The sequence below is a fragment of the Pseudomonas sp. genome (genome assembly GCF_030150285.1).
Taxonomy (GTDB): Bacteria; Pseudomonadota; Gammaproteobacteria; order Pseudomonadales; family Pseudomonadaceae; genus Aquipseudomonas.
In genome coordinates, this window is the sequence record NZ_JASLGE010000056.1 from 1 (window position 1) to 52678 (window position 52678).

The 52678-nt window shown below is 56.9% G+C and carries 70 protein-coding genes and 1 tRNA gene (1 of these 71 cut by a window edge); 41 read left to right on the top strand and 30 right to left on the bottom strand.

The annotated features are described in order from the left end of the window. The 4 genes from Q1W15_RS12720 to puuE all read right to left on the bottom strand — a co-directional run. On the bottom strand, positions 1-457 hold a 457-nt coding region (locus Q1W15_RS12720), incomplete at its 3' end, for an ureidoglycolate lyase (protein ID WP_300728834.1). 86 nt (positions 458-543) lie between these two features. Further along, a complete protein-coding gene (alc, locus tag Q1W15_RS12725) occupies positions 544-1539 on the bottom strand; it encodes an allantoicase (RefSeq protein WP_300728837.1) in 996 nt (331 codons plus the stop codon). Between the two features lie 61 nt (positions 1540-1600). Further along, positions 1601-2116: a 2-oxo-4-hydroxy-4-carboxy-5-ureidoimidazoline decarboxylase gene (gene uraD / locus Q1W15_RS12730; protein ID WP_300728840.1), complete on the bottom strand. Its 516-nt coding sequence runs from the start codon at positions 2114-2116 to the stop codon at positions 1601-1603. Beyond that, positions 2113-3042, bottom strand: a complete 930-nt coding sequence (gene puuE / locus Q1W15_RS12735; protein WP_300728843.1) for an allantoinase PuuE — start codon at positions 3040-3042, stop codon at positions 2113-2115. The genes uraD and puuE overlap by 4 nt, the downstream gene beginning before the upstream one ends. Before the next feature lie 371 nt (positions 3043-3413). On the opposite strand from puuE, the gene uraH reads away from it, so the two are divergent. Further along, positions 3414-3767: a hydroxyisourate hydrolase gene (gene uraH, locus Q1W15_RS12740; protein ID WP_300728846.1), complete on the top strand. Its 354-nt coding sequence runs from the start codon at positions 3414-3416 to the stop codon at positions 3765-3767. A 119-nt stretch (positions 3768-3886) separates the two neighbouring features. Here the strand turns inward: uraH and Q1W15_RS12745 are convergent, their stop codons facing one another. Both Q1W15_RS12745 and Q1W15_RS12750 read right to left on the bottom strand, forming a co-directional pair. Continuing rightward, entirely contained in the window at positions 3887-4513 is a 627-nt protein-coding gene (locus Q1W15_RS12745; RefSeq protein WP_300728849.1) for a LysE family translocator, read from the bottom strand. 98 nt (positions 4514-4611) lie between these two features. Further along, positions 4612-5052, bottom strand: coding sequence for a MarR family transcriptional regulator (locus Q1W15_RS12750; protein ID WP_300728852.1), 441 nt, complete (start codon positions 5050-5052; stop codon positions 4612-4614). 82 nt (positions 5053-5134) lie between these two features. Between Q1W15_RS12750 and Q1W15_RS12755 the strand changes: the two genes are divergently transcribed. Beyond that, positions 5135-6301, top strand: a complete 1167-nt coding sequence (locus Q1W15_RS12755) for a PLP-dependent aminotransferase family protein (protein ID WP_300728855.1) — start codon at positions 5135-5137, stop codon at positions 6299-6301. A gap of 10 nt (positions 6302-6311) precedes the next feature. Further along, positions 6312-6914: a glutathione S-transferase family protein gene (locus tag Q1W15_RS12760; RefSeq protein WP_300728858.1), complete on the top strand. Its 603-nt coding sequence runs from the start codon at positions 6312-6314 to the stop codon at positions 6912-6914. A gap of 51 nt (positions 6915-6965) precedes the next feature. Here Q1W15_RS12760 and Q1W15_RS12765 read toward each other — a convergent pair whose 3' ends face one another. Both Q1W15_RS12765 and folE read right to left on the bottom strand, forming a co-directional pair. After that, complete coding sequence (locus Q1W15_RS12765) at positions 6966-7337, bottom strand: glutathione S-transferase N-terminal domain-containing protein (protein ID WP_300728861.1); 372 nt, start codon at positions 7335-7337, stop codon at positions 6966-6968. 99 nt (positions 7338-7436) lie between these two features. Beyond that, the gene (gene folE / locus Q1W15_RS12770) at positions 7437-7982 is read right to left on the bottom strand and encodes a GTP cyclohydrolase I FolE (protein WP_019826593.1); all 546 of its coding nucleotides are present in this window, start codon (positions 7980-7982) and stop codon (positions 7437-7439) included. A gap of 649 nt (positions 7983-8631) precedes the next feature. On the opposite strand from folE, the gene Q1W15_RS12775 reads away from it, so the two are divergent. Next, positions 8632-9426: a hypothetical protein gene (locus Q1W15_RS12775; protein ID WP_300728868.1), complete on the top strand. Its 795-nt coding sequence runs from the start codon at positions 8632-8634 to the stop codon at positions 9424-9426. Between the two features lie 182 nt (positions 9427-9608). On the opposite strand, the gene Q1W15_RS12780 is transcribed toward Q1W15_RS12775, so the two are convergent. From Q1W15_RS12780 to Q1W15_RS12790, 3 genes are all read right to left on the bottom strand, one after another. Further along, positions 9609-10166, bottom strand: a complete 558-nt coding sequence (locus Q1W15_RS12780; protein WP_300728871.1) for a Smr/MutS family protein — start codon at positions 10164-10166, stop codon at positions 9609-9611. Positions 10167-10229: 63 nt separating this feature from the next. Next, positions 10230-10550 (bottom strand): hypothetical protein, encoded by a 321-nt coding sequence (locus Q1W15_RS12785; RefSeq protein WP_300728874.1) that lies wholly within the window; start codon positions 10548-10550, stop codon positions 10230-10232. Between the two features lie 149 nt (positions 10551-10699). Then, positions 10700-11290, bottom strand: a complete 591-nt coding sequence (locus tag Q1W15_RS12790; protein WP_300728877.1) for a cysteine hydrolase family protein — start codon at positions 11288-11290, stop codon at positions 10700-10702. 272 nt (positions 11291-11562) lie between these two features. Here Q1W15_RS12790 and prmB point away from each other — a divergent pair, with 272 nt between their 5' ends. After that, entirely contained in the window at positions 11563-12471 is a 909-nt protein-coding gene (gene prmB, locus Q1W15_RS12795; RefSeq protein ID WP_300728880.1) for a 50S ribosomal protein L3 N(5)-glutamine methyltransferase, read from the top strand. 30 nt (positions 12472-12501) lie between these two features. Here prmB and Q1W15_RS12800 read toward each other — a convergent pair whose 3' ends face one another. Next, a complete protein-coding gene (locus Q1W15_RS12800; RefSeq protein WP_300728883.1) occupies positions 12502-13293 on the bottom strand; it encodes a hypothetical protein in 792 nt (263 codons plus the stop codon). A 97-nt stretch (positions 13294-13390) separates the two neighbouring features. After that, positions 13391-14356, bottom strand: a complete 966-nt coding sequence (locus tag Q1W15_RS12805; RefSeq protein ID WP_300728886.1) for an alpha/beta fold hydrolase — start codon at positions 14354-14356, stop codon at positions 13391-13393. Positions 14357-14498: 142 nt separating this feature from the next. Between Q1W15_RS12805 and aroC the strand changes: the two genes are divergently transcribed. The 5 genes from aroC to mtnC all read left to right on the top strand — a co-directional run bounded on the left by aroC (position 14499) and on the right by mtnC (position 18732). Next, on the top strand, positions 14499-15590 hold the full coding sequence (aroC, locus tag Q1W15_RS12810; protein WP_300728888.1) for a chorismate synthase: 1092 nt from the start codon (positions 14499-14501) through the stop codon (positions 15588-15590). Between the two features lie 34 nt (positions 15591-15624). Continuing rightward, positions 15625-16794, top strand: a complete 1170-nt coding sequence (locus tag Q1W15_RS12815; protein WP_300728891.1) for an MFS transporter — start codon at positions 15625-15627, stop codon at positions 16792-16794. Then, positions 16770-17390: a methylthioribulose 1-phosphate dehydratase gene (locus Q1W15_RS12820; RefSeq protein WP_300728894.1), complete on the top strand. Its 621-nt coding sequence runs from the start codon at positions 16770-16772 to the stop codon at positions 17388-17390. Before Q1W15_RS12815 ends, Q1W15_RS12820 begins: the two co-directional genes overlap by 25 nt. A gap of 103 nt (positions 17391-17493) precedes the next feature. Next, positions 17494-18039 (top strand): acireductone dioxygenase, encoded by a 546-nt coding sequence (locus Q1W15_RS12825; protein ID WP_300728897.1) that lies wholly within the window; start codon positions 17494-17496, stop codon positions 18037-18039. Positions 18040-18048: 9 nt separating this feature from the next. Continuing rightward, the gene (gene mtnC, locus Q1W15_RS12830) at positions 18049-18732 is read left to right on the top strand and encodes an acireductone synthase (protein ID WP_300728899.1); all 684 of its coding nucleotides are present in this window, start codon (positions 18049-18051) and stop codon (positions 18730-18732) included. Positions 18733-18808: 76 nt separating this feature from the next. Here mtnC and Q1W15_RS12835 read toward each other — a convergent pair whose 3' ends face one another. Beyond that, positions 18809-19087: a DUF3509 domain-containing protein gene (locus tag Q1W15_RS12835; protein WP_300728902.1), complete on the bottom strand. Its 279-nt coding sequence runs from the start codon at positions 19085-19087 to the stop codon at positions 18809-18811. Positions 19088-19408: 321 nt separating this feature from the next. Between Q1W15_RS12835 and Q1W15_RS12840 the strand changes: the two genes are divergently transcribed. The 5 genes from Q1W15_RS12840 (at position 19409) to Q1W15_RS12860 (ending at position 24120) form a co-directional block, all read left to right on the top strand. Continuing rightward, on the top strand, positions 19409-19942 hold the full coding sequence (locus Q1W15_RS12840) for an ankyrin repeat domain-containing protein (RefSeq protein WP_300728905.1): 534 nt from the start codon (positions 19409-19411) through the stop codon (positions 19940-19942). A 69-nt stretch (positions 19943-20011) separates the two neighbouring features. Continuing rightward, positions 20012-20542, top strand: coding sequence for a hypothetical protein (locus Q1W15_RS12845; protein ID WP_300728908.1), 531 nt, complete (start codon positions 20012-20014; stop codon positions 20540-20542). Between the two features lie 79 nt (positions 20543-20621). Beyond that, complete coding sequence (locus tag Q1W15_RS12850; protein WP_300728911.1) at positions 20622-20813, top strand: PLD nuclease N-terminal domain-containing protein; 192 nt, start codon at positions 20622-20624, stop codon at positions 20811-20813. Between the two features lie 204 nt (positions 20814-21017). Then, on the top strand, positions 21018-21890 hold the full coding sequence (gene speE, locus Q1W15_RS12855; RefSeq protein ID WP_300728914.1) for a polyamine aminopropyltransferase: 873 nt from the start codon (positions 21018-21020) through the stop codon (positions 21888-21890). Positions 21891-22041: 151 nt separating this feature from the next. Then, a complete protein-coding gene (locus Q1W15_RS12860; RefSeq protein WP_300728917.1) occupies positions 22042-24120 on the top strand; it encodes an LTA synthase family protein in 2079 nt (692 codons plus the stop codon). Positions 24121-24204: 84 nt separating this feature from the next. On the opposite strand, the gene Q1W15_RS12865 is transcribed toward Q1W15_RS12860, so the two are convergent. Continuing rightward, the gene (locus Q1W15_RS12865; protein ID WP_300728920.1) at positions 24205-24783 is read right to left on the bottom strand and encodes a cytochrome b/b6 domain-containing protein; all 579 of its coding nucleotides are present in this window, start codon (positions 24781-24783) and stop codon (positions 24205-24207) included. 423 nt (positions 24784-25206) lie between these two features. Here Q1W15_RS12865 and Q1W15_RS12870 point away from each other — a divergent pair, with 423 nt between their 5' ends. Both Q1W15_RS12870 and csrA read left to right on the top strand, forming a co-directional pair. Next, entirely contained in the window at positions 25207-25539 is a 333-nt protein-coding gene (locus Q1W15_RS12870; protein ID WP_300728923.1) for a YnfA family protein, read from the top strand. A gap of 173 nt (positions 25540-25712) precedes the next feature. Further along, positions 25713-25916 (top strand): carbon storage regulator CsrA, encoded by a 204-nt coding sequence (gene csrA / locus Q1W15_RS12875; RefSeq protein ID WP_300728926.1) that lies wholly within the window; start codon positions 25713-25715, stop codon positions 25914-25916. Here csrA and Q1W15_RS12880 read toward each other — a convergent pair. From Q1W15_RS12880 to Q1W15_RS12910, 7 genes are all read right to left on the bottom strand, one after another. Next, the gene (locus tag Q1W15_RS12880; protein ID WP_300728929.1) at positions 25913-26140 is read right to left on the bottom strand and encodes a YheU family protein; all 228 of its coding nucleotides are present in this window, start codon (positions 26138-26140) and stop codon (positions 25913-25915) included. The two genes, csrA and Q1W15_RS12880, sit on opposite strands and share 4 nt — an antisense overlap. Before the next feature lie 42 nt (positions 26141-26182). Then, a complete protein-coding gene (locus tag Q1W15_RS12885; protein ID WP_300728933.1) occupies positions 26183-27184 on the bottom strand; it encodes a glycosyl transferase family protein in 1002 nt (333 codons plus the stop codon). Beyond that, a complete protein-coding gene (locus Q1W15_RS12890) occupies positions 27181-27516 on the bottom strand; it encodes a TusE/DsrC/DsvC family sulfur relay protein (protein ID WP_300728936.1) in 336 nt (111 codons plus the stop codon). The genes Q1W15_RS12885 and Q1W15_RS12890 overlap by 4 nt, the downstream gene beginning before the upstream one ends. Beyond that, complete coding sequence (gene tusB / locus Q1W15_RS12895) at positions 27513-27812, bottom strand: sulfurtransferase complex subunit TusB (RefSeq protein ID WP_300728939.1); 300 nt, start codon at positions 27810-27812, stop codon at positions 27513-27515. Before tusB ends, Q1W15_RS12890 begins: the two co-directional genes overlap by 4 nt. After that, positions 27812-28174: a sulfurtransferase complex subunit TusC gene (gene tusC, locus Q1W15_RS12900; RefSeq protein ID WP_300728942.1), complete on the bottom strand. Its 363-nt coding sequence runs from the start codon at positions 28172-28174 to the stop codon at positions 27812-27814. The genes tusB and tusC overlap by 1 nt, the downstream gene beginning before the upstream one ends. Then, entirely contained in the window at positions 28175-28567 is a 393-nt protein-coding gene (gene tusD, locus Q1W15_RS12905) for a sulfurtransferase complex subunit TusD (RefSeq protein ID WP_300728945.1), read from the bottom strand. 110 nt (positions 28568-28677) lie between these two features. Next, positions 28678-29349, bottom strand: a complete 672-nt coding sequence (locus tag Q1W15_RS12910) for a Bax inhibitor-1/YccA family protein (protein WP_300728948.1) — start codon at positions 29347-29349, stop codon at positions 28678-28680. Positions 29350-29472: 123 nt separating this feature from the next. Between Q1W15_RS12910 and Q1W15_RS12915 the strand changes: the two genes are divergently transcribed. Then, positions 29473-29560 (top strand) — tRNA-Ser (locus Q1W15_RS12915). A gap of 202 nt (positions 29561-29762) precedes the next feature. On the opposite strand, the gene Q1W15_RS12920 is transcribed toward Q1W15_RS12915, so the two are convergent. From Q1W15_RS12920 to Q1W15_RS12950, 7 genes are all read right to left on the bottom strand, one after another. After that, positions 29763-30830, bottom strand: a complete 1068-nt coding sequence (locus tag Q1W15_RS12920; RefSeq protein ID WP_300728951.1) for a tyrosine-type recombinase/integrase — start codon at positions 30828-30830, stop codon at positions 29763-29765. Positions 30831-30832: 2 nt separating this feature from the next. Then, positions 30833-31069, bottom strand: a complete 237-nt coding sequence (locus tag Q1W15_RS12925; protein WP_300728955.1) for a DUF4224 domain-containing protein — start codon at positions 31067-31069, stop codon at positions 30833-30835. A gap of 264 nt (positions 31070-31333) precedes the next feature. After that, on the bottom strand, positions 31334-31471 hold the full coding sequence (locus Q1W15_RS12930; RefSeq protein WP_300728958.1) for a hypothetical protein: 138 nt from the start codon (positions 31469-31471) through the stop codon (positions 31334-31336). Positions 31472-31513: 42 nt separating this feature from the next. Continuing rightward, entirely contained in the window at positions 31514-31840 is a 327-nt protein-coding gene (locus Q1W15_RS12935; protein ID WP_300728961.1) for a pyocin activator PrtN family protein, read from the bottom strand. Further along, positions 31837-32232 carry a hypothetical protein gene (locus tag Q1W15_RS12940; protein ID WP_300728964.1) on the bottom strand — a complete coding sequence of 132 codons (396 nt, stop codon included), beginning with the start codon at positions 32230-32232 and terminating at the stop codon, positions 31837-31839. The genes Q1W15_RS12935 and Q1W15_RS12940 overlap by 4 nt, the downstream gene beginning before the upstream one ends. 140 nt (positions 32233-32372) lie before the next feature. After that, positions 32373-32657 carry a phage antirepressor KilAC domain-containing protein gene (locus Q1W15_RS12945; protein ID WP_300728966.1) on the bottom strand — a complete coding sequence of 95 codons (285 nt, stop codon included), beginning with the start codon at positions 32655-32657 and terminating at the stop codon, positions 32373-32375. 8 nt (positions 32658-32665) lie between these two features. Further along, the gene (locus Q1W15_RS12950; RefSeq protein WP_300728968.1) at positions 32666-33259 is read right to left on the bottom strand and encodes a hypothetical protein; all 594 of its coding nucleotides are present in this window, start codon (positions 33257-33259) and stop codon (positions 32666-32668) included. 634 nt (positions 33260-33893) lie between these two features. Between Q1W15_RS12950 and Q1W15_RS12955 the strand changes: the two genes are divergently transcribed. After that, positions 33894-35105, top strand: a complete 1212-nt coding sequence (locus Q1W15_RS12955) for a bifunctional diguanylate cyclase/phosphodiesterase (protein ID WP_300728971.1) — start codon at positions 33894-33896, stop codon at positions 35103-35105. 12 nt (positions 35106-35117) lie between these two features. Here the strand turns inward: Q1W15_RS12955 and Q1W15_RS12960 are convergent, their stop codons facing one another. Next, positions 35118-35765: a LexA family transcriptional regulator gene (locus Q1W15_RS12960; RefSeq protein WP_300728974.1), complete on the bottom strand. Its 648-nt coding sequence runs from the start codon at positions 35763-35765 to the stop codon at positions 35118-35120. 100 nt (positions 35766-35865) lie between these two features. Between Q1W15_RS12960 and Q1W15_RS12965 the strand changes: the two genes are divergently transcribed. The 22 genes from Q1W15_RS12965 to Q1W15_RS13070 form a co-directional block, all read left to right on the top strand. Continuing rightward, positions 35866-36087 (top strand): hypothetical protein, encoded by a 222-nt coding sequence (locus tag Q1W15_RS12965; protein WP_133078392.1) that lies wholly within the window; start codon positions 35866-35868, stop codon positions 36085-36087. 332 nt (positions 36088-36419) lie between these two features. Next, positions 36420-36938: a phage regulatory CII family protein gene (locus Q1W15_RS12970; protein ID WP_300728981.1), complete on the top strand. Its 519-nt coding sequence runs from the start codon at positions 36420-36422 to the stop codon at positions 36936-36938. Next, entirely contained in the window at positions 36931-37149 is a 219-nt protein-coding gene (locus tag Q1W15_RS12975; protein WP_300728984.1) for a TraR/DksA C4-type zinc finger protein, read from the top strand. Before Q1W15_RS12970 ends, Q1W15_RS12975 begins: the two co-directional genes overlap by 8 nt. After that, complete coding sequence (locus Q1W15_RS12980; RefSeq protein ID WP_300728987.1) at positions 37139-39361, top strand: VapE domain-containing protein; 2223 nt, start codon at positions 37139-37141, stop codon at positions 39359-39361. Before Q1W15_RS12975 ends, Q1W15_RS12980 begins: the two co-directional genes overlap by 11 nt. After that, positions 39354-39719, top strand: coding sequence for a hypothetical protein (locus Q1W15_RS12985; protein WP_300728990.1), 366 nt, complete (start codon positions 39354-39356; stop codon positions 39717-39719). The genes Q1W15_RS12980 and Q1W15_RS12985 overlap by 8 nt, the downstream gene beginning before the upstream one ends. 523 nt (positions 39720-40242) lie before the next feature. After that, a complete protein-coding gene (locus Q1W15_RS12990; protein ID WP_055102356.1) occupies positions 40243-40587 on the top strand; it encodes a phage holin family protein in 345 nt (114 codons plus the stop codon). Positions 40588-40742: 155 nt separating this feature from the next. Next, a complete protein-coding gene (locus Q1W15_RS12995) occupies positions 40743-41348 on the top strand; it encodes a terminase small subunit (protein ID WP_300728999.1) in 606 nt (201 codons plus the stop codon). After that, on the top strand, positions 41341-43374 hold the full coding sequence (locus tag Q1W15_RS13000) for a phage terminase large subunit family protein (RefSeq protein ID WP_300729002.1): 2034 nt from the start codon (positions 41341-41343) through the stop codon (positions 43372-43374). Before Q1W15_RS12995 ends, Q1W15_RS13000 begins: the two co-directional genes overlap by 8 nt. A gap of 3 nt (positions 43375-43377) precedes the next feature. After that, positions 43378-43584: a phage head-tail joining protein gene (locus Q1W15_RS13005; protein ID WP_094992971.1), complete on the top strand. Its 207-nt coding sequence runs from the start codon at positions 43378-43380 to the stop codon at positions 43582-43584. After that, positions 43584-45068: a phage portal protein gene (locus tag Q1W15_RS13010; protein WP_300729009.1), complete on the top strand. Its 1485-nt coding sequence runs from the start codon at positions 43584-43586 to the stop codon at positions 45066-45068. The genes Q1W15_RS13005 and Q1W15_RS13010 overlap by 1 nt, the downstream gene beginning before the upstream one ends. Then, a complete protein-coding gene (locus Q1W15_RS13015) occupies positions 45065-46192 on the top strand; it encodes a head maturation protease, ClpP-related (RefSeq protein ID WP_300729012.1) in 1128 nt (375 codons plus the stop codon). Before Q1W15_RS13010 ends, Q1W15_RS13015 begins: the two co-directional genes overlap by 4 nt. Continuing rightward, positions 46189-46533, top strand: a complete 345-nt coding sequence (locus Q1W15_RS13020; RefSeq protein ID WP_300729014.1) for a head decoration protein — start codon at positions 46189-46191, stop codon at positions 46531-46533. The genes Q1W15_RS13015 and Q1W15_RS13020 overlap by 4 nt, the downstream gene beginning before the upstream one ends. Positions 46534-46597: 64 nt before the next feature. Then, complete coding sequence (locus Q1W15_RS13025; RefSeq protein WP_300729017.1) at positions 46598-47593, top strand: major capsid protein; 996 nt, start codon at positions 46598-46600, stop codon at positions 47591-47593. A gap of 2 nt (positions 47594-47595) precedes the next feature. Continuing rightward, positions 47596-47916 (top strand): hypothetical protein, encoded by a 321-nt coding sequence (locus Q1W15_RS13030; RefSeq protein ID WP_300729020.1) that lies wholly within the window; start codon positions 47596-47598, stop codon positions 47914-47916. Then, positions 47913-48578 carry a hypothetical protein gene (locus Q1W15_RS13035; protein ID WP_153328617.1) on the top strand — a complete coding sequence of 222 codons (666 nt, stop codon included), beginning with the start codon at positions 47913-47915 and terminating at the stop codon, positions 48576-48578. Before Q1W15_RS13030 ends, Q1W15_RS13035 begins: the two co-directional genes overlap by 4 nt. Further along, on the top strand, positions 48571-49062 hold the full coding sequence (locus Q1W15_RS13040; protein WP_300729028.1) for a hypothetical protein: 492 nt from the start codon (positions 48571-48573) through the stop codon (positions 49060-49062). The genes Q1W15_RS13035 and Q1W15_RS13040 overlap by 8 nt, the downstream gene beginning before the upstream one ends. Next, positions 49059-49640, top strand: coding sequence for a phage baseplate assembly protein V (locus tag Q1W15_RS13045; protein WP_300729031.1), 582 nt, complete (start codon positions 49059-49061; stop codon positions 49638-49640). Before Q1W15_RS13040 ends, Q1W15_RS13045 begins: the two co-directional genes overlap by 4 nt. 55 nt (positions 49641-49695) lie before the next feature. After that, positions 49696-50022 carry a hypothetical protein gene (locus Q1W15_RS13050; protein ID WP_300729034.1) on the top strand — a complete coding sequence of 109 codons (327 nt, stop codon included), beginning with the start codon at positions 49696-49698 and terminating at the stop codon, positions 50020-50022. A gap of 4 nt (positions 50023-50026) precedes the next feature. Next, positions 50027-50353 (top strand): GPW/gp25 family protein, encoded by a 327-nt coding sequence (locus tag Q1W15_RS13055; protein ID WP_300729037.1) that lies wholly within the window; start codon positions 50027-50029, stop codon positions 50351-50353. Continuing rightward, the gene (locus Q1W15_RS13060) at positions 50350-51240 is read left to right on the top strand and encodes a baseplate J/gp47 family protein (RefSeq protein ID WP_300729041.1); all 891 of its coding nucleotides are present in this window, start codon (positions 50350-50352) and stop codon (positions 51238-51240) included. The genes Q1W15_RS13055 and Q1W15_RS13060 overlap by 4 nt, the downstream gene beginning before the upstream one ends. Beyond that, complete coding sequence (locus Q1W15_RS13065) at positions 51233-51868, top strand: phage tail protein I (RefSeq protein ID WP_300729044.1); 636 nt, start codon at positions 51233-51235, stop codon at positions 51866-51868. Before Q1W15_RS13060 ends, Q1W15_RS13065 begins: the two co-directional genes overlap by 8 nt. A gap of 17 nt (positions 51869-51885) precedes the next feature. Further along, positions 51886-52678, top strand: the start of a protein-coding gene (locus Q1W15_RS13070; RefSeq protein WP_300729046.1) for a hypothetical protein. 2153 nt of this gene lie beyond the right edge of the window; the window shows 793 of its 2946 coding nt (coding positions 1-793); the start codon lies at positions 51886-51888; its stop codon lies off the right edge, out of view.

Here is a 52678-nt window from a genome sequence, read left to right on the forward strand (position 1 = left end):
GCTCATCGCAGTTATTGCCAGTGCCACTGCGATCAACCACCAGGAAGTCATCCCGCTTTTCGATCGTCAGCACCGGGTGGTGCCAGACGCCGCGATGGTAATTAATGCCCTGCCTGCCATTACTGACAAAGGCACGGACCAGGCCTGATACAGGTGCGTCGCCAAGGGGCGCGACCACGATCAGAAAGGGGTGGCCGAGCAGCGGTATAAACGCTTGGCTGCCCAGCGGATGGCGCTCCAGCATGCACACTGTGAACGGCATGTCCTGCGCGTCGGCGCGGAAAATGCTGATGATTGCCTTATCGTCCGGCCTGGCCGTTTCGACGTCGGCCAGGCGGTGAAAGCGCCGAGTAGAACCGTTGTTGATCATGAAATGGTCGCTGCCGTCGGTTTCAATGACATCACCGAATGGGGCGAAGGCTTCCTTGGTCAGCGGTTCAATCGTCAATGTGCGCATGGTGGTCTTCTTATTCGGGTGTCTGTGGTGTTGCTTCTATCGGTATCGCGAGCAAGCGGGCTAGGCGCGAGCTTGCTCGCGACCTTTTATCTAGCGACTTTGCCCAGTACGCGCAGGCGGCTCACCCCACCGTCGGGGAACAGGTTGAGGCGAATATGGGTAATGGGCCCCAGGGTGTTGAGCTGTTCGCTGTAGGTGTGCTCGGCGTGCATGTCCATCTTCTGGCTCGGCAACAGTTCGCGCCAAAACAGGCTCTGGGTTTCGATCTGGTTGTCGGTGCCGCCTTTTACAAACGCCCCCTGGATAGAGCAACTGTCCGGGTAGTTGCCTTTGAAGTGCAGCGTGTCGACGATGATTTTCTCGACTTCGCCCGCATGCCCCAGCGCCACGATGACCCAGTCATTGCCGGGGGTGCGGCGCCGTGCAGTCTCCCAGCCGTCGCCCATATTCAGGCCGCGGCCTGGGTTGAGGATGTTGCTCATGCGGCCAAAGTGCTCGTCGGAGCAGGCCAGCGCGCGACCGCCGTTAAGGGCTGCTGCGAGGTCGATCTGTTCGTTGTCGCCCACCGCAGACCAGTCGCGGAACGGCACGCCATAGACGCGAAGGCGGGCAACGCCGCCGTCCGGGTAGATGTTGAAGCGCAGGTGACTGAAGGCTTGATCGTTCTGGATCGCGTGGTAGTGATGGCTGTTGCCTTGCAACTCCACAGCCGATAGCACTTCAACCCACTGGGTGTGTTCGGTGGGTTCACCCTCGGCCAGGAAGCAGGCTTGCAGCGAGGCCGACGGCGGGAAGTTGCCGGTGAAGAACGAGGTGTCGATGTCTACACCTTTGATCGTGCCCGCAACGCCGAGGCGGATGACGGCACTGTCATAGCCTTCAAAGCGTTTGCGGCGCGACTCCCAGCCGTCCATCCACTTGCCGTTATCATCGAAAACGCCCTCCTTCCATACGGCCGGGGCTGGCTGGAACAGACGGTTGGCATCGGCGAACCAGTCATCGGTTACCGAGATGATCTTGGTGCCCAGACGGGCGTCGGCCAAGTTGACGAACTTCTCGAAAGGTATGGGTTGCGCTTTCATTCTTCTTGTCTGCCTTTGGGTGAGTGGCTGGGGATGCGTGACCGGCCTGTGCCGGGTCGGCTTAGAGCTGGCGTAATCGGAACAGGGCGATCTTGTTGATTTCTGCCAGCGCGCACCTGAACTCGGCGTCGGCCGGGTTATGAATGCGCGCCTCGAACGCGGCGAGGATCTGGTGCCGGTCGCTGCCTTTTACCGCCATGATGAAGGGGAACTTGAACGTGGCTTTGTAGGCATCGTTCAGCTCGGTGAAGCGTTGGAACTCTTCTTCCGTGCACTGGTGAATACCAGCCCCCGCTTGCTCATGGGTGCTGGCTTCGGTGAGTTGGCCCTGGATGGCGGCTTTGCCTGCCAGGTCCGGGTGAGCGTTGATCAGGGCCAATTGGCGGGCCGGATCGGCGCTCAGCAAAATGTCACTCATGCGCTGGTGCAGGCTTTCGATGTGGTCGACGCTGGCGTCCAGGCCCAGGTCATAAGCCTGTTCGGCGACCCAGGGCGAGTGTTCGTAAATGTCGGCAAAGGCTTCGACAAACCCTTCACGGCTGAGGGTCGAAGGCTTGAGGGTCTTGAAGGCGCTCATTGGGCAGTCTCGGCAGCAAAAGGGTGGGTGGCGTGCCAGTGGCGGGCGATGTCGACACGACGGGCGAACCACACGTGTTCATGGCGTTGGGCGTATGCCACAAAACGCTGGAGCGCTGCGAGACGCGCAGGGCGGCCAATGAGGCGGCAATGCAGGCCGATCGATAGCATTTTCGGCGACTCAGCGCCCTCGGCGTACAGCACATCGAATGCGTCCTTGAGGTACTGAAAAAACTGTTCGCCTGTGTTGAAGCCCTGCGCTTGGGTAAAGCGCATGTCGTTGGTGTCCAGGGTGTACGGAATCACCAGGTGCGGCTTGCCGGCGGGCGTGTTCGGCTCCCAGTAGGGCAGGTCATCGTCGTAGGTATCGCTGTCATACAAAAAACCGCCTTCCTCCATCACCAGCCGCCGGGTATTGGGGCCGGTGCGGCCGGTGTACCAGCCCAGCGGGCGCTCACCGGTCAGTTCAGTGAGGATGCGGATGGCTTCGAGCATGTGCTCGCGCTCCAGTGATTCATCCATGTACTGGTAGTCAATCCAGCGGTAGCCGTGGCTACAAATCTCGTGGCCGGCGGTGACCATGGCGCGGATCACCTCGGGGTGGCGCTGTGCGGCCATCGCCACGGCAAACACCGTGAGCGGCACGTCGGCCTCTTTGAACAGGTTAAGAATTCGCCATACGCCTGCACGGCTGCCGTATTCGTACAGCGATTCCATGCTCATGTTGCGCGCCCCCTGCAGCGGCTGCGCGGTCACCATTTCAGAGAGGAACGCTTCCGATTCCAGGTCGCCGTGAAGCAGGTTGCGCTCGCCACCCTCTTCGTAATTGAGCACGAAAGACAGCGCGATGCGGGCGTTGCCCGGCCAGTGCGGATGGGGAGGGTTCGGACCGTAACCAATCAAGTCGCGTGGGTAGTCGGCGCTCACTACAGGCTTCCTTTTTGTGGGTGTTGGCAGTCGCCTGGCGAGGCCTGGCATCAATGCGTCGACTGATTGTATACAACTTAATAATTTCTTTGTAACCCTTATTTTTCACATTTCTCGTTTTTGTTGTTCTAAAGGAGGGGTTTTATAAAAGCTGTCTGAGTGGTCAGCTTGTGAATGGCAAGTCTTTATAGCATGGCTGTTTCAGCGCGATCGGAGACTGGTATTTTTGGTTGAAGGCGGCCGCTGAAAGCGAATATTAATTGTGTACAATTTCTTCTGTAAGTGTCTTAATCCTGCATCGCCGGCTCACTGAGTGCGCTTCAACGCGTGCCGGCAGTACTCATTCACTGGATTGGGAGGTCGAAAAATCTATGGGACGTTTGACTACGCACGTGCTGGATGCCGCACACGGTTGCCCTGGCAGCTCAATCAAGGTCGAGGTGTTTCGCGTTGAAGGTGCGCAATTGACGAAGGTGGCCACGGCACTGACCAACAGTGACGGCCGGTGCGACGCGCCGCTGTTGCAAGGGGATGATTACCGTAATGGGGTGTATCAGGTGCAGTTCAGTGCCGGTGACTACTACCGGGCACGGGGTGTGCAACTGCCGGAACCGGCCTTTCTGGATGTGGTGGTACTGCGTTTTGGCATCAGTGCTGCGCAAGATCATTACCACGTACCGCTGTTGATCTCGCCGTACAGTTACTCGACCTATCGCGGGAGTTAAGTGTTATCGAGCTGCGCATGTGGTTTTTGCCCGCTCACACTGCGGGCTTTTTTTCGCTTGAAACGGTCATCTGCAGGCGCAACCAGGTTCGCGCCTACAGATGCAGAGGGTTGTGTGAGTCAGCGGCTCAGCAGTGACGCCGTGCCAGCCATGCCGAACAGCCCGGCGCTGATACGGTTGAACCAGCTCTGGCCCTTGCCGCTGCGCAAGTAACCCGCAGCGCCGTGGGCTCCCAGGCCATAGGCCAGTTTGCAGAGCAGGTCGAGCACGGTCCACGTCGCAATCATCACCAGCAACTGCGCCAGAAAGGGCTGTTGCGGGTTCAGGAACTGCGGCAGAAAGGCGGCAAAGAACAGAATGTCTTTGGGGTTGCTCGCGCCCAGCACAAACGCCCGCCCAAACAGTGCACTAAAGCGCGGAGCAGGCGCGGCTTCAGGCACGGCCGTGGCGGTGGCGGGTTGGCGTGACTGCTTCCAGCTTTGCCAGGCCAAGTAAAACAGGTACAGCGCGCCAACGATTTTCAGGGCGCTGAACAGTTGCTCCGACGCTAACAGCAGCGCGCCCAGGCCCAGGGCCGACGCGCTGAGCAGGCAAATCGAGGCCGACACGCCTCCCACAAAAGCCGGATATGAACGGCGCAGGCCGTAATTCAAGCTGTTGCTGATCATCAATAAAGACAGTGGCCCCGGGATCAGGATGACCACCAATGCCGCGCTGCTGAACAGCAGCCAGGTTTCCAGACTCATTTTGCCCTCCATGTACAAACGCCCAGCGCAATTGCTGGGTAAGCTGATTTATGCGTTTGTATACAAATAAAGCAAGTATTGTTTTCAATTATTCCCCGTCAGGGCCAGCGGCTTTGTCCCAGTGCGGTGTTGATCGTCAGCCAACCATTCACGGCGTCTTCACCCGCTTGGGCAAACACCCGCTGCAGCAATTTGACCTGCTCGCGACGCAAGTTTTTCTCAAAGCGCACACCTTCTGTGGTCAGTTCCAGCAGGCGTTTACGTTTGTCGGTTTCGGGGGCCACGCTGCGCACCAGGTTCATTTCAATCAGTTGGCGCAACGGTGTGTTGAGGGCTTGCTTGCTGACCCCCAGCAGGGTCAGCAGTTCTTTGACGCTGACGCCGGGGTGATGGGCGATAAAAAAAACGATGCGCTGGTGAACCCGGCTCAACCCGCGACGGGCCAGCATTTCGTCCGCCTTGGCGGTAAATGCTTGATAGCCAAAGAAGAAGGCTTCCATGGCGGCACGCTGAGTGGTCGGATTTTTAAGGTCAAGCATATTGACGTATCTAGGCTTCGCGGCGTAATTTCGGTCAATCAGTTTGACTTATTTCCAATTACTTCCGCTACCGGTGATCTGTATGGCCTTCTCCGAACGTGTTTCCCGCCTGAAAAGCTCTTTGATTCGCGAAATTCTGGCTGCGGCCCAATGTCCGGAAGTCATGTCCTTTGCAGGCGGTCTGCCGGCGGAAGAAATGCTCCCCAAGGTCGACTGGACCGACATGCCCGCTTCGATGGGCCAATACGGCATGAGCGAAGGCGAGCCGGCGCTGCGTGAAGTGCTGGCCGCCGAAGCGCGCAAATTGGGTGTGAATTGCGAAGCCAGCCAGGTGATGGTCCTCAGCGGTTCGCAACAAGCCCTCGACCTGGCCGCCAAGCTGTACATCGACAAGGGCACCGAGATCATGCTCGAAGCCCCGACTTACCTGGCGGCCCTGCAAATTTTCCAACTGTTCGGTGCGCAATGCCTGACCTTCCCGCTGCAGGCCGACGGCCCGGACCTGGCGGCCCTGCGTGTTGAGCTGCAAAAGCATTCGCCTGCGTTTATCTACCTGATCCCGACTTTCCAGAACCCTTCAGCCGTGCGCTACAGCGAAGCCAAGCGTGACGCCGTTGCCGCGCTGCTGGACGAGTTCGGGGTGACCTTGATCGAAGACGAGCCGTACCGTGAACTGAACTTTGACGGCGGCAGCGCTACGCCGATCGTCAGTCGCCTGAAAAAGGCCAGCTGGATCTACACCGGTACCGTGTCGAAAACCCTGCTGCCGGGTCTGCGCGTGGGTTTCCTGATTGCCAGCCCAGACCTGTTCCCGCATTTGCTGCGCCTTAAGCAATCGGCGGACTTGCACACCAACCGTATCGGCCAATGGCAAGCCTTGCAGTGGATCGGCACCGAGAAAATGGACAGTCACCTGGCCGAGTTGCGTGATTTCTATCGTGTACGCCGTGACAGTTTCCAGTTGGCGCTGGAAGAACACTTCTCGGACCTGGCCGACTGGCATGTGCCACAGGGCGGGCTGTTCTTCTGGCTGACCCTCAAGCAGCCCTTCGACACCCGCACGTTGCTCAAGCCGGCGCTGGAACAGAACGTTGCGTTTATGCCGGGCGAACCGTTCTTCGCCAACCCGGACGAAAACGTTGGCAGCCTGCGCCTGAACTTCAGTCACATTGACCCTGCGCGTTTGCACGAAGGGTTGAAGCGACTGGCAACTGTTATTCGCCAGGCACAGGCTGCCCAGGTGGCTTAAGGGAGTTGCGATGCTCAAGGTTTACGGCGATTACAACTCGGGCAACTGTTACAAGGTCAAGTTGATGCTGCATTTGCTGGGCCTTGAGTATCAGTGGCAACCGGTGAACATTCTGAACGGAGAAACTGCCACCGCGCAGTTTCTGGCAAAAAACCCGAACGGCAAAGTGCCTGTGCTGGAGCTCGATGACGGCACGTGTTTGTGGGAGTCCAATGCGATTCTCAACTACTTGGCCGATGCCAGCGAATTTCTGCCTACTGAGCCGCGCTTGCGCACGCAAGTGCTGCAATGGCAGTTTTTCGAGCAGTACAGCCATGAGCCGTACATTGCGGTCGCGCGGTTTATCGAGTTTTACCTGGGGTTGCCCGAAGCGCGACGTGAGGAGTACCGCGCGTTACAGAAACGCGGGTACAAGGCGTTGGATGTAATGGAGCAGCAGCTTGAACGCACGCCGTATCTGGTGGGTGACCGTTACTCCATTGCGGATGTAACGCTCTACGCTTACACCCATGTGGCGCACCAGGGCGGGTTTGATTTGAGCGCTTACCCGGCCATTCAGGCCTGGTTGCAGCGGGTGGCCAGCCACCCTCGGCATGTCAGCATGCTGGGCTGAGTTCATCTCATCCACTAAAAACCGGCCAAGAGCCGGTTTTTTGTGGTCGGGTCATACCGTCGCGAACCGCTGGTTCAGGTAATCGATGATGGCCTTGGACTCATACATCCAGGTGGTTTTGCCGTCTTCTTCGATCCGCAGGCAGGGCACCTTGATCTTGCCTCCTTGCTCCAGCAGTGTCTGGCGGTCTTGCTCGTTGTGCTTGGCATCACGCAGGGCCACTGGCACATTCAGGCGGCGCAGGGTGCGGCGGGTTTTCACGCAGAACGGGCAGGCGTGGAACTGGTACAGGGTCAGGCCTTTGGCGGCAAGATCAACCTGAGCCTGAGCGGCAGCCGTACGCTGCTTTTTGCCGGGGCGGGTCAGAAAATCGCCAGCGATGATCAACTGGCCCAGGCCGACGCGAAGCGCTTTGATAAACACAGTAAAAGCCTCATGGGCAGGAAATAAGAGAAGAAGCTTACCTGAAATCGCCAGGCAGAAAAAAACCGGCGCCAAACGCCGGTTTTCCGGTTGCCTGAGTTATTTGATCAGGCTGAGAAACTCGCTGCGCGTGGCAGCGTTTTCACGGAACTCGCCCAGCATCACCGAGGTGATCATCGACGAATTTTGCTTCTCGACGCCGCGCATCATCATGCACATGTGTTTGGCTTCGATCACCACGGCCACGCCTAGCGCGCCGGTGACTTGCATCACCGCGTCGGCAATCTGACGGCTCAGGTTTTCCTGGATCTGCAAGCGTCGGGCGTACATATCGACAATGCGTGCGACTTTCGACAAGCCCAACACTTTGCCGCTCGGAATGTAAGCCACGTGAGCCTTGCCGATAAACGGCAACAGGTGGTGTTCGCACAGCGAGTAAAGCTCGATGTCCTTGACCAGCACCATTTCGCTGTTATCAGAGCTGAACAGGGCACCGTTGGTGACTTCTTCGAGGGTCTGCTCATAGCCGCGGCACAGGTACTGCATGGCCTTGGCGGCACGTTTGGGTGTGTCCAGCAGGCCTTCACGGGAGACGTCTTCGCCAAGCTGACCGAGGATGGCGGTGTAATTTTGTTCCAATGTCACAGGGCTGTTTTCCATGCGAGTTTCAGAGTGGCACCTCATCGGGTCGTACCAATATTTAACCAATCAGGCTGCTGTCGAGTTTCCCGAGCTCGTTCCAGCGTGTGCTGGCGTTGAGTCGCTGGGCAGGCGTTGATAGCCCGTCTGCACACAGAGACTCAGCCGATTGGCCATAAACGCAGGGTTCATGCCTGCCATAGGGCACATGGTAGCGTAGGTATGCCTGCAGTTGTATGGCCTGAGTGCCCGGATCTGCAGTTTTGCTCCTGCTTTCAAGGTGCGCCTGTTGGTTACGCTTGCCTGCGGAATGTACGCACAAATCCTACTTGATTGGAAGGCATAAGCTGACGCGGGTTGAGACGTCGTACCGTGGATGTGTTGAGTCTTCATGATAGCGGCAGCGAGTTAGCGCCCCTTCAACATGCTCGCTGGGTGGGGGCTGCGCGCTTGACCTTATAGGCCTGGCCTGCAGACCGCTGGCGGTTTAATAACGTTCAGGTCGATCGAGGGCGTGTTGCGTTTTTTAGGCTGCCAGGTTGAGGGTCAGGCGTTATTGAGCGTTAAACAAAACTGCCTGGTAAAAAACATGCGAATGCAGTTGGGCGCGTGCTATAAGGATTTTTAAATCCCACTCCCTATTAAAATTAAAAAAATGCCCTCGATCCTGCACTCTATTGATATCTATTCCTGGTTCTTGTTGGTCACGATGTTGCTGATTCTATGCGTATCAGCCTTTGCCGGAAAGATGGCATGGGGGGGTAAATTTAATCGTAACGCTGACTTTGACGATGAGCTGAAAATTGTACTGGGCTGTATATTGTCCATGTTTGGTTTATTGGTGGGTTTTATCCTTTCGTTTGCAATAAGCGGGTTGAACTCTCGTGTTGCGGCTGAAGAAAATGAAGCGATTGCCATCGGTAGCGCCTTCCAGCGCACGACCTTGCTCACTGAGAGCCAGCACGACCAAGCTGAGAAAATGCTGCAGGAATACTTGAAGTTACGCATCGCTTTCTTCGCCACGGAAGATGACGAAGAGCGTGCCGAGCTTCGGATGGAATCCATCAAGAAGCAGTCTTATATGTGGAGTTTAATTAGCAGGATTGCCAAAGAAAACCCGAACCCGGTGGTGGTGACCGTATTGAACGCCAGCAGCGAGCTGTATGTTGCACAGCAAAAAACGATGTCCAGCTGGCGGCATCAAATTCCCAGCGTGGCGTGGGCGCTGCTTATTCTTTCCGCGGTCTGTGCCAATTTTCTGATTGGTTACAATGCCCGGGGCAAGTTGGGCGGGAATACGCTGGTTTGTATAATGCCCGTGTTTACAGCATTGGCCTTGTTTATGATCGCGGAAATCGATGTGCCGGGCAAAGGCCTTATACAAGTGACCCCTGCCAACTTGAAAGCGCTGATATCGACTCTAGAGCAAGGTGGGTTACTGCTGCCGTAGAGCAAGGCGGCCACTTGAGGTTGCGGCTTTACGACGTGCCACTTTGAACGTTTGATAGGCGTTCGACTCGGGAGCAGACGGTCGACGCTCGATGGCGCGTGATCTTTTATAGAGCAACGGGTCACGAGCAAGCGCGTACCTACAGGTTGTTTAGGTTTTGCCGCAAGAGGGTGGTGGCCCCATTACTCGTCGCGGCCTTCCATCATGGTGCGTTTGAGCATGACATACAGGGCACCGGCCCCCCCATGTTTGGCCTGGCAGGAGCAAAAGCCCAGTACCTGCGCGTGTTGGCGCAGCCAGGTGTTGACGTGGCTTTTGATCATGGGGCGCTTACCGTCCAGGCGCACAGCCTTGCCGTGGGTAACGCGCACGCAACGCACTTCCAGGCGGGTGGCTTCGTTGAGAAACTCCCAGAGCGTTTCGCGGGCCTTTTCGACCGTCATACCGTGTAAATCAAGGCTGCCTTCGAAGCTGATCTGGCCAAGCTTGAGCTTGCGCATCTGGCTTTCCTGCACGCCGTCGCGGGCCCAGTGCAGTTGATCCTCGGGGCCGACATCAATGACGAACTGATCAGACAGGCCGTCGATGATGGTGGCATCGGTCCGCACAATGGCGTTCTGGCGTAGTTTGGCCAGTTGTGCGCGGTCGGCCTTGGGCTTGCCGGTGTCAGCCCGATCATGCTTGATCGGTTTGACACCGCGGGTTTCATTTTTGAACAAGGAAAAGTCGTCGTCTTGCATGTCAGCCTCCGCGAAGGGCTGCCAGTTTACCCAAGTTGACGACCCGCGTGCTGTCGAAGTGCCTTAGTCGCGCTTTTTCATCAGATGTGGAGCCATGTTCAGCCCCAGCGGCTGGCGCATGTGACGCCGGCGACGACGCCATAGCCAGATGCCCAGCCAGCCGACCAGCAGCCCGAACACAGCGGTGACACCAGCGCCCGTCGGGCTGGTGTCGAGTTCGCTTGGGGCAACCGGGTGCCCCAGCAGGCTGGTGATGCTCGCCAGCAGTAACAGCATGCCAAGCAGTGTCAGCAGGGCAGCCAGTGTCAGTATCAGGCGCGAACGCCAGTTGCTCGGGGTTTTGGGACGCAGGCGTCGCGCATCAAAACCATCGGCGATCTTCATTCCGATCTTTCCTTCTAGGCTATCGGCCTTTCGACAGGAACATGTAAGAGTTGTTCCTCGGGTGCACTGAAATGGGGATTTCACACTGCAGGAAGGATGTTTATCAATAGGCGGCTCAGGGCTGCCGCCTATTCACAGGCTGTGACCGATCAAATCAGATCTTGAGTCAGTGCCAGGGTGGCGAAGTTGTCATTCATGATCGCCATTTCAGTTCTCTGCACGTCGGCGGCAGGGATGATGCCGTTGCGCGTCGGCAGGTCGCGGGTTGCGCAGGCATCTTCCACCAGCGTGCAGCGGAAACCGTAGTCCTTGGCGGCGCGCACGGTGGTGCTGATGCTGGAATGGCTCATAAAGCCGCAGACGATCACATCCAGCGTGCCGAGCTTTTCCAGAGTTTTTTGCAAGCCGGTGTCGTTGAACGCGTTGGGCATGCGTTTTTCGATAATCAATTCATCACCTTGAGGCTCCAGCCCCTTGATGAATTCACCGCGCTCGCCGTGCGGGTCGAACATGCCGCCAACGGTACCCAAGTGGCGGACATGCACCACAGGGCGCTTGGCCTTGCGGGCCGCTTCGAGCAGGTGAGCGATATTGGCCGTGGCCTCGTCCATGCCGGACAAGGCCAGAGGCCCGCTCAGGTATTCCTTTTGTGCATCGATGATCAGCAGGCTGGCATTGCTCAGATTTGCGGCTGCGTAACCACGCCCAGTGAGTTGAAACATCGTCTTTAAAGCGGACATTCGGGGGCTCCTTTGTGTGGGGCTTTTGAGACATTCTCCACTGGCGGAGCGTTTATGTGAATGGCTAGTCGTGTAAGCAGCGTGGTTGTTGGGCTACAGCGATGTCAAGCCAGCGCGGTAAAAGCCCAAAAAGTACAAAGTGGAGGGTTTTCGGATGTTTCTGAGGGGGGCGGTGCCGCTTAAACGGCGCGCGCGATTACCGTCGGGCACAACTTTAGCCGCGCCGGGGTTTGGCTGTTAGAATCTCAGGTCGATTTTGAGGAGTAAGACCGTTGATCACTTCCCGTCTGCGCACACTGCGCGACCATATTCGCTGGGCTGTCAGTCATTTTCATGGGGAAGAGCTGTTTTTCGGTCACGGTACCGACAACGCCTGGGATGAAGCTCGCCAACTGGTGTTGGGTGCGTTGAACCTGCCGTGGGAAATAGCTGACAGTTACCTTGACTGCCGCCTTGAAGACGATGAGTTGGTTAACCTGCAACATTTGCTGAAACGGCGCATTGAAGAGCGCGTGCCCACGGCTTACCTGCTGGGTGAGGCGTGGTTCTGCGGCCTGTCGTTTATCGTTGATGAGCGTGTGTTGATTCCGCGTTCGCCCATTGGTGAGCTCATCGAAAACCGCTTCGAGCCGTGGCTGGGTGCTGAACCTGCGCGCATTCTTGATTTGTGTACCGGCTCGGGTTGTATCGGTATTGCCTGCGCCTATGAATTTCAGAATGCGGAAGTGGTGTTGGCGGACCTGTCATTTGAGGCGCTGGAAGTGGCGAACCAGAACATTGAGCGCCATGGCGTCGATGAACGTGTGTACACGGTCCAGGGGGACGGGTTTGACGGGTTGCCGGGCCAGCGCTTCGATTTGATCGTTTCAAACCCACCGTATGTGGATGCTGAAGATTTTGCCGACATGCCCGCTGAATATCAGCATGAGCCGGAACTGGGCCTGGCCTGCGGCGATGACGGCTTGAACCTGGTGCGGCGCATGCTCGCTGAAGCTGCCGACCACCTGACCGAAAAGGGCTTGCTGATTGTTGAGGTGGGCAACAGTCTGGTGCACGTTGAGTCGCTGTACCCTGAAGTGGACTTCGCCTGGCTGAAGTTCGAGCGCGGCGGGCACGGGGTGTTTATGTTGACCGCCGAACAATGCCGTGACCATCAGGCGCTGTTTGCGTCACGCGTTTAAAACGGCTAGCGCACCCGGTGCCCGGCGGGCTTACCGGTGTGTCGCTATCCAGATCAGCAGCGCGGCCTGAAACACGGCAAAGGCCACGAGGCAGGTGATGGTGAAACGAAGGCCGATATCCTCGCGCTGAAAGCGGCTGATACGGTCTTCCTTCTCGCGCAGTCGGACTTCCTGTTCCAGCAGGTTCTGTTCTGCCTGCTGGAGCATCTGTGCGGCGTCAAGGGTGCTGACCACTTGCACTTTCTCCGTGTTCCAGGCGCCATACAGCTCGCTGATCTGGACGGTGTCGATGCGCGCCTTGCGCTGCTGCGCATCTTCATACACCACATCAAACCCTTGCGTGCGCAGGCTGTGATCGCGGCGCTGGCGAGTGTCTTCGTTCAAGGCGTCCCGGGTGGGCAACTCAATGCTGTCAAAGGAATAGCGCGAGCCTTTCTGTTGCAGCCATTGAATGCCCTGAGCCATCACAAACCTCCCCAGGCCGCGATTCACGGGCTCAACCTGTAACCCGCGCTCAGGGCTGATGCTGACGCGTCGGGTGGCATGGTCGAGCCATATGTCGAGCTGATTTTGCTCCTTGCGCACGTGTTGGCCGGGCAGTGAAATCTTCAGGCGCAGCAGGCTCACATCCTTGTCGGTGCGTTCGGCGTACTCGAACTGCACGAAGCGCAAAGGCCGTGCGCCGGTGCTGCGGTCGGTCTGCAAAGGGGCAAGGCGCAGCAGGCTAAAGTGTTCGGGCTGAACGTCTGCCCACGGCAAGGGTTGCGCCTCGGGCGAAACCGGCGCTTCAGATGCGGTCGTGTGAGAAGGGGTGTCGCTCATAACGGCAAAGTCCTGTGAAAGCCCGAGGTGCCAGCAGCGCAAAGACGGCTGACAAGGGGTTATCGGCCGTTATGCGCGGTACTGGAGGGCTAACGCTTCAGGAAGCACTCACTTTCGTGATGAATTGCACAATTCGCGTACCCAGTTCGCTGGCAAGGCGTTGATAGGGGTCGTTGTAGGACTGAACCTGCAGCTTCATGTCCATGGGCACAATGCGCATCACGTGGTTCATGCCGTCGATCAAGGTCAATTCGGCATCGGGCTTGGCGGCCTTGAGCAGGCGCGCATCGTCGACGTCGACCTGGATGTCGTGAGTGCCCTGAATGATCAGCGCGGGCATTTTCAGTGCCCCGAATGCCCGCGCCGGGTTGTAGTGCAATAAGCTGATCAGGTAAGGCTGGACGCTGGGGCGGAAGATGACGTGCAGCGCTTCGGGCACGTTATCGTCGGTGCGGCCGGCTTCCAGCGTGCTGATCAATTGATTGCTGCGCTCCAGCAAGGCAGGCGGCAAATGATTGCGCTGCAGTTGCTCGCGCAACAGTTGGCCGATGGGGCGTGCGGTGCCGGCAATGGAAATCACGCCTGCCGTGTCGACCTGCGGCGCGGCGAGGGTGGCGATCAGCGCACCTTCACTGTGGCCCAGCAAAAACAGCGGGCCAAAGCGCGGGTCGGACTTGAGTTGCTTGCCCCAGCCCACGGTGTCTTGCACGTACTGTTCAAGGGTGAGGGTGCGTTCGTCAGGCCCGGCGGGTTCGCTTTGGGCAATGCCGCGTTTATCAAAGCGCACACTGGCAATGTTGTGCTGCGCCAGGAGTTGGGCCAATTTGCGCAAGCTATCGTTGCGCCCGCCTATGGTGTTGTTGCCGTTGCGGTCGGTGGGGCCGGAGCCCGCGATCAGCAGCACGACGGGCACCGGCGTGGCGCTTTTTGGCAGCACGAGTGAGCCATACAGCGTGCCCGTCGGCGTATTCAGCTCAATGGGGCGCAGCAGCACGCTGGGGGCCGCGGCGTGGGCCAGGCCGCAGAACAGGGTCGCCATTATCACTAGTATCCTTAGCATCATTTCGCCATATTGCTCTGAGTGCCTGTAAGACCCGCCCGAATGAAGAAGGTTCGAGGATGAACTACAGGGGCAGCCTGCGTATACTGGCGGGCTTAGTTATCCACGCTGAGTTTTATCGGCTGATTTTTGCGGAGCGCCCTGCATGTCCGGCAATACCTACGGCAAGCTGTTCACTGTCACCACCGCTGGCGAAAGCCATGGTCCGGCGTTGGTCGCCATTGTCGATGGCTGCCCGCCCGGGCTTGAGCTGTCCCTGGACGACTTGCAGCGCGACCTCGATCGCCGCAAGCCCGGCACCAGCCGCCACACCACACAGCGCCAGGAAGCCGATGAAGTCGAAATCCTCTCCGGCGTATTTGAAGGCCGCACCACCGGTTGCGCTATTGGTTTGCTGATTCGCAATACCGACCAGAAGTCCAAGGACTACTCGGCCATCAAGGACCTGTTCCGCCCGGCCCATGCCGACTACACCTACCACCACAAATACGGTGAGCGCGATTACCGTGGCGGCGGGCGCAGTTCGGCCCGCGAAACCGCCATGCGGGTGGCTGCGGGAGCCATTGCGAAAAAGTACCTGGCAACCCAGGGCATTGTCATTCGTGGCTACATGAGCCAGTTGGGCCCGATCGAAATTGCGTTCAAGACGTGGGATTCGGTTGAGGACAACGCATTTTTCAGCCCTGACCCAGACAAAGTGCCTGAGCTTGAGGCCTACATGGATCAACTGCGCCGCGATCAGGACTCAGTGGGTGCCAAAATCACCGTGGTTGCCGAGGGTGTGATTCCAGGCTTGGGCGAGCCGATTTTCGACCGTCTGGACGCCGAACTGGCCCATGCGCTGATGAGCATCAACGCGGTCAAAGGCATCGAAATTGGGGCGGGCTTTGCCAGTGTGGCCCAGCGTGGCACCGAGCACCGCGATGAACTGACCCCCGAAGGTTTCCTCAGCAACAACGCGGGCGGCATTTTGGGCGGTATTTCGTCCGGCCAGCCGATTGTGGCGCACCTGGCCCTCAAGCCGACGTCGAGCATCACCACGCCCGGTCGCTCGATTGATACCAACGGCAACCCGGTGGACGTCATCACCAAAGGCCGCCACGACCCGTGCGTGGGCATTCGTGCCACGCCGATTGCCGAAGCCATGATGGCCATCGTGCTGATGGATCACTTGCTGCGCCATCGCGGGCAAAATGCCGATGTACGTGTGAATACACCTGTGTTGGGCCAGCTGTAATGCAGGGGCCGTTGAGCGCCACGGTCTGACGACGGTGGCGACACTTCCTTACTGGCGATTATCGGGTTTCTACCTGTTCTATTTCGCCTTGCTGGGGGCGACAGCGCCGTTTCTGGCGTTGTACTTCCACCACCTGGGGTTTTCCAGCGCACGCATCGGCGAACTGGTGGCTATCCCAATGCTGATGCGCTGCGTGGCCCCCAATTTGTGGGGCTGGTTGGGGGATCACACGGGGCAGCGCCTGTTGATTGTGCGCCTGGGGGCGCTGTTTACACTGCTCAGTTTTTCGCTGATTTTCTACAGCCAGAGCTATGCCTGGCTGGCGCTGGTCATGGCGCTGCATGCGTTCTTCTGGCATGCCGTGTTGCCCCAGTTTGAAGTCATCACCTTTGCCCATTTACACCGTCAACCTGAGCGTTACAGCCAGATACGCCTGTGGGGGTCGGTGGGCTTTATCCTCGCGGTGGTCATTCTGGGCCGCCTGTTTGAATGGTTGAGCCTGGACATTTACCCGGTGGCGCTGGTGGTCATCATGGCGGGTATTGTGCTGTGCAGCTTGTGGGTGCCCAATGCGCAACCCTCCAGCGAAGGGCGTAAATTATTGGCCGGCGGGTTTCTAACGCAACTGCGCAGCCCTGGGGTTCTGGCCTTTTATGGCTGTGTGGCACTGATGCAACTGAGTCACGGGCCGTACAACACCTTTTTGACGCTGCACCTTGAAGACCTGGACTACAGCCGTGGCGTCATCGGGCTTCTGTGGGCATTGGGAGTGGTGGCAGAAGTGCTGATGTTTATGGCCATGCGCCGCATTTTGCTGCGCTTTTCGGTGCGTCGCGTCCTAATGATCAGTTTTTTGCTGGCGGCAGTGCGCTGGTTGTTACTGGGCTCGTTCGCAGAGTTTTTGTGGGTGTTGCTGCTGGCCCAAGTGCTGCACGCCGCCACGTTCGGCAGCTTCCACGCCTGTGCAATGGCTTTTGTGCAGCGCAGCTTTGGCCCGGGTCAGCAAGGGCAGGGCCAGGCCCTGTATGCCACGTTGGCCGGTGTTGGCGGTGCCGGCGGCGCGCTGTTCGCCGGTTACAGCTGGAACACGCTGGGCCCGACTATCACCTTTAGTATGGCCAGTGTCGCAGCGCTGGCTGCAGCCGTTATCATCGCAACTCGACTGCAAGAGGACAGGGCATGCGCCTTACCCGTGAACACTTGAGCCTGGAAATCATTGAAGCCGGGCGCTTTTTATATGGCCGTGGCTGGTCGCCGGCCACCAGCAGCAACTATTCGGCTCGCTTGTCGGCCACCGAAGCACTGTTGACCGTGTCGGGCAAGCACAAAGGCCAGCTCGGCCCGGATGATGTGCTGGCCACCGACTTGTCCGGCAATAGCCTTGAACCCGGCAAGAAACCGTCCGCTGAAACCTTGTTGCACACCCAGCTTTACAACTGGCACTCGGGTATTGGTGCCGTGCTGCATACCCACTCGGTCAATGCCACCGTGCTGTCACGGCTGACGCCGGGTGACAGCCTTGAGTTTGAAGACTACGAATTGCAGAAAGCCTTCAGTGGCATTTCCACCCATGAATCCACAGTGCGCGTGCCGATTTTCGACAATGACCAGGACATCACCCGGCTCGCGGCCAAGGTCCAGCCCTGGCTTGACGCCCACCCCGAGTGCGTGGGCTACCTGATTCGCGGTCACGGCCTGTACACCTGGGGGCCGCGCATGAGCGATGCCTTGCGCCAGATCGAAGCCTTTGAATTTCTGTTTGAATGCGAACTGAAAACCCGTGCCGTGCTTAACCGTTAACGCTGACTTCACTGCGAAGAAGCTCACCTGCCTGATTTGAACGGTGTGCCTGAACGGCCTGTAAAAGCCGAAAGCGCGTACCGAAGCCGAGGAACCCTGTCCCATGAGCAGCCTGTCCGTTTACCACGTCTCAAGCCCTGAATTGCCGAACAAGGTGCTGACCCACCTGGATGACATCGCCGCCACCCTGGCCGAGCAAGGCGTGCGCTTTGAACGCTGGCAAGCCGCCGCGCCGATCCAGCCGGGTGCTACCCAGGATGAAGTCATCAGCGCCTACCGCCAGCAGATTGATCGATTGATGGCTGAAGGTGGCTACGTCACCGTCGATGTCATCAGCCTTAACAGCGACCACCCGCAAAAAGCCGAATTGCGCGCCAAGTTCCTTGATGAGCATCGTCATGGCGAAGATGAAGTGCGTTTTTTCGTCGCGGGGCGCGGGTTGTTTACGTTGCATATCGATGACTACGTGTATGCAGTGCTTTGCGAAAAAAACGACCTGATCTCCGTACCGGCTGGAACCCCCCACTGGTTTGATATGGGCGAACACCCGCACTTTGTAGCGATCCGGATGTTCAATAATCCTGACGGCTGGCTGGCCAATTTCACCGGTGAAGACATCGCCAACCGTTTCCCGCGCCTCGAAGACTAAGGAGTCCGCATGCCGATCAAAGCCATCCTCACGGATATTGAGGGCACCACCAGCGCAGTCAGCTTTGTGTTTGATGTGCTGTTTCCCTACGCGAAACGTCATTTGCCCGACTTCGTGCGTCAGCATGCCGCTGACGACGAGGTGAAGGTGCAGCTAGAGGCGGTGCGCCGGGACAGTGGCGAACCTCAAGCCACGGTTGAGCGGGTGATCGAGATTCTGTTGCAGTGGCTTGCCGAAGACCGCAAAGCCACGCCGCTCAAGGCCTTGCAGGGCATGGTCTGGAAGCAGGGCTATGAAGCGGGAGAACTCAAGGGGCACGTGTACCCGGATGCGGTTCAGGCCCTCAAGGCGTGGCACGAGCAAGGCTACGCGCTCTATGTCTATTCATCCGGCTCTGTTCAGGCCCAGCAACTGATTTTTGGCTGTTCGGAAGCGGGCGACCTGATGCCCTTGTTAAAAGGCTATTTCGATACCACCAGCGGCCCCAAGCGTGAAGCGCAGTCTTACCAGCACATTGCCCGTTCGATCGGCTGTGCTGGCGGTGAGGTGTTGTTTTTGTCAGACATCGTCGAGGAGTTGGATGCCGCTCGGGCGGCAGGGATGCTCACCTGCGGCCTGGCGCGTGAAGGCGGTGAGTTGAAAGGGCACGTGACCGTGAGCAGCTTTGCGGACATCGACCCTGCACACCCCTAACCCGCGCGCGATGAAGACGCACAAAAAAGCCAGCGAATGCTGGCTTTTTGCTGTGCGGACTTAGGCGTTCGCGCGGTCAGGCATTTTTGTAAGTCGGCAGGGCAAAGCGATTCTGGCTTTGCAGCAGTGAGATGGTCGGCAATTCACTGGCATTGTCCGCCAAGTCCCGGCGGATTGCGCTGATGACCCACGTCAGTTGTTCGGCCGTGCGCAGTTGTGTGTAAGAAATAGAACGCTGGGTCTGCTTGCCATCGCTATCACGCAAGGTGAGCAATACGCCGCCATCCGGGCGGGTTTTGACGGTAACGGTGTGATGAGTGAACAGGGAGGTGAATTTTTCTTGAATTAGACTCATGTCTTTATCTCCATCAGCTCAATAGGCGTGCATGAAGAGGTAGTTGCAGGGAGTGTGCCAGCCTCATTTTTTTAAAAATTCCATATAAAACAACGGGTTAAGTTTTATGTAAGATGAAGGCTTCGTGCATTTTGCATGAGTGGCCATCGTGCATCCTGCATTTTGCCCACTCAAATGAGGGGCTTTTGGTTGATGTATGAATCTTTTGGATTTTTGAGCTGTCGATAAATTTTGGCTATCGATGCCTTGCGCAAAAAAGGGATGACAGGCTTTGCGCGTCTCAGGACACTGTGTTCTTTTGCAGCGAACATGGAATCTCACATGTCAGACAATACTCCCGCAGCACCAGGACGGCAGATGACCCCTGAAGAGGCTGGCGACTTTGCCGAACAAGTCTTCAACAAGGCACGCGACGGGGATGCCGCCATGTTGGCAGCCCTGCTGAGCAAAGGGCTGCCGCCCAACCTGCGTAATCACAAGGGGGACACCTTGCTGATGCTGGCCAGCTACCACGGCCATGTGGAGGCCGTGAAAGTGTTGCTGGAGCACCAGGCCGACCCTGAAATTCGCAATGCCAACGGTCAAAGCCCGATTGCCGGCGCTGCGTTCAAGGGCGATCTGGTGGTGGTCAAGGCACTGGTCGAGGGCGGCGCACAGGTTGAAGGGGCTTCGTTCGACGGGCGTACAGCGCTGATGATGGCGGCAATGTTCAATCGTTTGCCGATCATTGACTACCTGATCAGTCAGGGGGCCGACCCCAAGGCTAAAGACGCCAACGGCATCTCGGCCCTGGACGCGGCGAAGACCATGGGTGCGTTGGACGCGGTGGCGCTGCTCGAACCGTTGGCGGGTTGATCGGTGCCCTTGAGGGCCGTAATTGATATATCCTGCGCGCCCTCATTTTTCTTGCGACAGGCCTAGCCCATGAAAACCACCCTTGTTGAACTCATTAGTAAAATCAGCTCTGGGTGCATGAGCGAAGGCGAAATTGCCTCGGTGGCCGATGAAGCGGCCCAGGCTTATGCCGATCCCGAGGCGTTTCTGACGGCTAATCCAGATATCAATTACGACGATACCTTCCCTATCCCACTGGGTGAGTGGGTCGTGATTGGCAGTTTGCCTGAGACGGTTTTATTCCAGGCCGACACCTACATGGAGCTGTTCGCACACATCGTGGCCTCGTTCGGGCCGCAGGTGGCTTTCAACATCAAGCCCAAACAGCTGGCCAAAACCGAGGCGCTGACGGCGCTCAATCGTATCCAGATCCAGATGGGCAGCATGGCCCCGGAGAACGGTGGCTATGTGCTGGTTAACCTGAGCCAACCGCTGGATGACGAACTGCAAGTGGTGCTGGTGTACGGCAACGATGTGCCCCGTGTGCTGGAACTGTGTGCTGAAGTGGGCATCGCGGCCGAGCCGTCGCTGGAGGCCTTGAAGGTTGCGGTGCACGTTTAAACACCCCGTGAATAAATAACGGAACCCTCGCTGCCGCTGGCTATCCTAAGTGAACATGCACACACGCAGGAGCGACATCATGGGGTCTGCCTTTAACGGTCTGATTGGTCTTATCATTTTGGCTCTGGATATCTGGGCCATTATCAACGTGCTGAAAAGCAATGCTGAAACCGGGATGAAAATTCTCTGGGTGCTGCTAATTATCTTCCTGCCGGTATTGGGCTTGATTATTTGGGCCATTGCCGGGCCGCGCGGTAACGTGCGTATTTAGGCCTGACTGGCGGGCAGCGACGCGAAAAGGGTGGCTGCCCGTTGAGTTTGTCCGCGTCAAGGTTCGACCTGTCATGCTCCTCAACGTAGAATGCGCGCCTTTCTTGGGCAGTTGAACGTGTGACCGCGATACAGCGGTGTGCCGTTTGGCTGTCGATCATGGGCGGGTGACCGTCCGTTGCCACCAGCATTCAAGGGACTACCCATGACAGCGACTCAATCTGACTACCTCGAAACTCTTTACGAAGGCTATGGCCAGCGCTTTCGCATGGACAAGTTGCTGCACGAAGTGCGCACCGAACATCAGCACCTGGTGATTTTCGAAAACCCGGTGATGGGCCGGGTTATGGCGCTGGACGGCGTCATCCAGACCACCGAAGCCGATGAGTTCATTTACCACGAGATGCTCACCCACGTGCCGATCCTGGCCCACGGCACGGTTAAGCGCGTCTTGATCATTGGCGGCGGCGATGGTGGCATGTTGCGTGAAGTGACCAAGCACCGTGGCATTGAGCACATCACCATGGTTGAGATCGATGGCACCGTGGTGGACATGTGCAAGGAATTTCTGCCTAACCACTCCAAAGGAGCCTATGACGACCCGCGCCTGAACCTGGTTATCGATGACGGCATGCGCTTTGTGGCGACCACTGAAGAAAAATTCGACGTGATCATTTCCGACTCCACTGACCCGATCGGGCCTGGGGAAGTGCTGTTCTCCGAGAATTTCTATCAGGCTTGCCATCGTTGCCTGAACGAAGGCGGTGTGTTGGTGACGCAAAACGGTACGCCGTTCATGCAGTTGAAAGAAGTGCAGACCACAGCAGGGCGCATGCGTAGCCTGTTTGCAGACTGGCACTTTTATCAGGCAGCGGTGCCTACCTACATCGGCGGTGCAATGACGTTTGCCTGGGGTTCGACTAACACCGCCTACCGCAAATTGCCACTCGAGACCCTGCGTCAACGCTTTGCGGGCAGCGGTATCGTGACGCGTTATTACAACCCCGAAGTTCACATCGGCGCTTTTGCCTTACCGCAATATGTGTTGCAGGCAGTGAACAAGCCAAGCAACGATTAACATTGAGTCACAACAAGAAAGGGCCGAAAGGCCCTTTCTTGTGTTTCAGGATATGCTCTCTACGGAATTTTCACGGTCCATTAAAGACAATTCACTCGTAAAATTTCAGCCTCACCCTTTTTCAACTTGAACCAATGGGTCCTAAAACGACATGGCAAACCCGGACGCACCAAGACAACAGCACGCTGGCATGCGTGTGTTGCAACCGACCGTCAAATCTCATCTGGCATTTACGCTGCTATGTGCCTTGATCATGATGGTGATGTTCACCCTGCTACGGGTGGCATTGCTGGCTTATAACCGGGAAATGATCCTCGATACGCCGGCTTCGACGTTCCTTGAGGCCTTTGCCAACGGTCTGCGTTTTGACTTGCGGATTGTGGTGTACCTCAGCATCCCGTTGCTATTGGCGCTGCTCAGCGCCAAGGCAATGGCCCTGCGTGGTGTGATGCGCTTCTGGTTGACTGCCGCTTCCAGCCTGGCGCTGTTTTTGGGCTTGATGGAAATGGACTTCTACCGTGAGTTCCACCAGCGCCTGAACGGTCTGGTTTTCCAATATGTGAAGGAAGACCCGAAAACCGTGATGAGCATGCTCTGGTATGGCTTCCCGGTGGTGCGCTATCTGTTGGCGTGGGCCGTGGGCACGCTGGTGCTGTACGTTGCGTTCCGGGGTGCTGATCGCGTAACCCGCTCGCGCGTGAGCGGGTCGACCGTGAACGCTGCACCGTCAGTTGCGCCCTGGTATGGCCGTGCGGTGGTGTTTGTCGTGTTGCTGCTGGTGTGTGTGGTGGCCGCGCGTGGCACCTTGCGTCAGGGGCCTCCATTGCGTTGGGGTGATGCCTACACGACAGATTCCAACTTCGCTAACCAGTTGGGCCTGAATGGGTCGCTGTCGTTGATTGCTGCCGCGAAAAGCCGCTTCTCAGACGAGCGCTCCAATATCTGGAAAGCAACGCTGGAGCAACCTGTGGCTCAGCAGACGGTTCGCGATATGTTGCTGACCGAAAACGATGCGTTGGTCGATCCGGACACGGCTGCTGTGCGTCGTGATACTACGCCGCCTGCGGAGAAAACGCTGCCGATCAAGAATGTTGTTGTGATTCTGATGGAAAGCTTTGCCGGTCACTCGGTAGGTGCCCTGGGTCGCCCTGGCAATATCACGCCGTACTTTGACAACCTGGCAAAAGAAGGTTTGTTGTTTGAGCGTTTCTTCTCCAACGGTACTCATACCCACCAGGGCATGTTCGCTACGATGGCGTGCTTCCCGAACCTACCGGGCTTCGAGTACCTGATGCAAACGCCTGAGGGTAGCCACAAGCTCTCTGGCCTGCCGGAACTGCTGAGTGCGCGTCAGTTTGATGACGTCTATGTCTATAACGGTGACTTTGCCTGGGATAACCAGTCGGGTTTCTTCAGCAACCAGGGCATGACCACTTTCGTGGGTCGTAATGACTTCATTAACCCCGTCTTCTCCGACCCTACGTGGGGCGTGTCCGACCAGGACATGTTCAGCCGCGGTCTGGAAGAGTTGAAAAAGCGTGAAGGCAAAGAGCCGTTCTATGCCTTGCTGCAAACACTGTCCAACCACACGCCGTACGCCTTGCCGACACCGTTGCCGGTTGAACCTGTGACCGACCGTGGTTCGCTCAATGAGCATTTGACCGCGATGCGTTACTCCGACTGGGCTTTGGGCCAGTTCTTCGAAAAAGCGCGTAAAGAACCTTACTTCAAGGAAACCCTGTTTGTGGTGGTCGGTGACCACGGTTTTGGCAACGAACAGCAGATTTCCGAGATGGACCTGGGCCGTTTCAACGTGCCTTTGCTGTTGATAGGCCCGGGCATCCAGGAAAAATTTGGCCCGCGCAGTGACATTGTGGGTACGCAGGTGGACATCGTGCCAACCATCATGGGCCGCCTCGGCGGCGAGTTCCGTCAGCAATGCTGGGGCCGTGACCTGTTGACCTTGCCTGAAGGTGACAAGGGCAGCGGTGTAATCAAGCCTTCGGGCAGTGATCAAACCGTGGCGATTATCAGCGGCGATCATCTGTTGGTACAGCCAAAAGACATGCCAGCGAAAGTCTGGCAATACTCGTTGGGCGCTGATCCGCAGGCTAAAGTGGTGACCGACTCAGCAGAGGACGCCGAGCTTAAGCGCAAGCTTGAATCGTTCTTGCAGACCGCCACCAAAAGTCTGTTGGACAATACGGCGGGCGTTGAAGATCCCAAGTAACGCTTTATAGGTAGAGAAAGCTCCTGTTATTGGCGCCGGATCAGCGGCACGCGAATTAACCCGCGTGCCGTTGATCCGGCGTTTCTATTTTGGTTGAGTACTGTCCTCTTTCAAGGCGTTGGGAAGTGCGCCAGGGTTCTCGTCATTCGAACGACTCAGTGACATGCGCTTCATGACCCGGTTGCCGCTGATTTCATGTTTGATGACGGCGGCGATATGGAGCCCGATCAATAACGCCAACACCCAGCACGCAGCCACATGAACTTTGAAAAACAGCTCAATCAACGCGGGATCCGTCAGGGGTTGTGGGATCAGCACCTGGTCGAAAATGTTGATTGGACGATCCATCATCATCACACCGGTTATCAACACAACAGTGGTTAACCCGTACAGAAGCCGGTGGGCCCACGTTGCCAGGACGTTACTCAGCAGGGGGGCTTGTGCCTCGGCGGCAGTGGGTTGGCGATACGCCAGGTAGATTCTTAAGGCAAACACTGGAATAAACAGGGTGGTTAACGAGATGTTGAAAAAGCTCACCCAGTTTTTGATAGCGGGCTCTATGTCGAACACACTGATCCAGAACCCTGAAAGCGTCGCCCAAATAATAATAACTGCCGAAATCCAGTGCAGGATGATTTGACTTGCCGAGTAGGGGGTTTGCATAAATAAGTCCGCTTATTGGCTGTGAACGGGCAGTAAATGGCAATCCTGGGGTTCGGTTAAGGTAATGAGGGTTTTTATAAATATAGAAGGTGTGATGTCATCAGGCGAGTGTTATAGGTGGCGATTATGTGTGGGTTTTAACTTGATAATGATTCATTTGCATGGTTGCTGTGTTATCGGTAATTAAGTGTGGGGTGGGGTGTTTCTTTTAAATACTGTTAAAAGTGTTTTGTGGTTGCCTTGTGTAGATCCATCAATACAACCCCCTAATAAAGTAGGCGCGAGCTTTTAAAACCAAAAGATCACGAGCAAGCTCGCTCCCACAGAGGGTTGAAGGGTTTAACCCTAGCCTAAAGGTAAAGCCCTTGAACGGGCAATGACAGGCGCGTAGGGTGGCGCGCTGCACAGTGGGAGATGCATTGGATGCTTAATTATGTTTGGTTTTTTCTGGCGGCTGTGTTTGAAATCGCAGGCTGCTACGGGTTTTGGATGTGGCTGCGCCAAGGCAAGAGCGCATGGTGGGTGGTACCGGCTGTCCTGAGTCTGGCGGTATTCGGCCTGCTCCTGACCAAGGTAGAGGCTACTTATGCCGGGCGCGCTTATGCGGCCTATGGTGGCATCTACATCATTACCTCAATTGCTTGGCTAGCCCTTGTTGAGCGTATTCGGCCGCTGAGCTCCGATTGGGTGGGGGTGGTGTTATGTGTGGTGGGGGCGACGATCATTTTGGTGGGGCCTCGGTTTTCGAGCTCTTGAGCGTTTCTTCAGTTCTAGAAGAGAATTACCAGCAGATAAGTAAGTTTTGGTAAGCGGTCTTGTAGGGCTTTGTCTATGTAAGAGTAGGTTTGTGCTGAATTGGTGTGTAGGGATTGAAGGGTTGTTGTGTGGCGTGCAGTCTTTATGGCCAATGACATCGCGGAATAAGAGCCATGCACATACTGAGCCGTGCTGCCGGCGAGCAGATTTCAATCGGTCAAGACATCACCGTGCGTATCATCGCGGTGAGAGGCAACAGCATTCGCTTGGGGGTTGAGGCCCCCAAGCTCGTCAGTGTTCATCGACTGGAAATATATGAGCGCATACAACAACAGAATGCTGCCCTGTTGTTAAAGCCCCCCTTGGAAAAGGATTAATCAAAGAGCTCTTTTGGTACCGCGTGCTTGGGCAGCAGTTGGCACTGTTGGCTTTCGAGGTCGAAGAAAATAACCGCCTGGCCTTTGCTCAGCGCGTGGCGAACACGCAACACGCGAGTTTCCTTGGGCGTGTCATCGCCGTTATCGGTACCGTCGCGACTGACGAAGTCCTCAATCAAATGGGTGAGGGTGTCGGGTTCAAGTTGGTCGTAAGGAATTAGCATGGTGCATTCTCATCACAATAGGGGCGCTGCTGGCTGCGGTCGTTAAATCGATGTGTTGCGGTTGTCCCAGTAGTGTTGTGCCATTTCTAAAGCGTGCTCACGGGGCGTGCCCAGGCCGCGTAAAGCCAGAGCCATGGTCGAGAGCAGGGCCAGTTGCGGATAACTGTCCTGGACGTCTCCACGCCACAGTGCTTTAAGGTGTTCAGGTTCCAGGGTCGCAGGTTTTACATGGCGTTGCGCGGATAGCGCAGGCCATTCTTCATCCCAGTTCTCACCTGCCGTCGTACCATAAAGATGGCTGATCGTGTCAGGATTGATTTCTATTTCTCCGCCATCGCCTTTTACCACGATGCAGGTATCGCCCAGCAGGCGGCTCGCTTCACGGTGTACGCTCTGATAGCCCGGGTGGAAAATGCTTTGCAGGCCGCAGCGTGCCCCCAGCGGATTTAAAATGCGCGCCAGGGAGTGAATGGGTGAGCGCAAGCCCAGCGTGTTGCGCAGGTCGATCATGCGTTGTAATTGCGGGGCCCAATCCTGTAGCGGGATAAAGGCCAGGTTCTCTCTGCTCAACGCGCTGTCCACGTCCTGCCAGTTACGGCACAGGGGAATGGCCAGTGTTTCGAGCAGTTGCTCGCTGTAGAGCCGCCCGACAGTATGAGCGCCGGCACCGTGGATCAAAATGCGTACGCCATTTTGTGCCAGGCACTTGGCAGCCAGGAGATACCACGGCAAGTGGCGCTTTTTACCGGCATAGGTAGGCCAATCAATATCGACTTTGATCGCTGGTGCTGTCAGCCGATCGCGTACTGCTTGTGTGAAACCCGCCAGTTCTTCGGGGCTTTCTTCCTTGTGCCGCAGGAGCATCAGGAAGGCACCCAATTGCGTGTCTTCCACTTTGTTATCAAGCAGCATGCCCATCGCCTCGCGGGCTTCCGCGCGGGTCAGGTTGCGGGCACCGCGCTTGCCTTTGCCCAGAATGCGCACAAATGGCGCAAAGGGATGTTCGGCGGGGGCCTCTAGAGTCAGTGGTGCTGGAGCATTCATAGGCAATTGGTCGGCTTGGGCAGGCCCGCCAACTTGGCGGCGAGTTTGGCGGGAGTGCCATTGAACAGGCGATTGAGGTGCAAACTGTTTCCTTTCTCCGGGCCCAACTGGCGAGCGGTGTATTTGATCAATGGGCGGGTGGCCGGAGATAACTCAAACTCCTGGTAAAAGCGGCGAAGCAACGCAAGGATTTCCCAGTGCTCCGGGCTTAACTCAAGCCCGGCCTGGGTGGCCAGAGCGTTGGCAACCTCTTCAGACCAGTCATTGAGGTCTTGCAGGTAACCGTCTTTATCCAGTTTGATCGTTTTGCCGTTGAGCGTCAGTGTATTCATAGCCAACTGTTGACCTTGTGATAGCTGATCGACAGGTCGACGAAACCTGCATAGTCAACAACGGTGCCCCATTCTGGGCATTGCAGATTTCGCGCTTGCAGGTCCTCTTCGAGAACAAAGAGTTTGAAGGTGTCGCGTTTTTCTTCAAGGGCTTTTAGCGCGGCGCTATTGGGTTGCAAGGCATAGACCGCATCGCCGCAGAGTAATACGGCATCGTCGGCCCCCAGCACGCGCAGACAACTGCTTAAGCGAGTATCTGAAAAAGGCGAGTGACTCAAGACATGTAGGGTCGACATCAGAGGGTTATCACTTGGTCGTAATGGTCAATAAGCGTACGGATTTCTTCGGCTGCCAGTGATTGCACATCCTCGACTGCAAATTGTGCGGGTGTAAGCCCTCGCTCGACCAGGCTGTGACTGCACGCATACAGATCGTCGATGCCGAAGAGCGACAAGGCCTGCAAGTTGGCTGTGAGGTTCTTTTGCTGAACAAGGGCCGGGGTTTGTGCTTGAACCAGTTGAAAAACGCCGTCATCCATAAACACCAGGCCTATCGGCAAATCAAATGCACCGCCCGCCAGAGCGATATCAAGTGCTTCCTTGGCACCGGGGCCAGACCAAGGCGCTTGACGACTGATAATCAACAGTGATTTGGACATTTAGGGGCCTCCGAAACAGATCAACCGATCTGCAGCTTGAATGGCGTCATGCAATTGCCCAAGCCCGGATAATTCCCAGGGGGCTTTCAAATTAACGGCCGAACGCTCATAGCGATTGGCTTCCTGTGCATCCAGTACGCCACGACGCAAAGCTGCGGCGATACACACAACACCGTCCAGTTGGTTGTGGGAGATAAAGCTCGCCCATTGTTGCGCAAGGTCCTGCTCATCCTGCGGCGTCACAATCGTGCTTGCCGCACTATGGACGCCGTCTTGGTAAAAGAACACACGAACAATGTCATGGCCGCCCGCCACCGCCGCCTCGGCAAACCGAAGTGCGCGGCGGGAGGAGGGCGAGTGGGCTGCCGAATAAAGGGCAATGGCAAATTTCATAACGGCCTCTGTCAGCAAATCTGCGGCAATGATAAGGCCAGATGCGTGAAGATGCTTATGGCGGGCAACAAAAAGCCCGCCGAAGCGGGCTTTGTGTAGAGCAGTGTCAATCAGTCATCGCGGCTCATGATGCCGAAAATTTGCAGCAGGCTGATAAACAGGTTGTAGATCGATACATACAGGCTAATGGTCGCCATGATGTAGTTACGCTCGCCGCCATGAATGATGGCACTGGTCTGGAACAGAATGCAGACCGAAGAGAACAGTACGAAGCCAGCGCTGATCGCCAGTTGCAGACCGCTGATCTGGAAGAAGAAGCTCGCCAGCGTTGCGCCCAGCAACACAAAGAAACCTGCGGTGATGAAACCGCCCAGGAAACTCATGTCCTTGCGAGTAATCAGCACATAAGCCGACAAGCCGCCAAACACCAGCGCGGTCATGGCGAATGCCGAACTCACCACCTCAGCGCCGCCCTGCATACCGATATAACGGTTGAGAATCGGGCCCAGCAAGAAGCCCATGAAACCCGTGAGTGCAAAGGTCGACACCAGACCCCACACCGAGTCACGCAGTTTATTGGTCAGGAAAAACAAACCGTAAAAACCGATGAGCACCACGAAAATATTGGGGTAGCCGACTCGCATTTGCTGAGAGACATAAGCCATCACACCGCTGAAAGCGAGGGTCAGGGCCAGCAAGCTGTATGTGTTACGCAGGACACGGCTAACCTCTAGCTGCTCGGCCTGCACGCTGTTATGAACCGCGTAATCCTGTTCGCGCATTGCGATACTCCTGTGTTCTGAAATGTTAAGTAGCAAAGATCATAGCAGAGGCTCTGAAACAAGCGATCAAGAGAGTTTGACAACGTGTTTCGTTCGGGTATTATAGCGCCCGCAACAACGTTAGGAGGTGTGGCCGAGTGGTTTAAGGCAACGGTCTTGAAAACCGTCGACTGTAACAGGTCCATGAGTTCGAATCCCATCGCCTCCGCCATATTGCTACACCGACAGAGCCCGCATTTAGCGGGCTTTGTCGTTTCTGGGGGTTGGGAAACTCCCAGCGTCTGACCTCATCGTTTCCGCATCTTTTTAGATCGTTTCCGCAACTGGGGTGTTTTTAGAGCGCGAGCCAGCTTATTACAGCCTGGGTTTTAGCCCGCTGGAAAGTGCCTGTTGGTTGCGCACTTTCCGCCGATTTAACGGGTTGGTTTCACAATTTCCCCAACTCGCCTGTACACCGTCTCGGTAATCCGCTTGTCCGTGTGCCCCAGCAACCGGCTCGCGTCCCCCAGGTCGTCAATCTCGCTCGCTGCCTTTGGCCTGATATCCCGGAACTGAAACTGGCGCACGCTTTCGGCCAGCGTCGTGTCCTGGTTCTCAAGAGCCTTTTTGACGGCCTGTAGGCGCGCATCATCAAAGCGCAGTCGTAACATGGCTGCCGATACCTTCATCCCGCGCTCCGTGATGATCAGATACGGGTTGCGCACGCTCCAGCGTCGACGTTGCTCCAGTAGGCGCTCGACCAGAACCCCCAACTGATTCAGGTTCTCACCATAGCTCAGTCGGATACGCAGCTTTTTGGCGGTCTTGCCCTGGGCAACTTGCAGAAAGCCATCCACCACGTCGGTTGCCCGCATTGAAAGCACGTCCCCTGGGCGCTGGCCTGTCAGGTAGGCCAGATCCATCGCGTCGCGCAGCTCGGGCACGGCCAGTTTGTACACGGCGTCCCATATTTCTGCGCTTGCGTAGAAAGCGCGTGGTGTTTCCTTGTTTTTGCGCACACCTGCAGCGGGGTTCTCCTTATCCGTCAGCCCCCATTCGCGGGCGATGTTATAGATGTGCGACAACAGCGAGATCTCTCGGTTGGCGCGCACCTTGCCCGTTCGCTTGTCACGGTACTGTGCAATTGCTTGCGGGGTTACGGCTTCGATCGGCGCGTCACTGAACGCTTTGCGTAATTGAGTCAGTGACAGCAGGTTGTCTTTTTGGGTGCGGTGGGCTTTGCCCGGGATTATGTCGCGCTCGTAGCGATCAAACACCTGGCCCAGCAGGCTGGTTTTGGCGGGCGGCGCTTTGTGTTCCAGCTTGGCCCATTCGATTTTGGCGATGTCCAGGTCTGAACCCAACGGGATCTCGACCCGTTTACCGCTTTCGGTTCGGCCATCGTAGTAATACCCGACCCAAGTTTTCCCGTTTTTCAAGGCCCGCACCCGCCGAAGCATTCTCGGCGGGAGGTCACGGTTAGTGGTTTTTCTAAGGCGCATTGTTAACCCACACGCGACAGATCAAGTGTCCAGGTCTCGGCCACGGCATTGGTCGCTGAGGGCTTCACACCGGCCAGTTTCAACCGGGCGTACACACGGCCCACGATGGGACGACGTGAGCGTGTGAGTACATACTGCCAACCATTGGTGCTGAGCCACTGGATCTGCTTGGAAGGCAGCAGGTAGCCCGTGATCGCAGCCAGCTCTTCTTCGGCCAGGGTTTCGGTTTGAATGTCCATAGATCTAGCAACCCTCGGCGTATTTCGGAACGTGCGCATACCCCACGACAAGCTGCGCGGGCGGGCGATTTTTAGCGGTTAGCGGGGCATTAAGGTGGGCGGCCTGGCGCAGCTTTATGTGGGGTATAAGCACTCCCGCAGTGGCGCGAAGAGCGTTAGTAATGCCTGCTGCTGCGCAGCAGAAGCTGTTTTTTACGGGCGCGTCGATCCCACTGGCGTTACGGAGTAAAGCGGGCAGGGTCAGGCGGTGGGTCAGTGAGTGCGTCATACCGCTTTTCTCCGGGTGCGGGGTTCGGGTTGATGCTTGCGGCCATCGGCCTGGCCGTTGCGGTAGCCGATCCAATACAGCAGGGCCGCGCTGCCTATCAAAAAGATCAGCGCGCTGATCTGGATAGAGGTCATGTGGTGTACTCCTGGTGCGGCGCTGGTGGTGGCAGCGCTGGGCTAGTCGTCTTTGTCCGGTGTATCGTTGTGCGGTCTGGCCAGTTCCTCGTCGGCTTTGTAGGCGCGAATGTCGATCAGCGCGGCAACGTGCCGGATGTGAGCGAACTTCGGTGCCTTGCGGCTGCTGTCGAGCGTAATGACGGGCAATTGAATCCGGCCGCTGATGATCTCCGCTGCAAACGACTGCTCGTTCAGGTGTCGGAAGTACTGCACGCGCAGCTTGTCGAGGGGGATAAGCACGTCACCAAAACTGCGATAAAGCAGTTCAACAGTGGCCGGGTCCGGTGCTGGCATCAGGCGCAGCGGGGCTTGTTGGTTGTCTTTCATGCGGCTTGCTCTGACCTGGCGATGGTGCGAAGGTCACGAAGAGCTTCTTCAGCGGTTTGGCCGCGGCCGACCATTATCGTTTTGCTCTTGTCGGTCGACAAAATGACGGTGAGGGGTTTGTCCCATTCGTTGTAAGGTGCGCGGAGTTCAAGCTCGGCGGTGCCATGCTCAAGCTCAAGCCCTTGCCTGAGAAAGTCGGCAATCGCGGCTAACTTGAGCTGCTCTTTCTGGAGTATGGTCTGCGCCATTAAGGGGTTAGCTTTCGTGTCCGTACTCTGTTGTGCAGCTTCAGCAATGCCTGTCAGTGCCAGAGCGACCCGCTCTTGGGTGCGTTCCTCAACGGGTATGCGCAGCAAGTTGAGAATGTGCAGATCAATCAGATCGTTGTTCATGGTCTTTTCTCCGTTTTGGGTGGTTCCACGCATTCAGGCAGTGGCGCTTGGTCAGTTCGCGCAAATGCTCCGGCACTTCAAGGAGCGCAGCGTTGCGCTCCTCGCGTGTCGGCATGGCCACGATCTGCCGAGCGTATTCCCTAGGCCACGTCACGGTGGTCAGCCGGAACAGGTGGAAGCTCCAGGCCCAACTGTTCGGCCAGCCAAGCGATGCCGGGCTGGCGTACCCGTGTTGACTGGCTGTACTGCATACCCAGTTCGGCGTGAAACCAGTTGCTGTCCTTGACCCGCAAAAACTCACGGTCCCGAACCGGGAAGGCCGGCAAGTTGCGCTCGCTGAGCAAGCCTTTTTCGCGCATCAGCTTGATCAGTTTTGGTCGGGTAGTGCCTAGGCACGCGGCCGCTTTGGCAAGAGTGCGTCCCATAACACCCCCTAAGCCGCAAGCGCGGCAGGTGTTGCCGACGCGGCCAAGTGATCGAGCGACTGTTGCAGGCGCTTAAGGCTGTGCTGATCATCGCCATAGGCCGTAAAGCACTGAGTGCGCGGGCAGCTGTCGCCAGTGGCCAGAATCGCCGTGATACCTGTTCGGCTTCGCGTGCGATGAACGGCCAGGCACACGGGCTCTTGCAGGCCGACATCGAGCATCAGCACGCCACCTTGGCGCACCAACCGGTGCAATTGCTCTTGTTGATTGGTATCCAGTAGTTGGCCGCGGTCGAAAGATTCAGCCAATACGCGCGGTGTTGCGGGCTCGGCAGTATCCATGCGGCCATTTGCGATGGACTCAATAAACTCAGCGAGCATACGGTGTGTGTCTTTGTTGGGGTCATACACCGTCAGACTGTGCTTCTCATCGCCGGAAACAATGGTGAAAAGCGTACTGGAGGAACTGCGTTCAACCTGCAGCACGAAAATCAACAGCAGATTGGTATTTTTGAAGCTGCACGAGTGGTGAAACGTACCGTTCAAATTGATCTGCGCCGCCAGTAGGCGAAGGGTTTTATCCGCCAAAGAAAACCGGTTCATGCTGCATTCCCTCCGTTGTTCGGATCAAACGGTGCAGGGCGATTGCTGTGCGGGATCAGCCGGGGCTTGTGGTTGTGAAGGATGACCAAGCAGCCTGTGGTGGCTTGCAGCTGCTCGATCAGTCGACGGTTACTGGCGCACGCTGGGTGGACGTGAAGTGTTGCTGTGGTGTGCATGGTGTTATCTCGCTTTGTGGTGGGAGAGTGCGAGAGATATTAACCTCAAAGGTTATCTTGTCAAATAATTTACCTTTGGGGTTTCTTTTGTGTCTGCGATCTTCAGGTTTAGAGCGAAAGTAGGGAGATTTCTTGATCGAGTGAGCGGATGGTCGCAGGCCGTTGGGATTAAGCTACTCTCGATGTGTCTCCTCAGTGCTCGAGAAATCGAGGGTGACCCAGTGTTTAGCTCGCATCTGAAAGTTGAGCAGGCTGAAAACTAGTGATTATTCAGTCATGGAGAGATGGCAGTGGTGAAAGCGATGCGCTGTGAGTCTAGTAGGCGATGGTTTTCTAGAAAATTTCCTGATAAGGCTCAATGGCCTCGTATCAAGCGGCTACTTAGATTTAGTGGAGTCGTCTGTATTATTCATGGATTGACTTGGGGCTTCTACTACGCAACTCACGCTATGAGTGTTATGGCTCTATTACTGTTTGCGCTCGTATTATTAGGTGTTGGATGTATATTCGTAGCAAAGAGGTTTGAGCTCTTTTCCCTAAGTTTGATTGCTCATGTTTTTTTGACCATTGCAGTTTTTGCCAGCCTAGCCGATGTGCCTTCAGCTTACAGTGCTAGGTCTGCACATTTATTCCTATTACCGATTGGGATTTCAGCATTTTTCTTATTTCGTAGTGATGGGTTTTATTTGCGGTGGGTATTTCCTGTGGTGTGCTTTTCAGCGTTAGTTGTTATATCAAACTACTCTCTAGATTTAGGTCCTCATCTGGAGCTATTGCCGGCTGATGTCAGTAAGTTAGGTCATGATTTGAACCGTGCTACTGCTATTGCACTCACTATCTGTGTGTTGGCGATATTTCGTGAGGACTTGAGCTCGAAAGTTGAGTCATATAGGTCGCTCGCTAGAGCGGTATCTCAGCGGGAGTTATGTTCGTATATGCAGCCGCAAGTAGCCATTGATGGAAAAGTAATAGGTGCTGAAGTTTTGTTGCGATGGAATAGACCTGGCTACGGTGTACAGTCTCCGGCTGAATTTATTCCTCTTGCTGAGGAAACGGGACTGATAAATGAAATTGGTCTAATGGTTATTGAGGATGCTTGTCGACATCTGAAATCTTGGTCTGTAATGCCCAGTGTGAATAAGTGGGTGCTTTCAGTGAATGTCAGTCCTTTACAACTTGCCTCACAAACATTTGTCGAGGATGTCCGTGAAATTATGCGAAAAGTTGGAGTCTCCGGAGATAAGTTGTGCTTGGAAATTACCGAATCTGTTTTTGCTAGTGACCTAAATTCGACAGCTTCCAAAATGAAAGCTCTTAGTGATGATGGGATTTCATGGTCGCTTGACGATTTTGGAACAGGTTTCTCTTCTTTGTCATTGTTGCAAACGCTACCTTTGCATGAGCTAAAGATTGATCAGTCGTTTATTTTTGATATTGAGAATGACGCCAGTAAACGCGAGCTTGTGAGGAAGATAATAGAAATAGCAGATATATTAGGCGTTTCTACGATTGCTGAGGGGATAGAAACAAAGCAGCAACGTGAATATCTTGAATCTATGGGTTGTGCAGCATTTCAAGGTTATCTTTTCGGTCGCCCAATTGTGGCAACGGAATTTCTGACAGAGTACAGGCCAGCCTTGAATATTAGTGTTGGAAGCTCTACTGGCTAGAGATGATTTTAATTATAAGTCAGAGATTTTCCATCTGGCCCGACCACAAATGCTCCACTCTTCAGTCATTCGAATGATGCGCTCCGGCCAATCAGGATTGATGGCGTAAAGATAAAGCTCATTCCCTTCCTGTTTCAGCTGTTTAAGCGTAGTCGCTTCATCTCGGGTGCGTTTTGCTGCAACAAAATGCCCAGGGAAAGCATCCAGAGACGGATCAATCACTACCTTATCGCCTTCCATAAACTTGGGTTCCATGCTGATACCCTCAACGCGCAGGATGAATGCACGCGGACCCACCGGGCCTGGTGATTCGATCCATTCTTCAGCGTCGCGTGGGTCAAAGCTCTCTTCTGAAGAGCACCATGCCCCAGCAGCGATTGAGCCAATCACCGGTAATTTCCTACCGGTGTAGCCCATAACAGTACCGTTATCAAAGTTTGCGAAACCATGTGGTATGTCGAGCGAGCCGTTAGGCAGGCTGAGAGCTCTTTCAATTTCGCGCGCAATTTGATCGCCAATTCCTTTGGTTGGGTTTTTCCCGCCGAAAGCGCTCACTTGCGCAGGCGCTTTGCCGAGCAACTCAGCAATATCGATCAGGCGTAGTTTTTTTTCGGCCAGGATCTGGCGGAAATTATGCAAGCGGGTATCTGAAATTCTCATGCTGTGATTGTGCCTAGATTAACCTATGGGGTGAATGTCCTTTGAGGTATTGCCAAAATTAACCTTTGCGGTTAAATTGCATCTCCCGGAGGTACACCACATGAAATTGCGTGACTACATCGACAGCTTAGATTCAGAGGCACTGCTGGCTTACGCCGGGCGTTGCAAGATCGCGGTTAACTACCTGCGTCTGCACGTAAAGTACGCAAGCAAAGACCCAAGTGTTTCGCTGATCAAGTCATTGGCCCGCCAAAGCGAAGGTTGCGTATCGCTTGCTGAGGTTCTGGAACACTTTGGTGTGACGGAAACCAAGGCAGCGTAGAAAGAAAAAAGGCGACCAATAAGGCCGCCCAGTTCCTCCCGGCACACACCACCACAGTGTCGTCGGGTCGCGGTCGAGGTAGGCGGGCACACCACATGCAATTCCGCCTCCCTTTACCGCGCTTTCCAAGGCTCGGAAGCCTTGGGTTGCTGCCTTCTCCACCACAGATCTGGCAGCTGTTGCGCCAGAGGTGAGCGACGGATCGCTTGCCTCGGCACGGTGCCGGTTTCGATCTTAAGAATCTAGACCGGCTTTTGGGCCTACTCAGCCACGCGGCAAATGTACCACCACAGCACGCCGCGCGGCACTGGCAACTTATAAGGATTAATGCCATGAGCCGTATTGCTCTCAGTTGCATCCAACGAGCGCAGCGCGAAATTCTGCCGCTCGATTTGGCGCTTTATCACGCTGCCCGCGACTATCCGGGCGGCGCTGCTGCCATCGCCGCCACCACCGGCCGCAACTCCACCACGCTGCAGCACAAGCTATCCCCGACCCATCCAAGTCACACGGTGAATGTTCAAGAGTTCGCCGAAATCCTGGAATTGACCAAAGACCGCCGCATCCTGGATGCGGTGCACGCGTTGGTGGGCGACACGATCTGGCAGGAACTGGCCGAGGCCTATACCGACGATATGCCTGAGACGCTCACTACTGGCATTGCGATGTACTTCCGGCAAGTGGCTGATCTGGCCGATACCTGGGCCAAGAGCATCGGTGACGGCGTTGTATGCAATAGCGAACTGGCTGAAATCCGCCTTCAGGTGTTCCGGGGTATTCAAGGTTTGTTGGGTCTTTACAACCGCGCTTGCTACGTCAACTCGATCACGCGGGGTGCTGACCGTGGCTGATATCGCAGATTTTGCTAATGACCTGGTGCAGGAACGTCTCGACATGGCTCTGGCTGCACGCAAAGCGCAGCCGGTGTTTGAGTCTTATGAGTTCTGCATGGATTGCGACTCGGCCATCCCTTTGGCCCGTCGCTTGGCCGTCACCAGTTGCACGCGCTGTGCCGGCTGTCAGCAACTGAACGAAGAGGTAGGTACCCGTTATGCTCGATGACGTACTCGGTCAATTCGCTGACCACGGCCTTGAGCCTGCGCAACCGCTGACCTTCGGCAAGCTGACCCGCTGCAAAACCACGCAGGACAAGGGCAAAGAGAAAAACGGCTGGTACGTGATTCATGAACACCGCACCGAGAAAAACGAAATCCTGATTTTCGGCAGCTTCGGTGATTGGCGTACGGGCGACAGCAACAAAATCAAGGTCAAGGCCGGGCGCATGAGCCAGGAAGAGCGCGACGTGATGCGCGCTCGCCAAGAGGAAGGTAAACGCCGCGCCGCTGAGATTGCGGCCAATGCATCCCGCCGCGCTGCCAACCGTGCTGCAGGCCTGTTCAAACGCATGCCGGAAAAGGGCCGTAGCGCTTACCTTGATCGCAAACAAATCGTTGGCATAGGCGTGCGTTACGCTCCGCGCTCCGGTGCGTTACTGGTGCCGATGAGCAATGTGCGGGATCAAATCGTCGGGCTGCAGGTGATCTATCCCGAGAAGCAGCAGGACACGGGCCGAGACAAATCCTATTGGCCCTACGGCATGTCCAAAGAGGGCGCTTTCCATCTGATCGGTCGTCACCCGGAACCGGGTGAACCGGTGTTGGTGTGTGAGGGTTACGCCACCGGCGTAAGTCTGCATATGGCCACCTCTCTGGCGGTGGCCATTGCTTTTGACGCGGGCAACTTGAGTGTTGTGGCCAAGGCCATGCGCGAGCGTTTCCCCGGCCGCGCCTTGATCGTATGCCGTGACGATGACTGGAAAACCAAACGCCCCAACGGCGAGCCTTGGAACCCTGGGGAAGAGAAGGGCAGTAACGCCGCGTTGATCGTTGGCGGCCAGGTTGTTGGCCCGGTGTTCTCGGGTGAGCGTGAGATCAAGTGGACCGACTTCAACGATCTGCATTGTGCCGAAGGTTTAGACGCTGTTCGCCGCCAGGTGTTGTCGGTGGTCAGGCCGCCGGCTGCAGGTGGTTGGAAAGATCAATTGGCGCGCAGTGAAAACGGCTCGTTGATCGCGCACATGCAAAACGTCGAGCTGATACTTGGCAATGATGAGCGCTGGGCCGGGGTCATTGGTTTTAGCGCATTCAGCTCCAAAATCGTTAAGTTGCGGGCGGCTCCCTATGGCGGAGGTGTCGGCGACTGGGCAGACATTGACGATGTACTGGTAATGAAGTGGCTCGCGCAACAGTACAACCTTCGGGTCAAGGCCAGCAGCGTGATTGAAGCAGTCAGTGTGGTTGCCCATGATCATGCCTTCCATCCTGTACGCAATTACCTGAACGATCTGGAATGGGACCGTGTCCCACGGTTAGACACCTGGTTGACGGATATCATGGGGGTTGATGCGACTGACTACAGTTCGAAAGTTGGTAAGCGCTGGATGGTGTCAGCGGTCGGGCGTGTTATGCAGCCTGGCTGCAAGGCTGACTCGGTAATGATCCTCGAAGGTGCACAGGGCGCAGGTAAATCAACGGCAATGTCTGTACTTGGCGGTGCTTGGTTTATGGATACACCTTTCGCCCTGGGCGACAAAGACGGCTTCCAGGCGATCCGTGGCAAGTGGATCATTGAGCTGGGGGAGTTGGATAGTTTCAACAAGGCTGAGTCAACTAAAGCGAAGCAGTTCTTCTCTGCGTCAACGGACACCTACCGCGAGAGCTATGGCCGAAGAACAATGGACGTGCCACGCCAGTGTGTTTTTGTGGGTACGACCAACCAGGACGAATACCTCAAGGACGCCACTGGCAACCGCCGTTATTGGCCGGTTGCGTGCACTAAGGTCGACTTAGACAAGTTGCGGGAGGTTCGGGATCAGCTCTGGGCCGAGGCGATGTTTTGTTATGAATCCGGCGATATCTGGTGGGTCAATCGTGATGAGGCCCCACTGTTTGCCGAGGCGCAGGAATCGCGATTTGTGGTGGATGAGTGGGAGGGACCAATTCTCAAGTGGCTGGAGGAGTCACAGATCGGCGCAACAGCGAGTGGCGAGGATGTATTGGCCGGCGCACTGAAGCTTGATTACGGCCACTGGGGCAAGCCGGAACAAATGCGTGTTGGCGCAATCATGCATCGTCTTGAATGGCGAAAGGTGCGACTTCCGCCTTTGCCTAAAAGTGGCATTCGACCCTACGCCTACAAGAAGCCAGATCATTGGGGCACTACATCTGCGCTGCAGATCGAAAGCTTCCAAGATGAGGAGCCATGCTTTGATTAAGCGAATCGACGAGCTTCTCAAACTATGGGCGCAGGATCTGCATTCGCCTGTAACGGAAACCTATGGAGGGTCAAGCGGCGGCAACATGATTGCTATGTTGATGGAGTGTAAGGGCGAGTTGATACGTGGGACACGTGGCAGTCGGGTGCTGTTGGATGAGTCGGCGGACATCCAACTGATAGTCTTCAAACACATGCCGCCTCGGCTCTCCCAGGTCGTTCTGGAGCACTACTGCAATCACGACAGTTTCCTTTCTCAGAAAATGTTGCATTGCGCGTGCAGTTCGCGGACTTACTATATGCGACTGCATGAAGCTCATGAGTTCGTTCAGGGCATGCTAATGGGGAAAGCTGCATGACCCTCTGTCTATCTGCGCCTGCTGCTGTCCTACTGTCCGACCTTGCCCTACCTCGTTTTTGCAAGGTAGGACTGCCGCAGGCCGCACAGTACGTGGCCTGTCCTACTACCCTACCTAAATTGCACACCGCGCACATGTGCGTAGCACGACGTATCACGCGCTGTTTGCGCGCATGCGTGTTTTTAGTTTTCTCTCTTTACACGAGAAAAAGTTAAAAGAGGTAGGACAGTAGGGCAGAGCCCCGAATTCAGCGGGCTCTAGCTGTCCTACCTCTACTTTGAATAGTAGGACAGGTAGGGCAGTCCCCAAAAAGCGTTAGCCGAGTGAGTGTATTCGCCGATATTCGTAGGGCGTTCAGCTACCAAACCCACATATTCACCGATGGCATTAAAAGTGGCTTGCTGCCAGTAAAATACACCTGTAAAAAGTAGTCATCTTCGATAGGTGCGACCGCAAAGAGCGGCAGACACCACCACACTAAACCCGGCCATTGCGCCGGGTTTTTTGCGTTTAGGGGCAGGCAATGACAACAGAGCAACAAGCGTTAGCGGAGATGCCGATCTGGCTGGTGATTGCACTGTCCTTGATCGGCGGGGTGTCGGGTGAGATGTGGCGAGCCGATAAGGACGGCGCACGGGGTTGGTCGCTGGTTCGGCGCTTGGCCTTACGGTCAGGCGCCTGTATCGGCTGTGGCCTATCCACGATGATGCTGCTGCATGCCAACGGTGTGTCGATCTGGGCGTCATCGGCGGTGGGCTGCCTTACGGCGATGGCCGGGGCGGACGTTGCCATTGGCCTTTACGAGCGCTGGGCCGCCAAGCGCCTCGGGGTTTGCGAGGTTCCGACCCCGACTGATCGCGCTGACTGAATGCCAAGTCTAAATCCTGCCGGGGACCCTGGGGAATATCCAAGGGTACGGGGTCGGAAACCCGCGGGAAAGCGTAACTGGCTGATCTTCAAACTTAGTTAACTGCGGTTAACAGTTAACTTCCTGTATTCATTGGGTTAACTGGTAGTTCAAGCATGGAATATTTGAGCAAGTCGGCTTATGCCGCGAGTCGTAATTGGTCGAAACCTTGGGTGTCTAAGCTCGCTAAACAAGAGCGGTTGGTATTGAACGCGGCAGGATTGGTGGATGTTGCGGCAACCAATGCCCTGATCGATAAAACCAGCGACCCAAGCAAAGCCGGCGTTACTGTCCGGCATGAGCAAGAGCGGATCAGCAAAGGACATCCATCGGCTGAGCCCTTTGGCCCCTCAGCGTTTTTACAGGCTGCGCCACTCAGCCTTTCTGAGTCATCGGACCTCAAGCCCGATTTTCAAAAAGCTCGCGCCCGGCGTGAACACTTTAACGCCATGACGGTAGAAGCAGATTTCTACAAAAATCAGGGCACGTTGGTGGAAATGTCGGACGTGGACGAGGCTGCTTATGCCACTGGGCGGCTTCTACGCGATTTGCTGTTGGCGGTGCCGACGCAGATCGCGCCAGAGCTTGCGGCAATGAGCGACGCATGGGGAGTAGAAAAGCACCTGCTGGCCTCAATCCGACGCGCCCTTGAGGATGCAGAGCGCATTTCTAGTGCCGACCTTCGGCATTCCTTGTCAATCAAGAAGGACAACAATGGTTAGTGATCAGCGTGGGGGCGAAGAGGTCTACCGCGAGGGCTACTTTCGTGGCCTGCGCCCAGAGCCAGAGCTGTGGGTCGATGAGTGGGCGGATCGTTACATGCGCATCCCTCAGAGCTCTGGTGCTGCCGAGCCTGGTCCATATCGGACTGAACGAACCCCATATGCGCGTGAGCCGATGCGCTGCCTGTCACCGTCACATCCATGCAAACGTGTGGTCACTATGGTGGCCTCACAGTTGATGAAAACCCAGATTGCCCTCAACTGGATCGGCGGCTGTATTCACATGGCTCCGGCTAACATTCTTCTTCTGGAGCCTACACAGAAGCTGGCCCAGAGCGTTGCCGGGCGCGTCGATCAGGCTGTGGAGGCCGTTCCTGAGTTGCGTGCCAGAGTCGTTGTACCGCGTTCTCGTAAGGGCACCAACACCTGGGAGAACAAGCAGTTTGAAGGTGGCCGGTTGTTCATCGCCACCGCCGGCTCATCTTCCAACCTGGCCGAGAAGTCGGTGCGTTATGTCTACGGCGATGAAGTAGATCGATGGGAAATGGACATTGATAACGAAGGCGACCCAGTAAAGCTGGCAGAGGCTCGCGCTTCTACATTCGGCCGCAACGCCAAGTTTTACTTCTCCAGCTCACCCACGATCAAAGGTGCTTCGCGCATCGCTGACCTGTTCAAGATCAGCGACCAGCGTCACTACTACGTCCCATGCCCGCACTGTGGCCATATGCAGGTTCTTGAATGGGAAAACCTCAAGTGGGATGAAAACTATCGGTTGGTGCAGTACCTCTGCAACGGTCCTGAGTGCGGCGCAATGATTGATGAGCACGCCAAGGCCAGCATGCTTTCTAAAGGTGAGTGGCGTTCCCACGCACATGGCGATGGTGAAACCGTAGGTTTTCACCTCAATGCCCTTTATGCGCCTTTGGGCTGGACAAGTTGGGCATCTTTGGCAAAGGATTTTGATGACGCCCTGGTCATGCAAAAACAAGGTGACCAGGCCACCATGCAGGTGTTTTACAACACCAAACTTGCATTGCCTTGGGACAATGCAATGGAACAAACCAAAGCGGATGTCTTGCAGGCGCGTGCGCGTGCTGAGAATTACGTGCTGGGAACTGTCCCTATTGGAGCATTGATGCTCACGGCGGCGGTGGATGTTCAGGGGAACCGCCTGGAGTTCATTGTCATTGGCTGGGGTATGGGTATGGAGCGCTGGGTCATTGATCATCAGGTGATCATGGGTGATCCATCTGACTCGCGAACCTGGGAGGTACTCGATGACAAACTTAAGGTCCGCTATCGCCATGCAAGTGGTGTTGGCCTTGGTATCTTGGCGACTGCTGTTGACTCGGGGGGGCACCATACCCATGAGGTTTATCAGTTCTGTCGCATTCGTCGGTGGCGCAACGTATTTGCGGTCAAGGGTGGTAGCCACCCCAGTAAAAATATCATTGCTCAACGGCCTTCTCGGGTAGATGTGAACTGGAGGGGAAGCGTCGAGAAGAACGGCGCTGAACTGTGGATTATCGGAACCGATACAGCCAAGGACTGGATTTATAACCGCTACCCATTAGAGTCCGGCCCCGGCGCGCTCCACTTTGCTAAAGACTTGCCTGATGATTTCTTTGCTCAATGCGTCGCTGAGCGCAAAGTTGCTCGCTACGTGAAGGGCAAGCGTTTGGTTGAGTGGACAAAAAGCAAAGCCGAACGCAATGAAGCCCTCGACTTGATGGTGTACGCCTTAGGAATGGCGGAATACCTCGGTTTGCATCGTTATCACGAAAACGATTGGGAGAAAGTTCGACAGTCGCTAATGCAGCATCATCTGTTCGAAAACAAAAGCCTGCCTCCTGAAGTCACAGATAGCGATCCTACTCAGGAGCAGGCCGCTGAACCCGTTGAAATAGTACAAGTCGCCCCGGTCATTCCTGTTGCAGTTGCACATCATGTAGTTATTTCTAAACCGGTTGCTATGGCCCCGGCTCGCCGCGTCAGTCGAAGCGGCTATCTCAAGAGACGCTGACCTATGTCCTTTACACAAAAGCACCTCGACGCGGTTGAGTCGGCCATCGCACGCGGTGAGAAAACCGTGCGCTATGCCGACCGTACCGTGGAGTACCGCACGGTTGACGAGCTGCTCAAAGCCCGTGACCAGATCCGCACGTCGCTGGTCGCGTCTGCCGGGCCACGCTCCAAAGTGGTGAGGCTTTACCACGGAGGCAAGGGACTCTAATGGCACGCCACTACCCGACGCTGACCCGCAACGGTTTCTTGCTGCCGGAGCGGATCAAAGCCAGTTATGAGGGGGCCGGTGAGGGCAGGCGTTCGGCCAGTTGGGACGCGCCCGATATCGGCATCAACAGCATCAATACCCCGGCTTTGCGCAACCTGCGGTCCCGTTCGCGGGCAGCAGTGCGTAATGACCCTTACGCCTTCAACGTCATCGACAAGCGCGTCAGTAACCTGATCGGCACCGGCATCACCCCACGGCCCAAGATCGAGGACGATGCCCTGCGCAAAGTGCAGCAGGTGCTGTGGGAGGACTGGGTGGATGAGTCGGACGCCGATGGCCTCACCGACTTCTACGGTCAGCAAGCGTTGATTGCCCGTACCGTGGAAACCGCCGGTGAGTGCTTTGTGCGCTTGCGGCCACGGGGCCAGGACGAAGAACTGGCGGTACCGCTGCAGCTCCAGGTATTGGCCCCCGAGTTTGTGCCCCATGACAAATTTGAGACGGCCAAAAACGGCAACAGCATCCGCGCCGGGATCGAGTTCAACCCGGCTCACCAGCGGGTGGCCTATCACATGTACCGCGTTCACCCCCGCGATGCTTCGTCGCTGAACGCGGGCTACAACCAACTGGTGCGGGTCCCGGCAGAGCAAGTGCTGCATATTTTTGAGCCGGTCGAACCCGGCCAGTTACGCGGGGTTCCGCGCTTGGCTCCCGTGCTCAAGCGCTTGCGCAGTCTGGACAACTACGACGACGCGGTGCTGTTTCGACAGGAGGTGGCCAACCTGTTTGCCGGGTTTATCTCCCGGCCGCCGCCAGAGGGCCGGCAGCTTGCGCTCGATCCGGTGACTGGGCAGCCCTTCAACGAAGACCGTGATGGCTTCACGCCGATGGTGGCACTGGAACCCGGCACCATGCAGGAACTGGGGCCGGGCGAAGAGGTGGAGTTTTCCAAACCACCAGACGCGGGCAACAACTACCCGGACTTTATGCGACAGCAATTGATGGCCGCTGCCGCTGGTACGGGCACGCCTTACGAGATCCTCACCGGCGACATGCGCGAGGTCAACGACCGGGCACTGCGGGTCGTGCTCAACGAGTTTCGCCGTCGCCTGGAGCAACTGCAATTCGGCGTTTACGTCCACCAACTGTGCCGCCCGGTGCGGGCCGCCTGGATGGACATGGCGGTGTTGGCTGGTCGCCTCAAGCTGGACAACTACGCGCAACGTCGGCGCGAATACCTGCGCACCCGCTGGGTACCGCAGGGCTGGGCCTATATCCAGCCGGTGCAGGACATTCAGGCGCGAATGATGGAGGTCAACGCGGGCTTTAGCTCCCGCAGCGAAATGGTCCTGCGTTCGGGCTATGACGCTGAAACCGTCGACGCCGAAAACGCTGCCGATCAGGCCCGCGCCCGTGACCTGGGCCTCAACTACAAAACGCTCGTCGAACTGCCAACAGAGCCGGTCGACAAGGAGACACCATGATCAAGCAGCACCCGCTACGGATCTTCAACAAGGCCGGTGACCCACCTGCACCGCAGAACAAGCACTGGTACAGCCTCAAGGCCAGCGGCGAAGCCGAGGCCCGCAGTATCGAGGTCTACGTTTACGGCGAGATCGGCACCTGGGGCATCACCGCCAACCAGTTTGTGCGCGACCTTGCCGCGCTCGATGACGGCGTGTCGCCGATTGTGGTGGCGTTTAACAGCATCGGCGGTGACCTGTTTGACGGTTTGGCCATTCACAACGCGCTGTCGCGGCTGGGCGAGCGTTGCACCGGCCGAGTGGACGCCCTGGCAGCCAGCGCGGCCAGTGTCGCGGTGTGCGGCGCGCACAAGGTCGTGATTGCGTCCAATGCCATGCTGATGATCCACAACCCGTATACCTTCGCATCCGGTGATGCAGAGGACTTGCGCAAGGTCGCTGCCGCGCTGGATCAGGCGCTGGAAGCCATTATCGCGGCCTATAAAGCCAAGGCACCCAACATTGACGAAGTGGAGCTGCGCCGACTGGTCAATGCTGAAACCTGGCTCACGGCCAGCGAAGCGGTAGCCCTGGGGCTGGCAGATGAAGTGGGCGCAGGCCTGACCGTCAAAGCCTGTCTGGGTCAGGGAAATGCACTGCAGCGATTTCAGCACGCGCCGCAGGCCTTGCTGGCCCAACTGGAGGAACCGCCCGAGCCTGACCCGGAACCGACTCCGCCTGAGCCAGAAAAACCACCCATCGTGGACTCGGCCAAGTTGGCCGTGCTGATCACCCAAAGCTGCACTGCCGCCGGGATCAGCAACTTGATCGAGTCGTTGATCAGCACCACCCAATTGGCCGATGAGGCCACGGTCAACGCGGCGCTGACCAATGCCAAGGCCGTGCGCGACCTGTGTGTGGCGGCGCGCTTGCCGGAGTTCACCCAACCGTATGTCGCCGCCGGGTTGAGCGCTGAAGCGGTGCGCGGCCGGCTGTTTGACAAGCTGGTCAAAGGCGGCGGTTTTGAAATCGACAACAGCCTGCCCATCAACGATGACCCGGCACCGAAAACCCAGGCCAAACAGCCTGACACCAATGCGATCTACGCGGCCCGTCGCGCCGCCCAGACAGGGGTAAAAGCATGACCATTCGACACGAACCGATTCACGCGGGCGAATTCCTGCTGTCCGAAGGGGCCGGCAATATCTCCCGTGAAGCCATCAACGTGGCCGCTGGCCCTGCACTCAATCCCGGCCAGGTCCTGGGGCTGGTGACCGCCTCGGGCGAGTTCGCCCCCTATGTGCCCACCGCCGAAGACGGCAGCCAGACCGCCGTGGCCATTCTCTACGGGCCGCTGGGCGAGTCGGACATTGTGCGCCGTGGTCGCGCCGTGGTGCGTCTTGCCGAAGTCAGCGAAGCGCATCTGACCGGGCTTGATCCCGAAGGCGAGAAGTCGCTGGCTGAGCATTTTGTGATCGTGCGCTAAGCCGACCGCCTCTTTATCGCACCCCGCCATCGAGCGGGGTTTTTACTGTCTGGAGAGTCCCCCAATGGCCGATATCGCCATCTTTGACGACGAAGCGTTTTCTGTTTCGTCGCTGACCGCTGCCATCAACGAACAGCAATACCTGCCCGGGCGCCTGAGCAGCCTTGGCCTGTTTCAGGAAGAAGGCATCACCACCCTGACCGTACAGATCGAAAAGGACGGCGACACCCTGGCCTTGGTACCCGCCGGTGAACGTGGCACGTCGGGTCTGGTGGTGGGTGCCAGCAAACGCGTGTTGATCCCGTTCAACACCGTGCATTTGCCGGAGCGTTTCACCATCAAGGCCGATGAGATCCAGGGCATTCGCGCTTTCGGTACCCGTACTGAGTTGCAGGCCGTGCAGGACGTGGTCAATGCGCGACTGCTCAAGGCTCGTCGCCAGTTGGACGTAACTCACGAATTCCAGCGTGCCGGTGCATTGAATGGCCAAATCCTCGATGCGGACGGCAAGACGGTGCTGCTCGATCTGTACAAAAGCTTCGGTGTTGAACGACAGAAGATGTCGATGGGCTTGACCGTTGCAGACTCTGACTTCCGCGTTAAATGCGGTGAAGCCTTGGACATGCAAGAGGATGCGCTGGGCAGTGTCACCAGTACCGGTGCCCGTGCATTCTGTGGCAAGAATTTCTGGAACAAAATGATGGGCCTCAAGGAGATCAAGGCCACTTATCTCAACTCCGCGCAAGCTGCAGCGCTGCGAGGTGATGCCCGCGAAAGCTTCGAATACGGCGGCATTGTCTGGGAACGCTATCGCGGCAAGATTGCGAGCGTTGCTTTCGTCCACGATGACAAAGCCCTGCTGGTCCCCGAAGGCGTGCCCGACTTGTATATCTCGGCCTTTGCACCGGCTGACTATATGGAAACGGTCAACACCCAGGGCATCCCGTACTACAGCAAAATTGAGCCGATGCCGTTCAACAAGGGCATGGCCGGTGAGGCGCAGTCCAACCCGCTGCATATCTGCACCCGCCCACGGGCCCAGATCCTGCTGGAGCTTTAACCGTGGGTATTCGCGATCTGGTGGCCGATATCGACAACGTGATTTTCGACGTGCTGGGCGATATCGGCCACATCGAAGGTCGCGCCGAGCCGGTGCTGGGGATGTTCTCGGCACCGTGGAAACAGCCGCAAATAGGTCGCCTCAATACGGGCCTTCGTGAGCCGCACTTTGTCGTGCGGGTCGCGGACTCGGATGGCCTGAAAAAAGGCCTGCGAGTCACCATCGACCTGCCCGAGCTGGACGGCGGTGGCGACTACGACCTGTTGCAGTTGGAGCCTGGCGGCGACGGCCTGGTATCCCTGATCTTGAGGAAACGTGCATGAGCATCGGCAGCTTCAGCGAAGTGCGTGCCAACAGCGGCCTGCTAAATATCCAGGTCTCGGCCGAGGATATGAAAGCGTTTACGGACTTTGCCACCCAGGTACCCAAAGCCGCTGCCAACGCGCAACGCCGGGCAATCAACAAAACCCTGAGATGGCTGAGCACCCATATAGCCCGGGCCGTGGGCAAGCAGGAACGGATCGCGGTCAAGGCGGTGCGGCAGCGCCTGCGCAGCTACCCGATCACCGGCGGCGCGATGCGCGGCAAACTCTGGTTTGGGATCAATCCGCTGGAAGCCAGCCGGGCAGGGCGGCCACGGCAAACTAAGGCCGGTGTGTCAGTGGCCGGTCGCCGTTATCGCGGTGCCTTCTACAAAAAGGTGTACGGCAATCAGGCTGATATCTGGATTCGCACCGCCAGTAAACACTTTGATCGGGCCGATTACCCCGACAGCGAAGTCACATCGCAGACCGGGGCCAGCTCCGGTTTTGTGGGGGAAAACAGCGACCGCTTCCCGCTGGCCAAGGCCAAGATTTCACTGGATTCAGTCCGGCCGCATTTTGAAGCCTGGAGCCGCAAGGCCGATGCCCAGTTGTTGCATGTCCTCAGGCAAGAAATGAGCTTTGAACTGCAGAAATACCTGAAGGGGACGCGCCGTGTCTGAGCAGCCGTTTAGCCTCGATGTGTTGTACCAAACGATCGAGCAGCACCTGCAGCAATCGCTGGCAGGCGTTCAACTGGTCGGTTTCTGGCCTGGCATCGAGCAGCATATCCCGCTACCGGCGGTGTTTCTCGATATCGCCGAGATCGAGCCGGGTACCGATATAGGCACCGGCGAAAGCACGCTGAACGTCAACTTTGAAGCGCGGGTGATTGTTGACGTGATCCGCGATCAGCACTACCAGCAGGCCATTCATCTGGCCACCCAACTGGCTGTGCTGTTACGGGCGCAGACGTGGGGCCTGGCAGTAGAACCGGCCGAATTCAAACGCTCAACCCAGGACTGGACCCGCCCGGAGCTGGATGGCTACACCGTGTGGCTGGTGGAGTGGACGCAGACGATTTACCTGGGGGAAGTGCAATGGCCGTGGCCCGACGAACAGCCGGGCTCGCTGGTGATCAGTGTGAACGGTGAGGTGGACCCATGAGCCACGCCCTTGCCGAACACGACCGCATGATCGCCGGGGTGGTCAAGGGCTGCTATGTGGTCGCCCTGGACCTTGCGGCCACGCCGCCGGTGTGCCGGGTGTCGGACGGCGAATGGGTCAGCGCCTGGGTGCGCTGGCACAGTCAGGCGGCGGGCAAGGCGCGACACTGGCGGGTGCCCAGCATGGGCGAGCAGGGTGCTTTGCTTAGCCCGAGCGGTGACGTGTCACAAGGCACCTTTGTGCCGGGCTTGTTTGGCGATGCCGGGCCCGCCCCGGACACCCGCGATCATGTCGAACGCTGGCTGTTCGAGGATGGCGGGTCACTGACTTACGACTGGCAGGCCCACCGTTACAGCATTGTGCTGCCGACGGGCGCGGTGGATATCAAGGTCGGCAGTTCATCGGCCGCCGTTACGGATAACGCTGTCGTTGTCACGTCCGGGACGATCGCGCTCGAGGGCGACGTGACGATCTACGGCGAAGTACTGATCAACGGCGGACTACGCGTCACGGACGATATCAACGGCGGCGGTGCAATCATCGACACCAGCGGCAACACGCCCAACCACAAGCACTAAACACAACTCTCAACCCGCCCGCCGCGTGCGGGCTTTTTTCTACCTGGAGAAATGTATGGCGAGCAAACCAACCTCGGCCGACAGCGCGCCGGGTGCAGTCGCGGTGGACGCCGTGGCCGTACCGATCACCGTGCATGCCGTGGCGGTACCGATGACTGCTGACGCTGTAGCGCTGCCGATCAAGACGGCGGACGACTACACCGCCGAAGAGCTGGCAGCGGTGGTCGTTTATCGCGACAAGGCCTTTACCTCTCGCAGCCTGGTGATGCCGGGCGGCCGCTTGCTGCAGGTCAGCAAAGGTCATGTCGCGGTCAAGGTGATCGACGCCCAGGCGCGGGCGTATCTGGATGGCCACCCTGATTTAGAGCGATTGTCGGAGTAAGCACATGATCGGAATGGACCGCCATACCGGGCTGCCTATCTCGGGCGTTGAACACCTGAGGCAGTCCATTGCAGACATCTTGACCACGCCGCTGGGTTCCCGGCTGATGCGCCCGGAATACGGCAGCACAATCCGACGCTTTGTCGACCTGCCCGTCAGTGAGGGCTGGAAAAGCGCTGTGCAGGCCGAAGCAGCCCGCGCCCTGAAGCGCTGGGAGCCGCGTCTGGAACTGACGCAGGTGCAAGTCCTGTCCGTTCTTGATGGGCGTATCACGTTTCGCCTGTCGGGGGTCTACAAGGGCGATAGCCAGCTAGTGGAAGTGACCGTATGAGCACACTTGACCTGTCCCGTTTACCGGCCCCGCTTGTGCTGGAGTCGCTTGATTTTGAAGTGATGTATCAGGAAGCGCTGACCGACTTTCGCGCCTTGATGGGGGGCAACTGGTCGGCGGCGCTGGAGTCCGATCCGGTCGTCAAACTGCTGGAGAAAGCCGCCTACGACAAGATGATGGGACGTGCGCGGATCAACGACGCGGCCAAGGCGTTGCTGCTGGCCTTTGCCCGTGACAGCGATCTGGATCATCTGGCGGCCAACTACAACGTCAAACGGCTACTTGTGATCGCTGCTGATTCCGGTGCTGTGCCGCCGATCGAGGCGCAGTACGAATCGGACGATTCCCTGGTGGAGCGCACGCTGTTGGCGTTTGAGGGCATGTCGATTGCCGGCCCTCGGGATGCCTACGTGTTTCATGCCATGTCGGCCGATGGCCGCGTGGCGGATGCCCGGGCCGCCAGTCCAAGCCCGGCCACGGTTGAGGTCAGCATTCTTAGCCGCATTGGCGATGGCGTGGCGTCTGAGGATTTGCTTGAAGTGGTGCGGGTGGCCCTCGGCGATGAGGATGTGCGGCCGGTCGGCGACCGCTTGATCGTTCAGTCTGCCAGCCTGATCGACTATCGGATCGAGGCTGTTTTATACCTCTACCCGGGCCCGGAGATTGAGCTAAGCCTGACTGAAGCCCGATCCTCCCTGAATCGCTATATCAACACCCAGCGCCGCCTGGGGCGCGATATTCGTCGTTCGGCGATTCATGCTGCCTTGCATGTGTCGCGGGTGCAGCGCGTGGAACTGATCCACCCAGTTGAGGATGTGGTGGTGCTGGACCACGAAGCCGCCAATTGCACGGGCCTTAGCGTGGTGTTCGGTGGCACTGATGAGTGATGCCAGCCTGTTGCCGCCGAACCGCACTACGCTGGAGCAGGCGCTGGCCTTGGTGTCGATGGAAAAGGTGAGCCTGCCAAACGTCCTGCGCCGCATGATCTCACCGGACACCTGCCCGGTTGCGTTGCTGCCCTGGCTGGCCATTCAGCGCAGTGTTGATCGCTGGGACCCGGAGTGGTCGGAGGCGATCAAGCGCAAGGTGATTAAGGATTCTTTCGAGATCCACAAACGCAAGGGCACCTTGGGCGCGCTCCGGCGGGTGATTGAACCGTTTGCCGACCTTATCGACATCACCGAATGGCACCAGTTGGAGCCGATGGGCGAGCCCGGCACTTTCACCTTGAGCCTGGCGCTGTTTGATAGCGGCCTGAGCGAGCAGGGGCTGGCTGACCTTGAACGGATGATTGCCGACACCAAGCCGATCAGCCGGCACCTGGTGGGATTGAACATTACCTACAGCCCGACAGGCGCGTTGTTCTTGGGTGGTGCGATTTTTACCGGCGACGAAGTGGTTATTTCCTCCGCTGAATTGCAGTTCAGTGATGAGGACTTAAACCGATTGGAAAGTGCCGCGAAAGATTACAACCGTATCGGCAACGTCTTTATGTCCAAACTTTTTAGCATTTGATCTTCAGGAAAATATATATGGACCATCAGGCGGAGCGGCTTGGTTTAATTGTGGAAGCTGCAGAACAAAGTATGGACATTGTTCAGCGCTTTTCTAATGATCCGATTGGTGCTGGGAATATTCAAACTGCATCAGGCCCAATCAAGAATCTTAAACAAGTCTCCGCTGATATTACGTCTGACGGCCAGTTAGCCATCGGTGTGGCGGTGACTGAGTTGATTGCAGAGTTGAAAGCCGAAACATCGGTTAGCGCATTAATTGATGGGCTAACGGATTCTGCTGTCGTTGCCTCTAATAATGCTGCCATTGCCGTTGTTGCTGCCGAGCACGCCAATGCAACGGGCAAAATCTACGACAGCACCGCAATCGGTTTAGTGAGTACAGCAAATGGTCAGTATTTCAGTGTTCCGAGCCCGGACAATCTGGAAAATTTGATTCTGTATAAAAATAACGCGGGTGTGGCTCTTGATACGGGTAAGCGTTCTCCAAACGCCCCAGTGACGGCCATCGCCCGTCGCGGCAACTATGTACTATCCGGCCGCGCTACAAAGGTGGAAAAAATTGCCGGGACCTCTGATTACCTGGTGAGTTGGGGGCGGCTCTATATCTTCACGGGTACCGGCAAGGCGCAAGCCTACGTGCAAGCTGTTACCGATGTGACGGTGCCCAATGGCAAATGTGCTTATGTCGATTTGGCTGCGGAGTTGGTGGGGGGGGAGTATGTTGTACAGGTCTCTGAACTCCCGTTAGCGACCACTGCAAATCCGCCGGGTTCCTACATCGACGATAGCAAGATCATCTTGTTCACTT

Coding starts and splice junctions, on each gene's coding strand:
- alc (WP_300728837.1), bottom strand. CDS start 1,539: ATGAAAGCGCAACCCATACCTTTCGAGAAGTTCGTCAACTTGGCCGAC.
- uraD (WP_300728840.1), bottom strand. CDS start 2,116: ATGAGCGCCTTCAAGACCCTCAAGCCTTCGACCCTCAGCCGTGAAGGG.
- uraH (WP_300728846.1), top strand. CDS start 3,414: ATGGGACGTTTGACTACGCACGTGCTGGATGCCGCACACGGTTGCCCT.
- Q1W15_RS12745 (WP_300728849.1), bottom strand. CDS start 4,513: ATGAGTCTGGAAACCTGGCTGCTGTTCAGCAGCGCGGCATTGGTGGTC.
- Q1W15_RS12750 (WP_300728852.1), bottom strand. CDS start 5,052: ATGCTTGACCTTAAAAATCCGACCACTCAGCGTGCCGCCATGGAAGCC.
- Q1W15_RS12755 (WP_300728855.1), top strand. CDS start 5,135: ATGGCCTTCTCCGAACGTGTTTCCCGCCTGAAAAGCTCTTTGATTCGC.
- Q1W15_RS12760 (WP_300728858.1), top strand. CDS start 6,312: ATGCTCAAGGTTTACGGCGATTACAACTCGGGCAACTGTTACAAGGTC.
- Q1W15_RS12775 (WP_300728868.1), top strand. CDS start 8,632: ATGCCCTCGATCCTGCACTCTATTGATATCTATTCCTGGTTCTTGTTG.
- Q1W15_RS12780 (WP_300728871.1), bottom strand. CDS start 10,166: ATGCAAGACGACGACTTTTCCTTGTTCAAAAATGAAACCCGCGGTGTC.
- Q1W15_RS12785 (WP_300728874.1), bottom strand. CDS start 10,550: ATGAAGATCGCCGATGGTTTTGATGCGCGACGCCTGCGTCCCAAAACC.
- Q1W15_RS12790 (WP_300728877.1), bottom strand. CDS start 11,290: ATGTCCGCTTTAAAGACGATGTTTCAACTCACTGGGCGTGGTTACGCA.
- Q1W15_RS12800 (WP_300728883.1), bottom strand. CDS start 13,293: ATGAGCGACACCCCTTCTCACACGACCGCATCTGAAGCGCCGGTTTCG.
- Q1W15_RS12805 (WP_300728886.1), bottom strand. CDS start 14,356: ATGATGCTAAGGATACTAGTGATAATGGCGACCCTGTTCTGCGGCCTG.
- aroC (WP_300728888.1), top strand. CDS start 14,499: ATGTCCGGCAATACCTACGGCAAGCTGTTCACTGTCACCACCGCTGGC.
- Q1W15_RS12820 (WP_300728894.1), top strand. CDS start 16,770: ATGCGCCTTACCCGTGAACACTTGAGCCTGGAAATCATTGAAGCCGGG.
- Q1W15_RS12825 (WP_300728897.1), top strand. CDS start 17,494: ATGAGCAGCCTGTCCGTTTACCACGTCTCAAGCCCTGAATTGCCGAAC.
- mtnC (WP_300728899.1), top strand. CDS start 18,049: ATGCCGATCAAAGCCATCCTCACGGATATTGAGGGCACCACCAGCGCA.
- Q1W15_RS12835 (WP_300728902.1), bottom strand. CDS start 19,087: ATGAGTCTAATTCAAGAAAAATTCACCTCCCTGTTCACTCATCACACC.
- Q1W15_RS12840 (WP_300728905.1), top strand. CDS start 19,409: ATGTCAGACAATACTCCCGCAGCACCAGGACGGCAGATGACCCCTGAA.
- Q1W15_RS12845 (WP_300728908.1), top strand. CDS start 20,012: ATGAAAACCACCCTTGTTGAACTCATTAGTAAAATCAGCTCTGGGTGC.
- Q1W15_RS12850 (WP_300728911.1), top strand. CDS start 20,622: ATGGGGTCTGCCTTTAACGGTCTGATTGGTCTTATCATTTTGGCTCTG.
- speE (WP_300728914.1), top strand. CDS start 21,018: ATGACAGCGACTCAATCTGACTACCTCGAAACTCTTTACGAAGGCTAT.
- Q1W15_RS12860 (WP_300728917.1), top strand. CDS start 22,042: ATGGCAAACCCGGACGCACCAAGACAACAGCACGCTGGCATGCGTGTG.
- Q1W15_RS12865 (WP_300728920.1), bottom strand. CDS start 24,783: ATGCAAACCCCCTACTCGGCAAGTCAAATCATCCTGCACTGGATTTCG.
- Q1W15_RS12870 (WP_300728923.1), top strand. CDS start 25,207: ATGCTTAATTATGTTTGGTTTTTTCTGGCGGCTGTGTTTGAAATCGCA.
- csrA (WP_300728926.1), top strand. CDS start 25,713: ATGCACATACTGAGCCGTGCTGCCGGCGAGCAGATTTCAATCGGTCAA.
- Q1W15_RS12880 (WP_300728929.1), bottom strand. CDS start 26,140: ATGCTAATTCCTTACGACCAACTTGAACCCGACACCCTCACCCATTTG.
- Q1W15_RS12885 (WP_300728933.1), bottom strand. CDS start 27,184: ATGAATGCTCCAGCACCACTGACTCTAGAGGCCCCCGCCGAACATCCC.
- Q1W15_RS12890 (WP_300728936.1), bottom strand. CDS start 27,516: ATGAATACACTGACGCTCAACGGCAAAACGATCAAACTGGATAAAGAC.
- tusB (WP_300728939.1), bottom strand. CDS start 27,812: ATGTCGACCCTACATGTCTTGAGTCACTCGCCTTTTTCAGATACTCGC.
- tusC (WP_300728942.1), bottom strand. CDS start 28,174: ATGTCCAAATCACTGTTGATTATCAGTCGTCAAGCGCCTTGGTCTGGC.
- tusD (WP_300728945.1), bottom strand. CDS start 28,567: ATGAAATTTGCCATTGCCCTTTATTCGGCAGCCCACTCGCCCTCCTCC.
- Q1W15_RS12910 (WP_300728948.1), bottom strand. CDS start 29,349: ATGCGCGAACAGGATTACGCGGTTCATAACAGCGTGCAGGCCGAGCAG.
- Q1W15_RS12920 (WP_300728951.1), bottom strand. CDS start 30,830: ATGCGCCTTAGAAAAACCACTAACCGTGACCTCCCGCCGAGAATGCTT.
- Q1W15_RS12925 (WP_300728955.1), bottom strand. CDS start 31,069: ATGGACATTCAAACCGAAACCCTGGCCGAAGAAGAGCTGGCTGCGATC.
- Q1W15_RS12930 (WP_300728958.1), bottom strand. CDS start 31,471: ATGACCTCTATCCAGATCAGCGCGCTGATCTTTTTGATAGGCAGCGCG.
- Q1W15_RS12935 (WP_300728961.1), bottom strand. CDS start 31,840: ATGAAAGACAACCAACAAGCCCCGCTGCGCCTGATGCCAGCACCGGAC.
- Q1W15_RS12940 (WP_300728964.1), bottom strand. CDS start 32,232: ATGAACAACGATCTGATTGATCTGCACATTCTCAACTTGCTGCGCATA.
- Q1W15_RS12945 (WP_300728966.1), bottom strand. CDS start 32,657: ATGGGACGCACTCTTGCCAAAGCGGCCGCGTGCCTAGGCACTACCCGA.
- Q1W15_RS12950 (WP_300728968.1), bottom strand. CDS start 33,259: ATGAACCGGTTTTCTTTGGCGGATAAAACCCTTCGCCTACTGGCGGCG.
- Q1W15_RS12955 (WP_300728971.1), top strand. CDS start 33,894: ATGGCTCTATTACTGTTTGCGCTCGTATTATTAGGTGTTGGATGTATA.
- Q1W15_RS12960 (WP_300728974.1), bottom strand. CDS start 35,765: ATGAGAATTTCAGATACCCGCTTGCATAATTTCCGCCAGATCCTGGCC.
- Q1W15_RS12965 (WP_133078392.1), top strand. CDS start 35,866: ATGAAATTGCGTGACTACATCGACAGCTTAGATTCAGAGGCACTGCTG.
- Q1W15_RS12970 (WP_300728981.1), top strand. CDS start 36,420: ATGAGCCGTATTGCTCTCAGTTGCATCCAACGAGCGCAGCGCGAAATT.
- Q1W15_RS12980 (WP_300728987.1), top strand. CDS start 37,139: ATGCTCGATGACGTACTCGGTCAATTCGCTGACCACGGCCTTGAGCCT.
- Q1W15_RS12990 (WP_055102356.1), top strand. CDS start 40,243: ATGACAACAGAGCAACAAGCGTTAGCGGAGATGCCGATCTGGCTGGTG.
- Q1W15_RS12995 (WP_300728999.1), top strand. CDS start 40,743: ATGGAATATTTGAGCAAGTCGGCTTATGCCGCGAGTCGTAATTGGTCG.
- Q1W15_RS13000 (WP_300729002.1), top strand. CDS start 41,341: ATGGTTAGTGATCAGCGTGGGGGCGAAGAGGTCTACCGCGAGGGCTAC.
- Q1W15_RS13005 (WP_094992971.1), top strand. CDS start 43,378: ATGTCCTTTACACAAAAGCACCTCGACGCGGTTGAGTCGGCCATCGCA.
- Q1W15_RS13010 (WP_300729009.1), top strand. CDS start 43,584: ATGGCACGCCACTACCCGACGCTGACCCGCAACGGTTTCTTGCTGCCG.
- Q1W15_RS13015 (WP_300729012.1), top strand. CDS start 45,065: ATGATCAAGCAGCACCCGCTACGGATCTTCAACAAGGCCGGTGACCCA.
- Q1W15_RS13020 (WP_300729014.1), top strand. CDS start 46,189: ATGACCATTCGACACGAACCGATTCACGCGGGCGAATTCCTGCTGTCC.
- Q1W15_RS13025 (WP_300729017.1), top strand. CDS start 46,598: ATGGCCGATATCGCCATCTTTGACGACGAAGCGTTTTCTGTTTCGTCG.
- Q1W15_RS13035 (WP_153328617.1), top strand. CDS start 47,913: ATGAGCATCGGCAGCTTCAGCGAAGTGCGTGCCAACAGCGGCCTGCTA.
- Q1W15_RS13045 (WP_300729031.1), top strand. CDS start 49,059: ATGAGCCACGCCCTTGCCGAACACGACCGCATGATCGCCGGGGTGGTC.
- Q1W15_RS13050 (WP_300729034.1), top strand. CDS start 49,696: ATGGCGAGCAAACCAACCTCGGCCGACAGCGCGCCGGGTGCAGTCGCG.
- Q1W15_RS13055 (WP_300729037.1), top strand. CDS start 50,027: ATGATCGGAATGGACCGCCATACCGGGCTGCCTATCTCGGGCGTTGAA.
- Q1W15_RS13060 (WP_300729041.1), top strand. CDS start 50,350: ATGAGCACACTTGACCTGTCCCGTTTACCGGCCCCGCTTGTGCTGGAG.
- Q1W15_RS13065 (WP_300729044.1), top strand. CDS start 51,233: ATGAGTGATGCCAGCCTGTTGCCGCCGAACCGCACTACGCTGGAGCAG.